The organism is Streptomyces sp. NPDC107559 (genome assembly GCF_055657365.1).
The window spans coordinates 167,815-222,004 of sequence record NZ_JBVKBD010000014.1 but is presented as its reverse complement, the minus strand read 5'-3'; the positions used below and the strand labels follow the sequence as shown (position 1 = coordinate 222,004).

Here is a 54,190-nt window from a genome sequence, read left to right as displayed (position 1 = left end):
CGGACAGGGCGAGCCGTCCCGTACCCAAGGAGCGCATCATGGGCGACCTGGCACTGTCCCGCCGCGGCTTCCTGGCAGTCTCCGCCGCGGCCGGTCTGGGCATGACGGCACTCAGCGGCTGTGGCGGAGACTCGGACGGAGGGTCGTCGGGGACGACCACGATCGAGTGGTGGAACATCTCCACGACCCAGCCCACCAAGGACGTCTGGGCAGGCCTCGCCAAGAAGTTCGAGGCGCAGAACCCCAAGGTGAAGATAAAGATCGTCCAGTTGGAGAACGACGCCTACAAATCGAAGATGACGGCGCTGACCGCCTCCGGGAAGCTGCCGGACATCTTCCACACCTGGGGCGGCGGCGTCCTCAAGCAACAGGTCGACGCAGGGCTCGTCGAGGACCTCACCGACGGCACCGAGGCCTGGGCCGAAGGGCTGCTGCCGGTCGCGAAGCAGCCGTACCTGATCGACGACAAGACGTACGGCATCCCGTTCGACATCGGCATGATCGGCTTCTGGTACAACAACGCGCTGTTCAAGCAGGCGGGCATCAGCGCGCCCCCGACCACCTGGAGCGGCTTCCTCGACGCCGTGCGCAGGCTGAAGTCCGCCGGCGTCACCCCGCTCGCCCTCGCGGGCAAGGAGAAGTGGCCCGGCATGTACTACTGGGCCTACCTGGCGATGCGTACCGCGGGCGTCGACGCCCTGCGCAAGGCCGCGGACGACAAGGACTTCACCGGGGCCGGGTTCGTGCAGGCGGGCGGGCACCTGAAGGAACTCGTCGACCTCCAGCCGTTCCAGAAGGGCTTCCTCGGCGCCGCCTACTCCACCCCCACCGGCCAGGCCGCCACGGTCGGCAACGGCAAGGCGGCGATGGAGCTCATGGGCCAGTGGGCCCCGGTCGTCGAGGCCGACGCGGGCAAGGGCCTCGGCGCCGACCTCGGGTTCTTCCCGTTCCCCGCGGTCGAGGGCGGCCGGGGCTCGATCACCGAGGTGTTCGGCGGAGGCGGCGGCCACGCGCTGCGCAAGGGCGCCCCGCAGGCCGCCGTCGACTTCCTGAAGTTCTTCGCCTCCCAGGCCACCGACCAGGAACTGGTCAAGAAGACCGGCGTCCTGCCGGTGGTCCCGGCCGCCGAGAGCTCCCTGACCGACCCCAACCTCACCGCCGTACAGGCACAGTTGAAGGCCGCCACCGGCTTCCAGCTCTACCTCGACCAGGCCTACGCGCCCGCCGTCGGCCAGGAGATCAACGACAGCGTGGCCGCGCTGATCGCCGGCTCCAAGTCGCCCGAGCAGGTCACGCAGTCGGTCACGAAGACCGCGAAGGAAGAGCAGTAGCCCGCGATGACCTCGACCTTCCTTCCGGACCGGCGGTCGGGCCCGGACCTCGCCCTCCCGCCCCCGGCCGCGTCCGCGGCCCGGGGGCGGGCCCGGCGCCGCCTGCTGAACTGGCTCACCGCCGTCGGCTTCCAGATCCCCGCGCTGGTGCTGTTCATCGGCATGGTCCTGCTGCCGATGCTGTTCGCGCTGTACGCCGCCTTCTTCCGCTGGGGCGGCTTCGGGATGCCCTCCGACTACGCGGGCGCGGACAACTTCACCCGCCTCTTCCAGGATCCGGTATTCCTGGGCGACCTGTGGCGCTGTCTGCTCCTGGTCGTCCTGTCGCTGCTGATCCAGCTGCCCTTCGCGCTCGCCATGGCCGTGCTGCTCGACCAGCGGCTGCGCGGCCGGGCCGTCTACCGGATGCTGTTCTTCGCGCCGTACGTCCTGTCCGAGGCCATCACCGGCGTGCTGTTCAGCATGGTCTTCGCGCCGGACGACGGACTCGCCGACCACGTCCTGGGCGCCGTCGGCCTCGACGGTCTGGGCGGCGAGTGGTTCGCCGACCCCTCCTGGGTCCTGGCCACCCTCTTCCTGGTCATGACCTGGAAGTACTTCGGCTTCCACATGATGCTCTACCTGGCCGGACTCCAGGCCGTCCCGGCCGAGTTGACGGAGGCGGCGCTGATCGACGGCGCCGGGCCCTGGCAGCGTTTCCGCAACGTCACCCTGCCGCTGCTGGCCCCCACCCTGCGCATCAGCGTCTTCCTGTCCGTCATCGGGGCGATCCAGCTGTTCGACCTGGTGTGGGTGGTCACCCAGGGCGGTCCCGACCACCACTCCGAGACGATGGCCGTGACCATGTTCCAGTACGGCTTCAAGCGCTACCAGGTCGGCTACGCCAGCGCGATCAGCGTGGTCATGTTCGGCATCTGCCTCGTCTTCGCCCTCGCCTACCAGCGGTTCGTGCTCCGCCGCGACCTGGAAGGCGCCACCACGACGATGAGGGGGAACGGCCAGTGACCCGCAAGACCCTGCGCACCCTGCCGCTGCACCTGGTCCTCCTGGTCGTCGGCGCGGTCATGGTCGTACCCCTGGTGTACGCCGCCCTGTCCGGCTTCAAGTCCACCGACGAGCTCTCCCGCAACCCGTTCGGGCTGCCCGAGCGGTGGCTGACCGGCAACTACACCGACATCCTGCGCTCCGGCGACTTCTGGCGGCTGCTCGGCAACAGCACACTGATCGCGGTGGCGACGACCGTGCTGGTGGTCGCGGTGTCCGCGCTCGCGGCCTTCTCCTTCGCCCGGTTCGCCTTCCGCGGGCGGGAGACGCTGTTCACCCTCTTCACCCTGGGGCTGATGTTCCCCTTCGCGGTGGCCGCCCTGCCGCTGTTCCTGCTGCTGCGCTCGATGGATCTGCTGGACAACCCGCTCGGGGTGATCCTGCCGCAGGCCGCCTACGGACTGCCGATGACGATCATCATCCTGCGCGGCTTCTTCCGGCAGATCCCCGGCGAGCTGGAGGAGGCGGCCACCCTCGACGGATGCAGCTCCTTCGGCTTCCTCTGGCGGATCCTGCTGCCCATGGCGCGGCCGGCGCTGGGCACGGTCTCGGTCCTGGCCGTGGTCACCAGCTGGAACAACTTCTTCCTGCCGCTGCTGGTGTTCACCGACGGCACCTGGTGGACCCTGCCCATCGGCGTACAGCAGTTCCAGGGCCAGTACTCGGCGGAGTACGCCCGCGTCTTCGCCTACCTCGTCCTGGCCATGGTGCCCGCCCTGGCCTTCTACTCCGTCGCCGAGCGCCAGCTCGTCGGCGGCCTCACCGCCGGCGCGACGAAGGGATGACCCGCGCCCGCGGACGTACGGCTCACTCTGCCCCCGGCTCCCGGACTCCGGCCGAGCCGGGGGGACCCCGTCCACGACCGTGAGGAGTCGCACCATGCGCACCACCGGATCAGTGACCAGCACCGGACCAGTGAGTACCACCGGATCAGTGAGCACCACGAGTGCCCTACCCGGCATCCGTCCGTCCCGCGCCCGCCTCAGACTCGCCGGTGTCCTCGCCGCGATGCTGGTGGCGGCGGGTGTAGTCGCCGGCCCGGCCGCCCAGGCCGGCGAACGGCACGGCGGGGACCGCGGCGGCCGGCCCGCGGGGCAGTCCACCCTCGCCGACCTCGCCCGGCGCCACGGCCGCTACTTCGGCAGCGCCACCGACAACCCCGAACTCACCGACACCGCCTACACCGCGCTCCTCGGCAGCGAGTTCGACATGATCACCCCGGGCAACGGCATGAAGTGGTACGCCACCGAGCCCCGGCAGGGCGTCTTCGACTGGACCGCAGGCGACCAGATCGTGAACCTCGCCCGCGCCCACCACCAGAAGGTCCGTGCCCACACCCTGGTCTGGCACAGCCAGTTGCCCGACTGGCTCACCGGGCGGACGTGGACCGCCGACGACCTGCGGGCCGTGCTGAAGAACCACATCCTCACCGAGGCCCGTCACTACCGGGGCAAGGTCTACTCCTGGGACGTCGTCAACGAGGCGTTCAACGAGGACGGCACCTACCGCGAGACGGTCTTCTACAAGACGCTCGGTCCCGGCTACATCGCCGACGCGCTGCGCTGGGCCCACCAGGCCGATCCGCACGCCAAGCTCTACCTCAACGACTACAACATCGAGGCGACCGGCCCGAAGAGCGACGCCTACTACCGGCTGGCCCGGGAACTGAAGGCACAGGGAGTACCGCTCGACGGCATCGGCCTCCAGGCGCATCTCGCCCTCCAGTACGGCTATCCGGCCACCCTGGAGGAGAATCTGCGCCGGTTCTCCCGGCTCGGTCTGGACACCGCGCTGACCGAGGTCGACGTACGGATGCTGCTGCCCGCCACCGAGGAGAAGCTGGCCGAACAGGCGGACTGGTACCGGGACATGACCCGGGCGTGCCTGGCGGTGCGCCGGTGCGTGGGCATCACGGTCTGGGACTGGACCGACAAGTACTCCTGGATCCCGGCGTTCTTCGAGGGGCAGGGCGCCGCGCTGCCGTGGGACGAGCAACTCCGGCCCAAGCCCGCGTACTTCGCACTGCGGGACGCCTTGGCATGACGCGGCCCGGACGCCCGGGAACAGCGCCGGGGCGGGCAGCCGTTGGCGGTTCCGCCTCCAGGTCACTACGGTGAGTGAACACCCCCGGACATGCGTCGGGGCCGGTTCGCAGTAAGTCCGCGGTCCGGCCCCTCATGTCCCTCCGGCGTCGCGCGGTGCCGCCGGGGTGTGTTTCCTGTCGGCCCTAGGCGGCCGTCACGACCCGGCCCGACTCCAGCGGGCGGTGCGGGGCGATGATCTGGCCGTCGGGCAGGAGCTCACCGGTGTCCTCGAAGAGGAGGACGCCGTTGCACAGCAGGCTCCACCCCTGCTCCGGGTGGTGCGCCATCAGGCGGGCGGATTCCCGGTCGGCGGAGTCGGCTGTCGGGCACGGTGGCTGGTGCTGGCACATGGGTGGGATCTCTGTCTCTGTCGTGGTCATGTCCGTCCCCCGTGACGATAAGTCGGTCGGAACCCAGTGTTGCCCTACGGGCGTCAATCCGCAGGGATTTCGGTGCACCGCTTCTCACAGGTTCATGACGCATCGCTCGGGCAGACGGTTCATTCCAACCGAGTGGTCCCTTCGGGGGGTTCACTGTGGTCAGGCAGGGCTAGTCACTGTGCGGACATGCGTACCCCGCTGCCGGAAAGGGGTGCCGGCAGCGGGGTACGAGAGGCGGATCCCGGGGGTCAGACCGGCTGACTCAGCAGCGGTGCCGGTGTCGCCCGGTGGGTCAGCACCGGGAGCAGCTCCGCGACCCGGTGCGGGCGATGGGCCGCGATGCCGGGCGGGGCGGGGGCCAGCGGAACCAGCAGGTCGGTGGCGGCGGGGTGGCCCTCGGCGCCGTCCGCGGCGCAGTCGCCGTGCAGCCACAGGGTGAGCATGTACAGGCCGGGCACGGACAACAGGCGTGCCTGGTAGGGCTGCTGCACCGATTCGGCCTGGCGCAGCGCCCGTTCGGTGGAGGCGATGTAGGGACCCTCGAAGAAGTGCGAGAAGGCCCAGCCGTCAGGGGTGAGCCTGGTCTCGGCTGCGGCCACCGCGCGGTCGCCGCAGCGGATCAGGAACCGCCAGCCGGCCAGCCTCGTCCCGGACATGCCTTCGGGAGTGATCCGGTCCAGTACATGCACGGGCAGCGGGAGTTCGGGGGTCGCGGGTCCCTGGGCCGCGCGCAGGGAGGGGGTCTGCGCTTCGTGGACGGCGGTGGGGGAACCGAGTGCCGTGAGGACGGAGCGGAGGGCAGGCGCGGGAGCCGGGGGCACATGCAGCGGCATGGTGGGTCGCCTCTCATTCGACAGGCATGGTGGCACGAGGGCGGGGCGGTGCGGGGCGGACGGCGCTGTCAGCTCTCGAGGGTCGGAGAGGCAGGGGCCGGGGTCTGTGAACCGGGGGTGTGGGTGTGCCTGCCGTTCGTCACCTCGACGACAGGTTCCTTCGACCGTGGGCGCCAACCTTCTCCGCCTTGTTCGCGAAGTTTATACGACGAGTGTTCATCCTGTGATTCGTCTAGCCGTTTCCGGCGGTTTCGGCAAGGGTTCATTCAGTCGGCGGTACGCGGTAATCATCCCGATTCCGAACCTGCCGCGAGGCGGTGACCTCGGCTTTTGTCGACTCGGCGGTCGGCCAATTGTCGTCGGCGTTTTTCACGAGGAGCGCGGGGTACCCGAAAGTGCACGCCGTTTTATGCCCCGTGAATGTGCCGCCGGTCACGTCCGACCAATGTAGCGGCTGTCCGGCCCAGTGGGGGCGTTATCGATCGCCTTCGTTGGGCATCATCCCACCTGACCCCGGACACCGGCGGCCCGGAACCAGCGAGTCGCCCGACAAGGAGGGACCCTTCCATGGGGGAGAAGGTCGTGGCAGGTCGGTTCGATCTGTCCGATCGCCAGCGCTACCGCGACAAGCTCCGGCGGTGTCTGGCGGGGCTGGAGCGGCTTCTGGCGGAGAAGCGGTTCGATCGCCCGAAGAACCTCATGGGGCTGGAGATCGAACTGAATCTTCTCGGTGCCGACGGCATGCCGAGAATGCTCAATGCGCAGGTGCTCGAACGCATCGCGAGCCGCGATTTCCAAACAGAACTCGCCATGTTCAATCTGGAAGTCAACATCGCCCCACACCGGCTGGGCGGGCGGGTATTCGACCGGCTCGCCGAGGAACTCCGTACGTCACTGGCATATGCCGACCGGAAAGCGGGCGAGCTCGACGCCGGAATCGTGATGATCGGTATTCTGCCGACCCTCGACCGGGACGACCTGGTGTCCTCCAACCTTTCCGCCGTCGACCGCTACACCTTGCTCAACGACCAGATCGTGGCCGCCCGGGGCGAGGACTTCGCGCTCGACATCGAGGGCGTCGAGCGACTGACCTGCACATCCAAGTCGATCGTCCCCGAGGCCGCCTGCACCTCCGTGCAACTGCACCTCCAGGTGACCCCGGGCCGGTTCGCCGACGTGTGGAACGCCGCGCAGGCGGTCGCCGCCGCGCAGATCGCCGTGGGCGCCAACTCGCCCTTCCTGTTCGGCCGTGAGCTGTGGCGGGAGTCGAGGCCCCCGCTGTTCCTGCAGTCCACCGACACCCGTCCGCCCGAGTTGCAGGCGCAGGGGGTGCGGCCGCGGACCTGGTTCGGCGAGCGGTGGATCTCCTCGGCGTTCGACCTGTTCGAGGAGAACCTGCGCTACTTCCCGGCGCTGCTGCCCATCTGCGCCGACGAGGACCCGCTCGACGTCATGGACGCGGGCGGCATCCCGAAGCTGGGCGAACTCGTCCTGCACAACGGCACGGTGTACCGCTGGAACCGTCCCGTCTACGGCATCGCCGACGGCTTCCCGCATCTGCGGGTGGAGAACCGGGTGCTGCCGGCCGGTCCCACCGTCACGGACGTCCTGGCCAACGCGGCCTTCTACTACGGTGTCGTGCGCGCGCTGGCCGAGGACTCGCGGCCGGTGTGGACCCGGCTGCCGTTCGAGGCGGCCGCCGCCAACTTCGACGCCGCGTGCCGGTACGGCATCGACGCCCGCCTCGAATGGCCGCGGCGCGGCCGGCTGGGCGGTACGACGCAGGTCGACGCCGTCGGCCTCGTACGCGACGAGCTGCTGCCGCTGGCCGAGGCCGGTCTCGACGCGTGGGGTGTCGATCCCGCCGACCGGGATCTGTACCTCGGGGTGATCGAGGAGCGCTGCCGGCGGCGGACCAACGGAGCCTCCTGGCAGGCCGCCACCTTCCACCGGGCCCTGGAGACGGGACTGTCCCGGGAGGCCGCGCTCGCCGCGACCACCCGGCGGTATCGCGAGCTGACCCTGCTGGGCGAACCGGTGCACAGCTGGCCGGTGGGGCTGCCGGAGCCGGTGCCGCTGGGCTGACGGGCCGGGCGGCTCCGCCGTCGGCCATCCGTCATCCGCCTTCGGGCCCGCGCCGCGTACGCGTGGTCCGGGCCCGTATCAGTGCGCCGAGCCCCGCGCACCTGGGCCGGACCCCGTGTCGACGGGCGCCCCGGGCGCCCGCGCGGGGGGTCGGCCGCGACCTCTCCATGCCGATCGGGCAAGCTGTGACGACCGTCGACAGGAGGCAGGGGTGCAGGTGGAGGCAGGCTCGGTGGCCGAGGCACATCCGTCGGAGCGGCCCTCGCGGCGGACACTCCGCGACGAGACGCTGCTCGTGCTGGCGGTGTCGCTCGGCGCGAGCGCGCTGGCCGCGCTGATCAGCTTCGTCGGCTCGGTCACCAAACCGGGGGGACTGAAGGACCAGGCCGCCACCCTCAACGCCTCGGCCGCGCCGGGCCGGCCCTGGCTGGACCTCGCCTGGCAGCTCTTCGGGATCGCCTCGGCCCTGGTGCCGGTCGCCCTTGTCGCCCACTTGCTGCTGCGTGAGGGCGAGCGGCTGCGCACCCTCGGCTTCGACCGCACCCGGCCCTGGCCCGACCTGGGCCGCGGCGCGGGCGTCGCGGCGGTGATCGGCAGCGCCGGGATCGCCTTCTATCTGGCGGCGCGCGGTCTCGGCTTCAACCTCACCGTGGTGCCGGAGGCGCTGCCCGACGTGTGGTGGAAGTTTCCGGTACTGATCCTCTCGGCGATGCAGAACGCGATCCTGGAAGAGGTCATCGTCGTCGGCTATCTGCTGCGCCGGCTGGGGCAGTTGGGCTGGACCCCGGGCAGCGCGCTGGTGGCCAGCGCCGTACTGCGCGGCTCGTACCACCTCTACCAGGGCATCGGCGGGTTCATCGGCAACATGGTGATGGGCGTGGTGTTCGTCTGGCTCTACCGTCGCTGGGGCCGGGTGGGTCCGCTGGTGGTGGCGCACTCCCTGCTCGACATCGGGGCGTTCGTCGGCTACGCCCTGCTGGCGGGCAAGGTGGGGTGGCTGCCGACGGCCTGAGCGGCCACCCGGGCCACCCCGGTCCCACCGGACTCACCAGGCGAGCAGCTCGCCCTCGATGACGGTGACCGCGCGGCCGCCGAGCAGGGTGCGCTCGCCGCGTACCTCGGTACGGACCCGGCCGGTGCGGGGCGAGGCCTGGAGGCCGGTGAGCGCCGCCCGGCCGAGGCGCTCGGACCAGTACGGCGCCAGCGCGGTGTGGGCGCTGCCGGTGACCGGGTCCTCGTCGATGCCGACGTTCGGGAAGAAGCAGCGGGAGACGTAGTCGTAGCCCAGGGCGGGGTTCTCGGCGCGGGCGGTGGCGATGATCCCGCGGCGGGAGTGGGCGCCGAGCGCCTTGTGGTCCGGCCGCAGGGCGTGCACGGTCTTCTCGTCGGGGAGTTCGACCAGCAGGTCCCCGATGTTCGGGCCGGTGTCGAAGGCGGTGAGCGGCTCGGCGCCGAGCGCCTGCGCGACGCCGTCCGGCAGGGCGACCGCGGTGAGCGGCGCGGTCGGGAAGTCCAGGGTGAACGAACCGTCCTCGGCGGGCGTGGCGACGAGGACGCCGCTACGGGTGGCGAACCGTACCGGGCCGGTGTGGGCGCCCGTGGTGTGCAGGACGTGGGCCGTGGCCAGTGTGGCGTGGCCGCACAGGTCGACCTCGGTGACCGGGGTGAACCAGCGCAGCGCCCAGTCCGCCTCGCCTCCCGGCGGCAGGGGGTGGGCGAAGGCGGTCTCCGCGTGGTTGACCTCCATCGCCACGTTCTGGAGGCGTCCGTCGTCCGGGAAGGAGTCGAGGATCAGCACGCCGGCCGGGTTGCCGGCGAAGGGGCGGTCGGCGAAGGCGTCGACGATACGAATACGCATGCCGCGACGGTAGTTGGCCGCATGGCCCCGCGGCCAAGGCCAATCCGGACCGAGTGGACCGACTGGACCGTCTGGACCGTCTGGACCGGTGCGGGGCGGCTGGTGCGCGACGGGGCGACGCCTTCCGCCGTGGTCGTTCAGGCCGGATGCAGCACGGCCGTGGCGATCTCGCGCACCCGGTCCCGGGTGATCCCGTTGCGCTGTTCGACGGCGAGCGGGTGGTCGGTGGGCTCCAGCTCGATGACGTGGTGCCGGCCGACCGGCCGGGTGTGGGCGTTCGTCTTGAGGTCGGTGGTGCTCTCGGGGTAGAGCGCGAGCTCGGTGCTGAGCCAGCCGAAGTAGGGCCGCTCGGCCTCGCGGCCCGGGGTGTTCCACACCTCCACGGCGCGGTTGAAGTTCTCCCTGCTCAGCGAGACCCAGACGCCCCAGGTGAAGACGTGGCCGCTGCCGATCACCGGTATCTCGATCAGACCCTTGACGAAGAAGTGCAGCCCCCGGATCACGCACCGGTCGGACGTCAGCAGGGAGTCGGGATCGGTCTCGAAGGCGGGGCCCCAGACGTCGGGGGCCGTGGCCGAGTAGCTCAGGGGGGATTCGGTCTGGTGCTCGCCGCAGCAGGAGCACGTGAATCCGGCGGTGATCGACATGGCGGGAGCCTAGCGCCGTGGCGCACCGACAGCCGCACAGTGCACAACAGTCCCAGGGCGCGGCAACTGTCCCAGGGTGAGCGGCAGTTCCACGGCACGACAGCAGTCCCATGGCGAAGGGGGGCTTGTCGGTAACAGTATTCCGATATATCGTTGAGGCATCGCGACAGATCAACGACTGGATGGAGTGATGGCGATGCGTTCCCATGGATTCGAGCGTGGACATCGACAGGACGACCCCTCCTGGCGTGGCCGGGGCGGTTTCGAGGGGCGGCGCGCGGCTTTCGGGCCGTTCGGCCCCGGTGGGCCGGGCTTCGGCCCCGGCTTCGGGCCGGGCGGCGGGCCCTGGGGTGGGCGAGGGCGCGGCGGGCCCAGGGGGAGGGCCCGGCGAGGTGACGTACGGGCGTCCATCCTGGCCCTGCTCAAGGACCGGCCCATGCACGGCTACGAGATGATCCAGGAGATCGCCGAGCGCAGCGGCGGGGCGTGGAAGCCCAGCCCCGGCTCGGTGTACCCGACCCTCCAGCTGCTGGAGGACGAAGGCCTGATCGTCAGTGAGACCGAGGGCGGCAAGAAGCTGTTCGCGCTCACCGAGCAGGGCCGCGCGGCCGCCGAGGAGGGCGCCGACGCGCCCTGGGAGGAGGCCTCGCGCGGAGTCGACTGGGAGGCTCTCAGCGAGATCCGCCAGGCCGGCTTCGGACTGATGGAAGCCTTCGGGCAGGTCTGGAAGACCGGCAGCAAGGAGCAGCGCGAGAAGGCGCTCACGGTGATCAACGAGGCCCGCAAGAAGCTCTATCTGATCCTCGCCGACGAGCACTGACGACAGGGCGGGTGGCGGGACTGGCGCAGGACCGGTGGCATGACCGGCGGCGGGACTGATGCCGGACCGGCGGCGGGGTGCCGACCCGGGCGCCCGGCGGAACGCTCCGCGGGGGCCCGGGTGCGGATGTCCTCAGGTGACCAGCCCGGACAGCTTGCGCAGCGACTCGTCGAGCGCCGCCGTCGCCGAGTCCTTGAGCTTGCCCGCCATCAGCGAGACGGCGGCGCCCGTGAACTCGCCGTCCATGCGGAGTGTGGTGGCGTCGCCGTCGGGGGTGAGCGTGTACCGGGTGGCGACGGTCACCGCCATCGGCCCCTTGCCGCGGATGGCGAGGACACGGGCCGGCTCCAGTTCCTCGACGGTCCACTCGACCTCCGCCGGGAAGCCCATCAGCTTCATGTTCTCCTGGAACGTGGCGCCCACTTCGAGCGTCTCGGGCCCGCCCTTGGGGAAGCCGGTGTGGGTCGCGTTCCACTCGCCGTAGGCGGACCAGTCCGTGAGCTGTGCCCACACCTTCTCCGCGGAGGCCTGGATACGTGCCTCCGCGCTGACTTCGGCCATGCGACCACCTCTTCGTGTCGGGCTACGGTGTCGCGGAACGTAGTCCCGGGGTCCCGAACATTCAATACTGATGAACCGTCAGGAAATGTGGAGGTGGGCTCCGCCGGGGGGCGCGAGGCAAGGCGGCGCGCGCCGTCGTGGGGCGAACGGCGTGATCTCATCCCTGGGGAGGAGATTCCGGCCCGCCTCGTCCACTTTGCGTGGGACGCGAAAATGCTTCGCACCGGGGATGCCCGGATCCGTCAGGGCTGATGAGCTGGGACCTGTGCAACCCCGAATTCCCCGTCAGTCCACCGGCGGCCAGGACCTCCGCGCCGGCGACCGGGACATCCGCGCCGACGGCGAGGCCGGACTCGGTGCCGAGCTCGCGGCGGTGGTCGCCGGTGCCCGGCGCAGGGCCCTGCGGGACGGGGACCGCCACATCGACACCGCCCATCTGCTGCACTCGGTGCTGGAGAGCGACTCCGAGGCACGCGCCGTCTTCGGCGAGGGGCCGCGGCTCGCCCGGCTGCTCGGCTATCTCGTCCAGCGCAGCATCGGCTACGGCCTGCGCTGGCAGGAGGGGGCCGAGGACTCCGGGCCGCCCCGGCCGGTGATGCCGCGGGCGGCGGTCGAAGGGCTCTCGCCGCTGGCCGCGGGCGCCGTGGCGCACGCCTGGACGCGCGCCCGTACGCGCGGCGACGAGCCGCCCCGCTGCGTCGACCTCCTGGCGGCGATCCTCGTCGACCCCCGGGCGCGGGCCGTGGAGGTGCTGGTCCGCGCCGGGCTCGACCCGAGCGAGATCACTGCCCGCATCGACGCCGGCGCGGAGCACCGCGAGATCACCGACCCCGTCGAGGGCGGCGCGGAGCACCGCGAGATCGCCGCTCGCATCGACGGCGGCGCGGAGCACCGCGAGGGTGCCACGAACCACGGAGGTGCCGAGGAGGGCCGGTGACGGCGGGTGTCCCGGCGGCGCCCGCGGGCACGTCCAGCCGGTGAGACAGGTGCCATGGGGGGTGACGCTCATGTCGTCGCCTGTAATCATGTGCCGGTGCATATGACAGACAGCAGTCCGACCGGTCACGGCAAGGGCGCCGGGCTGGGGCTCGCGATCGCCTCGGCGCTGGCCTTCGGCGGATCCGGGGTCGCGGCCAAGCCGCTGATCGAGGCAGGCCTCGACCCCCTTCACGTGGTGTGGCTCAGGGTCGCCGGAGCGGCTTTGGTGATGGTGCCGCTGGCGGTGCGCCACCGCGCGCTGGTGCGCCGCCGCCCCGCGCTGCTCGCCGGGTTCGGGCTGCTCGCCGTGGCCGGCGTCCAGGCCTGCTACTTCGCCGCGCTCTCCCGGATACCCGTGGGGGTCGCGCTGCTGGTCGAGTACCTCGCGCCCGCCCTGGTGCTCGGCTGGGTGCGGTTCGTGCAGCGGCGGCCGGTGACCCGCGCCGCGGCGGTCGGTGTGGTCCTCGCGGCCGGCGGGCTGGCCTGCGTCGTCGAGGTGTGGTCGGGGCTGAGCTTCGACGCCCTCGGACTGCTGCTCGCGCTCGGTGCAGCCTGCTGCCAGGTCGGCTACTTCGTCCTGGCCGACCAGGGCAGCGACTCCGCGGAGGACGCCCCCGACCCGCTCGGCGTGATCGCCTACGGCCTCCTCGGCGGCGCCGCCGTGCTGACCGTGGTGGCCCGGCCCTGGACCATGGACTGGTCCGTGCTCACGCACACCGCGCGGATGGACGGCACCCCGGTCGCGGCCTGGGTGCTGCTGGCCTGGATCGTGCTCGTCGCCACGGTGGTCGCGTACATCACCGGCGTCCTGTCCGTGCGCCGCCTCTCCCCGCAGGTCGCCGGTGTCGTGGCCTGTCTGGAGGCCGTCATCGCGACCGTCCTGGCCTGGGTGCTGCTCGGCGAGCACCTCTCCGCCCCACAGTTGGCGGGCGGCGCGCTGGTGCTGGTCGGCGCGTTCATCGCGCAGTCGTCGACGCCCGCCAAGGGCGCGGCGGAGCCGGTGGCGGGCAGCCTGCCGGAACGGGAACTTTCCGTCCGCGAACCGGTGGCATAAGGTGCGGATCATGCCTTTGGACGCACTCGTTCTTCCGCCCCCGGCCGCCTGAGGCGGGCCTTTCCGTCGATCCCGCCCGGCATGCCGCCGGGCGAGACGGTGCTGCCCGCAGACGAAGTCCGCGGACCCCGCAGAGCCGGGGTCCTTTCCCGAACTTCCGCGCAGTGTCGCTGCGCGTCTGCGGAGAGAACGCATGTCCACAGCTGTCTCCGGCCTGCCCGTCGGGCGAGGCCTGCTCTATCTGATCGTCGCCGGTTTCGCCTGGGGCACGGCCGGCGCGGCCGCCTCACTGGTCTACCGGTCCAGTGACCTGGGCGCCGTGTCGCTGTCCTTCTGGCGCTGCGCCGTCGGGCTCGTCCTGCTGCTCGCCGCCCGCCGGCTGCGCCCGCGGCCCGCCCGCACCGCCGTGGCCGCGGCACTGCCCCTGCGGTCCAAGGTGCTGCGCGCCGGGGTCACCGGGCTGGGGCTCGCGGTCTTCCAGACCACGTACTTCGCGGCCGTCTCCGCGACCGGTCTCGCCGTCGCCACGGTCGTCACCCTCGGCGCCGGTCCGGTCCTCATCGCGCTCGGCGCGCGGCTGACCATGGGGGAGCGGCTCGGCCGGGCCGGGCTCGCCGCCGTCGCGGGGGCGCTCGCCGGGCTCGCCGTGCTCGTGTCCTGGGGCGGCGAGACGACCGTGCGTCCGGCGGGTGTGCTCCTCGCGCTGGTCTCGGCCGCCGGCTACAGCACGATGACCCTGTTCACCCGCTGGTGGGGGCGCGACGGCGGAGCGGACGCGGCCGGTACGTCGGTGGGCGCGTTCGCGGTCACCAGCCTGTGCCTGCTTCCGTTCGCGCTGGCCCAGGGGCTGGTCCCGCACACCGCCGAACCGCTGCGGACCCTGTGGCTGGTGGCGTACATCGCGGCCGTCCCCACGGCCCTCGCGTACGCCCTATATTTCGCGGGCGCGGCCGTCGTGCGCTCCGCGACGGTCTCCGTGGTCATGCTCCTGGAGCCGGTCGGCGCGGCGGTTCTCGCGGTCGCCCTGCTCGGCGAACGTCTCACCCCCGCGACGGTCGTCGGCACCCTGCTGATGCTGGGCTCGGTCACCGGGCTGGCCCTGGCGGAGACCCGGGGCGCCACGGCACCGGCCACGGCCTGAGCGGCGCGGGGCCGGCCGGTGAGCGGCCGCTCACCGGCCGGCCCCGGGTGTTAGTCCGTCCCTCTGCGCAGCAGGTGTGCGAGGGCCGCCGGGTCTCCCGGGCCGCCGCGGGCCGCGAGCCGGGCCGCGATCCGCTCCCGGACCTCGCCGGTGTGCCGGCCCGCGTACTTGAACTTCGCGCGTACGCCCGTCACCTCCAGCCGGATCCCGCGGATACCGGACAGCCGTCGGCCGTACGGCTCCGCGCCGACCGCCACCGGTGCGGAGCCGCCCTCGGGCTGGAAGTGGCCCATCTGCCGGTTCAGCAGCTCGGCCTTGCCGGCCGGATCGTCCACGACATGGGCCGTGCAGCGCAGCTGGACGGCCGCGTAGAAGCTCGTCGGAGTGCCGTGCTCGGCGGGGCCGTCCGGTGCCGCCTGCCAGGGGCCGGGCACGAAGACGTAGTCGTCGACGACGCTCAGCACCACCTCGGGGTCCGTCTCCAGCGCCTCCCACAGCGGGTTGGGACGGGCCAGGTGGGTGACGGCCTCGCCGCGGCCGGGGTCGTAGGCGAAGTGCAGGGGCTGGACGTGCGGGGGCTCGCCGGGCAGGCCGTTCACCGCGAGCTGCCCGAAGTCGTGGGCCGCCAGCCAGCCCTGCCACTCTGCGTCGTCGCGCGGTGCGTCCCAGGGGTGGATCAGCATCACAGGTCCGTCAGGTAGTCGGGGACGGTGGTGCCGGGGGCCAGAGCGGGATCGGCGAGCGGAGTGTCGTAGCCCTTGCGCAGCGGGACCACACCCGCCCAGTGGGGCAGGCCGAGGTCTTCGGGTTCGTCGTTCACACCGCCGGTGCGCAGCTTGGCGGAGACCTCGTCGAGGTCCAGGCGGATCACGGCGGTGGCGGCCAGTTCCTTCTTGTTCGCGGGCCGGGAGTCGGCCGCGCGGCCCGGTACGACGTGGTCGACGAGGGCGTCCAGGGCCTGCCGCTTCTCCTCGGGGTCGGTCACGTCGTGGGCGATGCCGTGCACCACCACCGAGCGGTAGTTGATCGAGTGGTGGAACGCCGAGCGGGCCAGGATCAGGGCGTCGACGTGGGTGACCGTCAGGCACACCGGCAGCCCCGGGTCGGCCTGCCCGGTCATCCGCAGCGGACGCGAGCCCGTCGAGCCGTGCACGTACAGCCGCCCGCCGACCCGCGCGTAGAGCGTGGGCAGCACGACGGGCGCGCCGTCGCGGACGAAGCCGAGATGGCAGACGTAGCCCTCGTCGAGTATCGCGTGCACGACCTCCGGGTCGTACGAGGCCCGGTCCGGGGAGCGGGTGGGGACCGTGCGGTCGGTCGGCTGATAGGCGGCTGGCTCCGACGGTGTCTGCCTGGTCCCCTGCATGGCGTTCTCCATTGCACTAGTGCATAATTGTCTTTGTGCTAGGAGAATATCCGATCCAGGGTCGGCGTGCGGCGGAGATTTCGGCGAGCGTCGAGCGCGCGGTGGGTGACGGCGAGCTGCGCCCCGGTCAACTGCTGCCGCCCATGAGGGAGTTGGCGGAGACGCTCGGGGTGAACCCGAACACCGTCGCGGCCGCCTACCGCACCCTGCGCGAGCGCGGGGTCATCGAGACCGCCGGTCGGCGGGGCAGCCGGGTGCGGGCCAAGCCGGCCACCACCGGACGGGACCAGATTCGGGTGGAGGTCCCGGAGGGCGTGCGCGACCTGTCCGACGGCAACCCGGACCCGGCGCTGCTGCCGCCGCTCGCCCCGGCGTTCGGCGCGGCCGCCGCGCAGGGCGACCGGGATCCGGTGCTGTACGGCGACGATCCCGTGGAGCCCGGGCTGGCACGCGCCGCGCGGGCCGACCTGGATGCCGACGGGGTGCCGGACGGCCCGGTCGCCGTGACCTCCGGCTCGCTGGACGCGGTGGAGCGGGTGCTCGCCGCGCACCTCAAGCCCGGCGACACGGTCGCCGTCGAGGATCCCGGCTGGGGCAGCCTGCTCGACCTGGTGCCGGCCCTCGGCCTGCGCACGGCGGCCGTCGCCGTCGACGACGAGGGTCCGGTCCCGGACGCCGTTCGCCGGGCCCTGGACGTCGGGGCCCGCGCCCTGATCGTCACGGACCGGGCGCAGAACCCCACGGGCGCCGCGGTGAGCGCCGTTCGGGCGCGCGCGCTGCGGGGCGTGCTCCGCCAGTACCCCGACACCCTCCTGATCGAGGACGACCACGGCCACCGCATCGTCGACCTTCCCCTGCACCCCCTCGCCGGCACCACCCGGAACTGGGCCTTCGTCCGCTCGGTCGCCAAGGCCTACGGCCCCGACCTGCGGCTCGCGGTGCTCACCGGGGACGCCGTCACCCTCGACCGGGTCCTCGGCAGGCAGCGGCTCGGGCCCGGCTGGGTCAGCCGGATCGTCCAGCGGGCCGTGCTGCGGCTGTGGAACGACGGAGCGGTGGACGCGCCCGCGGTCGCGGCGGCCTACGGCCGGCGTCGGGACGCGCTGATCGGCGCGCTCGCCGACCGGGGGATCGCGGCCCATGGGCGCAGCGGGATGAACGTCTGGATCCCGGTTCCGGACGAGACCGGGGCGGTCGCCCGGCTGCTGCACGCCGGCTGGGCGGTCGCGCCCGGCGCCCGCTTCCGGCTGAGCGCGCCCCCCGGCATCCGGATCACCGTCTCGGCCCTGGCCGCGCACGAGACCGGACCGCTCGCGGACGCGGTCGCCTCGGCGGTGGGCCCGGCTCCGGCCCGCCACCATGTCTGAACACCCGCCACCGCCGCCGACGCGCAGGCCCCCGGCGTGACACCCGGGGCGCCGGAGGCCCTCGCCCCTCGGGTCCCGTCCTGCGTCCCCGTCCCCCCGTCCTAGGACTTGCCGCGGGCCTGGGTCAGTGCCGCGCCCGCCAGGACGACGACCGCGCCGACCGGGGTGGTCCAGGCCAGCGGCTCGCCGAGGATCGCGACGCCCGCGGCCGTGGCGATGACCGGGATGAAGTACGTGACCATCTGGGCGGTGGTCGGGCCGACCTCGGCGACCAGACCGTACTGGACGAGGACCGCGAATCCGGTGCCGAACGCGCCCAGGGCGGCGATCGCCAGCAGGGGCAGCAGCGCGAAGTGGGTCGGCAGCGTGGTGAACAGCGGTGTGACGACGGCCAGTTGCACGGTGGCCAGCAGCAGCTGGGCCCCGGTCAGGGACAGATGGGAGATGCCGGAGCCGGCCAGCGTGCGGCGTACGTAGATCCAGCCGACCGGGTAGCTCAGCGAGGCCAGCAGCGCGAGCACGGTGCCCCTGGCGTCCAGGCCGTGGAAGCCCTGCCAGGCGCCGAGCACGGTCAGCACGCCCAGGAAACCCAGGCCGAGCCCGGCGACCCGGAGCCGGGTCGGCCGGTCCTCGGAGAGCGCGACCAGGGACAGGGCCATGCCCCACAGGGGTGAGGTGGCGTTGCAGATGCCCGCCAGTGTGGACGGGATCGTCAGCTCCGCGTAGGCGAAGAGCGAGAAGGGCAGCGCGTTGAGCAGGAAGGCGGCGACCCCCAGATGCGCCCAGGTCCGCCGGCCGCGCGGGAGCCGTTCGCCCTTGACGGCCATGGCCGCCGCGAGCACCGCGGTGCCGAACACCAGCCGGCCGAGCGTGACCTGGAAGGGGGCGTACCCGTCGGTGCCCACCTTGATCAGCAGGAAGCTGAAGCCCCAGATCAGGGACAGGGCCGCGAAGCGCAGACGCCAGTCCCGGATCCGGCGCGGGCGGTGGGCGGCGGCAGTGGCTCGAAGGGGCTCGCGGGTGACGGTGCTCATGCAGGCAACGATGAGGGAGCAGACGTCGTAGCACAATCGAGAATTCGCAAGCGTTATCTCGTAGTATCGCTTACATGTTGAACCTGGAGCGGCTGCGCACGCTCGACGCCCTGGCCCGGCACGGCTCGGTCAGCGGGGCGGCCGAGGGGCTGCACATCACCACGTCCGCCGTTTCGCAGCAGCTGGCCAAACTGGAGCGGGAGGTCGGCCAGCGGCTGCTGGCCCGGCACGGCCGGGGGGTACGGCTGACGGACGCGGGCCGGCTGCTCGCCGACCACGCGGCCCGGATCCTGTCCCAGGTGCAGCTCGCCCAGTCCGACCTGGAGGCGCAGCGCGGACAGGTGGTCGGCGAACTCAGGCTGTCGGCGTTCCCGACCGCCGCGCGCGGACTGTTCCCCACCGCGCTCGCCGCCCTGCGCACCGAGCACCCGGTGCTGCGGGTGCGCTCGTGCGAGCTGGAACCGGAGGCCGCGATCGCCGCCGTGATGCGCGGGGACCTCGACCTCGCGGTGGTGCTCGACTGGTACAACAAGTCGATCCCGCTGCCCGACGGGCTGACGAAGGCGCCCATCCTCGACGATCCGGCGGACCTCGCCCTGCCGGCCGGCCATCCGCTCGCCGGACGTGACGCGGTGGACCTCGCGGAGCTCGCCGAGGACGAGTGGATCACCTGGGGCGAGGGCGAGTTCTGCCACGAGTGGCTGATGTACACCCTGCGCTCGCAGGGAATCGAACCGGTCGTCGGCCACCGGGCGGGCGAGACGCACACCCAGCTCGTCCTGGTCGCGGCCGGACTGGGCGTGTGCGTCGCGCCCCTGCTCGGCCGCAGCCCGATGCCGCCCGGGGTCGTCACCGTCCCGCTCACCCAGCGGGTGAGCCGTCACGTCTACGCCGTCTGGCGCACGGACGCCGACCGCCGCCCGTCGATCCGCGCGGCGGTCCGGGCCCTGCGGGCGGCCGCGGAACAGGTCGGCTGAGCGCGCGGGGCGGGCGCACCGGCCGAGCGCATGGCCGGGTGCGTCGGCCGAACGTGCCTACGCGCCACCGAGTTTGCGGAAGTCCCAGGACACGGTCTTCTCGGGGGTCAGCCGTATCCAGGCGTGCCGGCCGTCGTGCGGCATCTCCTCCAGGCCGAAGTTCTTGCGGGCGAACAGGATCTCTGGAACGTCGAGTTCCGCGCGCAGCTCCCCGGTGCGCGGGCTCTCGCCCACGAAGTCCACGGTCCCCGACAGCTCGACGCCGCGCAGCTCGTCGTACGCCTCACCGGTGTCGACCACGATCGCCACCCGGGGGTCGTGGCGCAGATGGATCCAGCGCTTGCTGCGCACCACCGAGTACAGCCACATCGAGGTGCCGTCCCAGGCGAACCACAGCGTGCTGACGTGCGGCGCGCCGTCGGCCGACACGGTGGCGACCCGGCAGGTGCGCTGAGTCGTGAGGAACTCGTCCAGCTCCCCCGGTGTCATCATGATCTTCCGGCCCCGGCGCTGAGTGGCGGTCATGCGGCCCCCTCTTCTTGTCCCACGTCGTGCCAGAGGGCCGTTCTCCCGGAGCGGGGAGATCCTCTGACATCACGTCAGAAAAGAATGGAACGTCTTCCGTCGTCGCGCAATGGTGGCTAGTGTCACGCCCCGCCGGTCCGTGCCGAGGAGAGCGAGGACGTGCCATGCCGTCGCCGGAACAGCTCGTCCACCTCCTCGATCCGGCGAGCACGGTGCTGCTCACCGTGGAGTGCCAGCAGGGCGTCGTGGGCCCCGGCAGCGCGCTGCCCGAACTCGCCCGCGAGGCCCGCTCCTCCGGCGCCCTCGCCAATGTCGCCCGGCTGGTCGCCGCCGCGCACGGCAGCGGGATGCAGGTGATCCACGCCGTCGCCGAACGCCGGCCGGACGGCCGCGGCGCCAACCGCAACGCCCGCCTCTTCCGCGCCGCCGAACGCCTGCCCGTCCAGCAGCTGACCGGCACCACCGCGGTGCGCGTCGCGCCGCCGATCGAGCTCGCCGAGGACGACCTCGTCGTACGGCGGCTGCACGGCCTGTCGCCCCTCCAGGGCACCGATGTCGACCCGCTGCTGCGCAACCTCGGCTGCCGCACCCTGGTCGTCACCGGGGTCTCCGCCAACGTGGCGATCCCCAACGCCGTCTTCGACGCGGTCAACCGCGGCTACACCGCGGTGGTGCCGACGGACGCCGTCGCGGGAGTGCCCGCCGACTACACGCCCATGATGATCCGTCACACGCTCGCCCTGGTGGCGACCCTGGTGACCACCGACGAGGTGCTCGGCGCCCTGCTGCGGCCCCGGCGGGCCGCAAGCGGGTGACCGTGCTCAGGCCAGCTTGATCTCGTCACCGGACACGGTGATCTCCACCGCGGGCAGCGGCTGCGTGGCCGGGACCTGCTTCACGCTGCCGTCCTCGATGGAGAACTCGCTGTGGTGGCACGGGCAGACGATCACCCCGTTGGCGACGCTGGTCACCGGACACCCCTTGTGCGTGCACTTCGTGGAGAACGCCTTGAACGTGCCCGCCGTCGGCTGGGTCACCACCACGCCCGGCTCCGTGAAGATCTTGCCGCCGCCCTGCGGGATGTCCGAGGTCTTCGCGATGACGGTGCCCGAGGCTCCCGCGGCTCCCGCGGAGCCGGAGCTGCCCTTGTCGCCCGAGTCCTGCGACCCGCACGCGGTCAGCGCGACGGCGACCCCGGCCGCCCCGACGGTCGCCACGACGGTGCGGCGGCTGGGGCCGGTGACGGGCTGAAGCGATTCGCTGGTCATGCTGACGTTCCCTTCCCTGGATCTCACCTGATCTGCACTTCAGTACGGCCGGGGCGGACGCGCCGTTCATCCGGGCGGAGCCGCTTTTCTCCGGATGTGCCGGACGTGGAGCCGGGAGGACGCCGCCGTGGCGGCAGCCGGGGACCGTCGGCGCGGGTCCACCGCCAACATCCCAGTAACCTGGGGCGATGCTCAAGGAAGTCATCGCGACCCGCTACATCACGCCGCTGCGTGAGGGCGGCTCGCTGCCGGGGCTCGTCGAGGCCGACGACCTCGGGACGTACGTCATGAAGTTCACCGGCGCGGGACAGGGCCGCAAGACGCTCGTCGCCGAGGTCGTGTGCGCGGAACTCGCCCGCCGGCTCGGCTTTCGTGTCCCCGGCCTGGTGACGCTCGAACTGGACCCGGTGCTCGGACTCGGCGAACCGGACCAGGAGGTGCAGGAGCTGCTCAAGTCCAGCGGCGGGACCAACCTCGGCATGGACTTCCTCTCCGGCGCCGTCGGCTTCGACCCGCTCGCCTTCCCGGTGAGTCCGCGGGAGGCCGGGCGGATCGTCTGGTTCGACGCGCTCGTCAACAACGTCGACCGCTCCTGGCGCAATCCCAACCTGCTGATGTGGCGGGGCGAGCTGTGGCTCATCGACCACGGCGCCACCATGATCTGGCACCACAACTGGCGCGGTGCCGAAGCCTCCGCGGCCCGACCGTACGACATCGGCGACCACGCGCTGCGCCCGTTCGGGCCGGATGTCGCCGCTGCCGCCGCCGAGCTGGCGCCCCTGGTCACCGAGGAACTGCTCGCGGAGGTCACCGCCGCGATCCCGGACGTGTGGCTGGCCGACGAGCCGGGCTTCGACTCGCCGGACGAGCTCCGGCGGGCCTACGCACGGCCCCTGCTCGCGCGCGCGGGCCGCATCCACGAACGCATCCAGGGGGGACAGTGAGCGAGCGGAACGTCTTCGAGTACGCCGTGCTGCGGGTGGTGCCCCGCGTCGAGCGCGGCGAGTGCATCAACGCCGGAGTCCTCGTCTACTGCCGGGCCGCGTCCTTCGTGGGCGTGCGTACGCACCTCGACGAGCGCAGGCTGCTGGCGCTGGACCCGGCCGTGGACGTCGACGCCGTACGGGCGGCGCTGCGCGCGGTCGAGGGCGTGTGCGCCGGGGGCACGGCGGCCGGGCAGGCCGCGGGCGACGACGCGGGCCGGCGCTTCCGCTGGCTGATCGCGCCGCGTTCCACGGTCGTCCAGCCGGGCCCCGTGCACACCGGTCTGACCCTCGATCCGGCGGCCGAGACCGAGCGGCTGCTCGATCTGCTCGTCAGGTAATGGATCACACCCCCGCGGTGCGCCGTTGACACCGCGTGCCAGGGCTTCTAGCGTCACGTCTGCTGAAGGTACTAAGCGGTCGCTCACCTCAGGGGCGTACCGTGGGAGCCGCATCTCAAGCGCGAGGAGAACCAGCAATGTCCACCACTGAGCAGCGGGTCGCCGTAGTCACCGGCGGGGCGCGCGGCATCGGCGCCGCCACCGCCGTACGGCTGGCCGCCGAAGGCCGTGCCGTCGCCGTGATCGACCTCGACGAGGCCGCCTGCAAGGACACCGTCGAGAAGATCACCGCGGCGGGCGGCAGGGCCGTGGCGATCGGCGCGGACGTCTCCGACGAGGCGCAGGTCGAGGCCGCGATCGCGCGTGTCGTGGAGGAGCTCGGCGCCCCGACCATCCTGGTCAACAACGCCGGTGTGCTCCGTGACAACCTGCTGTTCAAGATGACCGCGTCCGACTGGGACACCGTCCTGAACGTGCACCTGCGCGGCTCGTTCCTGATGACCAAGGCGGTCCAGAAGCACATGGTGGACGCGGGCTTCGGCCGGGTCGTCAACCTCTCCTCGTCCTCCGCCCTCGGCAACCGCGGCCAGGCCAACTACTCCGCCGCCAAGGCCGGTCTCCAGGGCTTCACCAAGACCCTGGCCATCGAGCTCGGCAAGTTCGGCATCACCGCCAACGCCGTCGCCCCCGGCTTCATCGCCACCGAGATGACCAAGGCCACCGCGGACCGCGTCGGCATGGGCTTCGACGACTTCAAGGCCGCCGCCGCCACCCAGATCCCGGTGCAGCGCGTCGGCGAGCCCGAGGACATCGCCAACGCCATCGCCTTCTTCACCAACGAGGCGGCCGGCTTCGTCTCCGGCCAGGTGCTGTACGTGGCCGGCGGGCCGCTCGACTAAGGACGAGGGAACATGACTGAACTTTCCGGCAAGGTCGCCCTGGTCACGGGTGCCAGCCGCGGCATCGGCTACGGCGTCGCCGAGGCCCTGGTCGCTCGCGGCGACCGGGTCTGCATCACCGGTCGCAACGAGGAGGCCCTGAAGGAGGCCGTCGACGCGCTCGGCGCCGACCGGGTCATCGGCGTCGCCGGCAAGGCCCACGACATCGAGCACCAGGCCGCCGCCGTCGAGCGCACCATGGAGGCCTTCGGCCGAGTCGACTTCCTGGTCAACAACGCCGGTACGAACCCGGTGTTCGGGCCGATCGCCGACCTCGACCTCGATGTCGCGCGCAAGGTGTTCGAGACCAACGTGATCTCGGCACTCGGCTTCGCGCAGCGCACCTGGCACGCCTGGCAGAAGGACAACGGCGGCGCGATCGTCAACATCGCCTCCGTCGCGGGACTTTCGGCCTCGCCCTTCATCGGCGCCTACGGCGTCAGCAAGGCCGCGATGATCAACCTGACCCAGCAGTTGGCGCACGAGTACGCGCCGAAGGTCCGGGTCAACGCCATCGCCCCGGCCGTCGTGAAGACCAAGTTCGCCCAGGCCCTGTACGAGGGCCGGGAGGCGGAGGCGGCCGCGTCCTACCCGCTCGGCCGGCTCGGCGTGCCCTCGGACATCGGTGGCACCGCCGCGTTCCTGACCTCGACGCAGTCCGACTGGATCACGGGCCAGACCCTCGTCGTCGACGGCGGCATCTTCCTCAACGCGGGCGTCGGCTGACCTGCGCGCATCCGATACGGGCGCTGTTTCCTCCTCGCGGATCCTGCCGGATCCATACGGGACTTGACGGAAACGGCGCCCGTTTCGTCGTACAGGAGACCTGCCGGCTTTTGCCGACTCCCTTGAACACAGGTTGATCTCGGGCCTCCCGGGAAGCAGGTTCAACTCCCGTCACTCTGCGGTATGGTCTGCCGACCCTTGGTATGGCAGATCGAGGAGCGTGCGCGTGTTCAACCGGAAGCGAAGCCTGCGCCAGGTTGCGGCGATCGCATCCATATCCCTGGTGACTGGATGCAGCTACTTCTCGGCAAGCGACTCCGCGGGGAAGGGACCGATCGTGGTGGGGACGACCAGCGCCCCCAGCACCCTGGACCCCGCCGCCTCCTGGGACGGCTCGTGGGAGCTGTTCCGCAACATCTACCAGACGCTGCTGGCGTACCCGAACGGCGCGACGACGCCTCAGCCGGACGCCGCCCAGAGCTGCGACTTCACCGACGACACCAACACCAAGTACCGGTGCAAGCTGCGCGCGGGCATGAAGTTCTCCGACGGTGACGCGCTCGACGCCGCCGCGGTCAAGTACTCCATCGACCGGATCAGGAAGATCAACGCGGCCAGTGGTCCGGCCGGGCTGCTGGGCAGCCTGGACCGGGTGCAGGTGCTGGGCGACCGCGAGATCGTCTTCCACCTCAACCAGGCCGACGCGACCTTTCCGTTCGTCCTCGCCACCCCGGCCATGTCCATCGTCGACCCCGACGACTACCCGGCCGACTCCCTCCGCAAGGACGGCAAGGTCTACGGGTCCGGGCCCTACCGGCTCCAGTCCTACGACGAGGGCAAGAAGGCCGCCCTCGTCAGGAACGAGAACTACAAGGGCTTCGCCGACATCAAGAACGACGGGGTGACGATCCGCTACTTCCAGGACTCGGCCACCATGGTCAAGGCCCTGCGCGACCACGACATCGACGTGACCTACCGGGGTCTCGCCGCGGGCGACATCATCGGCCTGGAGAGCAAGGACGAAGGGAGCACGCTCCAGCTCGTCGAGGGCGCCGGCACCGACATCAGCTACCTGGTGTTCAACCCGAAGGACAAGTGGGCCGGCAAGCTGGCCGTGCGCAGGGCCATCGCACAGGTCGTCGACCGGTCGGCGATCGCCCACAAGATCTACAAGGACACCGTGGACCCGCTGTACTCCATGGTCCCCAAGGGTCTGACCGGGCACAGCACGGGCTTTTTCGACGACTTCGGCGACCCGAGCACCTCCAAGGCCCGCGCGCTGCTGACCCGCGCGGGCATCACCACGCCCGTCCCTCTCACCTTCTGGTACACCACAGACCGCTACGGCTCCGAGACGGCCCGTCAGTTCGCCGAGCTCAAGCGCCAGTTGGAGAGCACGGGCCTGTTCACCGTGACGCTCAAGAGCCGGCCCTGGAAGACCTACGTCGAGGGCTACCAGAAGGGCGAGTACCCGGTGTTCGGGCGCGGCTGGTTCCCCGACTTCCCCGACGCGGACAACTTCATCGCGCCCTTCGTGGGCAAGCAGAACGCCCTCGGCACGCCCTATCCGGAGCCGAAGATCGCCCAGGCGCTGGCCCACTCCCGCCAGCAGAGCGACCGCGGCGCCGTGATCAAGGACTTCGAGGACGCCCAGCAGGTCCTCGTCGACGACGCGCGACTGCTGCCGCTGTGGCAGGGCAAGCAGTACGTGGCCGCGAGCGTGGACATCTCGGGCGGGGAGCGCGCGCTGGACCCCTCGACGATCATGATGATGTGGGAACTGTCCCGCAAGACCAGCTGGTAGAGCCGTTCGCCGGGCCGGTTGTCAGTGGTCGCCTGTAGGTTCTGAAGCCTGCAAGCGACCGTACGACATAAGGACATCGACGTGACCGACACCGCCATGCTGCCCGAGTCCTGGCGCGGCGTCCTGGGCGACGAACTCCAGCAGCCCTACTTCAAGGAGCTGACGGAGTTCGTCGAGGACGAGCGGGCGAAGGGGCCCGTCTACCCTCCGCGCGAGGAGGTGTTCGCCGCGCTCGACGCCACGCCGTACGAGCGGGTCAAGGTCCTGATCCTCGGCCAGGACCCGTACCACGGCGAGGGCCAGGGCCACGGCCTGTGCTTCTCGGTCCGGCCCGGGGTGAAGGTCCCGCCGTCCCTGCGCAACATCTACAAGGAGATGCACGAGGAACTGGGCACGCCCGTCCCGGACAACGGCTATCTGATGCCGTGGGCCCAGCAGGGCGTGCTGCTGCTCAACGCGGTGCTCACCGTCCGTTCCGGCGAGGCGAACTCCCACAAGGGCAAGGGCTGGGAGAAGTTCACGGACGCGGTGATCCGCGCGGTGGCCGACCGGCCCGACCCGGCGGTCTTCGTCCTGTGGGGCAACTACGCCCAGAAGAAGCTCCCGCTGATCGACGAGACCCGGCACGTGGTGGTCAAGGGCGCGCACCCCTCGCCCCTGTCGGCCAAGAAGTTCTTCGGTTCCCGTCCGTTCACGCAGATCAACGAGGCCGTGGCGGCGCAGGGCCACGAGCCGATCGACTGGACCGTGCCGAACCTGGGCTGATCCGCCGCCGGGCCGGTTCCTTCACCGGCCGGCCCGGTGCCGCCTGCCCCGGATCCCGGGTCCCTGCGGTTAGCGTCGGTCGGCAAGGGCCGGCACGGACCGGTGGGGACGCCGACGAGCACGCGGAGGACGCGGTGACGGAGCGACAGGGGCAGACGGCATCCGATGCCGTGCTGACGCGGATCGGGCAGGTCGTGATGCTGCATCACGCGGGTGACCGCGAGGAGGCCCGCCACCGGTTGCTGGAGCTGTGGACGGAGATCGGCGAACACGGCGACCCGCTGCACCGCTGCACCCTGGCCCACTACCTCGCCGACACCCAGGACGATTCGGACGCGGAACTCGCCTGGGACCTGCGGGCGTTGACCGCCGCGGAGGAACTCACGGACGGGCGGCGCGCGGAGCACGACCAACTGGCCGCCGTGCGGGCGCTGTACCCCTCACTGCACCTGAACCTCGCGGCGGACTATGTGAAACTCGGCCGCCGCGAGGCCGCCCGCAGCCATGTCCGCCGGGCCCGCGGGGCCGCGGGGGCCCTGGGCGACGACGCCTACGGGGACGGGATCCGGGCGGCGATCAGCCGGATGGAACTGAGGCTGGGGGAAGGGGCGGGGGAGGGGGACGGCTCCGGCGGGGGGACCTGGGGTCCGCCACGGCAGCGCCCCTGAGGGGCCCGAAGGCTGTCGCCTCAACGCCCGTAGGTCTGCTCGCAGATCGCCGACTCCGCGACCCGACGAGCTCCAGCGCCTCCGCGCCGGCGCCTGCACCACCTGGGACGGCGAGTCACCGTCCGCCCGGGGCGTGGGTCCGGACGCGGGCACCGCCGCCGGAGGGCCGGCCGTGGGCGGACGCTGGACCGTCACACAGCCGGTGAGGGCCGACACGGCCACGGTGACCAGGAGCGTGGCGAGGGTCGTCGTTCGATGCACCCGCGCAACTCTGCTGGCTCGGGCTCCGTGAGGCACGGCGGACGAGCGGAGCTTGCCCCGCACGGGTGATCCCGCACCCCCTGCGAGCGGTTCGCCCGCCCGGGCTGACGTCAGTCGCCCGTGACGCCGTCGATGCGCTCACGGATCAGATCGGCGTGACCGTTGTGACGCGCGTACTCCTCGATCATGTGCGTGTAGATCCAGCGCAGGCTGAACGGCTTGCCGTCGGTCCTGCTGCGCCCCGCGGAGAACTCGTCGAGGCCGAAGCCGGCCGCGTTGCGCCGGGCGATCCCGATCTCGGCCTGCCAGCCGGCGTAGGCGTCCTGCCAGGTGTCCGCCTCGGTGAGATGGAACTCGCCGTCCGGGTCCTCGTCGCTGTAGTGGATCGGTCCGGGGTCGTCGCCCGTCAGCACCCTGCGGAACCAGTTGCGTTCGACCTCGGCCATGTGCCGTACCAGCCCCATCAGGGACAGTTCGGACGGGGGCACGGAGGCGGTCCTGAGCTGCTCGTCGGTCAGATCCCGGCACTTCACGGCGAGCGTCTGCCGGTGGTAGTCCAGCCAGCCCTCCAGCATCGTGCGTTCGTCGGCGTCCTGGGCCGGTTCCGTGCGCTCGGTCGTCATGTCCTCATGCTCGCCCGACCCGTCCCGATCCACCAGGGGTTTTCGGCCGGGCCCTGCGTATGCTGCCGTGCAGGCAGGCACGGACAGGCAGGCGCGGACAAGCAGAGAAGGAGCCCCCGTGAAGGTCGGCTGCATCGGACTCGGTGACATCGCGCAGAAGGCCTATCTGCCGGTGCTCGGGGTCCAGCCCGGGATCGAACTGCATCTGCAGACCCGCACCCCCGCCACCCTCGACCGGGTCGCCGACAGCCTCCGGGTGCCCGGCCCACAGCGCCACCCGGACCTGGAGTCCCTGCTCGCCCAGGGTCTCGACGCCGCGTTCGTGCACGCGCCCACCACCGCGCACCCCGAGATCGTCACCCGGCTGCTCGAAGCGGGCGTACCCACGTACGTCGACAAGCCGCTGGCCTACGAACTCGCCGACTCCGAGCGGCTCGTGGCGCTCGCCGAACAGCACGGGGTATCACTCGCCGTCGGCTTCAACCGGCGCCACGCCCCGGGCTACACCCAGTGCGCGGAGCACCCGCGCGAGCTCATCCTGATGCAGAAGAACCGCATCGGGCTGCCGGAGAAGCCCCGCACGATGATCCTCGACGACTTCATCCACGTCGTGGACACCCTGCGCTTCCTGGTGCCGGGCACGGTCGACGACGTGAGCGTCCGGGCCCGCGTCCGCGACGGCCTGCTGCACCACGTCGTGCTCCAGCTCGCCGGGGACGGCTTCACCGCGCTGGGCGTGATGAACCGGCTCAGCGGCTCCGCCGAGGAGATCCTCGAGGTCTCCGGCCAGGACTCCAAGCGGCAGGTGATCAACCTCGCCGAGACCGTCGACCACCGGGGCCAGCCCACCCTGCGCCGCCGCGGCGACTGGGTTCCGGTGGCCCGCCAGCGTGGCATCGAGCAGGCCGTACTGGCCTTTCTCGACGCGGTACGGGCGGGCAAGGTGCTCAGTGCCCGGGATGCGCTGGCGACTCATGAACTGTGTGAACGCGTGGTGCGTGCGGTACAGGAGAGCCCCGGCGCAGTCTGACCGCCCGCGCGCCCTCGGTCAGGCACAGCGCCGCCAGCACCAGCAGCGACACCTGGGCCGGCCAGTCGCCGAACCGGACGTACGGCGTGACGCCGGTGGCCAGCGGCACCTCGTACACCCGCGTCGCGCTCGCGTCCGTCCCCAGCCACGGACCGATCCGCTCCCCGCTCGGTCCGTACACGGCGGAGACCCCGGTCAGCGTGGCGTGCACCATCGGCCGGCCGGTCTCCGCCGCGCGCAGTGCCGCCAGCGAGGCGTGCTGCTCGGGAGCCCAGCTCCGCTGGAACGTGGACGTCGAGGACTGGCCGACCAGGACATCGGCACCGTCCTCCGCGAGATGCCGGGTCATGTCGGGGAACGCGGTCTCGAAGCAGACCAGCGGGCCGATGTGCAGCCCGTGCCCGGCGTTCATCACCACCTGCTCGGTGCCGCGCCTGCGGTCCTCGCCGGCCGCCCGGCCGACCGAAGTCGCCCAGCCGAGCAGGGAGCGGGCCGGGATGTACTCGCCGAAGGGGACGAGCCGCATCTTGTCGTAGCGGTCGCCGGTCGGGCCGTCCGGGCCCACCAGGATCGAACTCTTGTAGATGCCGGGCCGGTCGGAGCGGCGCGCGTCCACGTTGACCAGGATGTCCGCGCCGCTCTCCCGGGAGAGCGCGGTGATCCGCCGGGCCAGATCGGGGCGCCGGCCCAGGTCGAAGCCGACGCTGCTCTCGCCCCAGACGACCAGATCGACGTGCCGGCCGGCCAGTTCGCGCGTCAGCTGTTCCTCCCGGGCGAAGCGGCGGTCGCCGCTGTCGGTGCCGCCGACCACCCCGGGCTGGACGACGGCGATCCGCACCTGTGAGTCCGTCTCGGGGCGCGGTGACCACACCCAGGCCGCCGAGGCGGTCGCGGCCGTCGCGACCAGACCGGCCACGGCCGGTATTCGGGCCCGCGGGAGCGCGGTGAGGACGGCGAACGCGACGTTCAGGGCCACCACCAGGAAGCTGAGCAGCCACACCCCGCCGACCGAGGCCAGCCGCAGAGCCGCCGTCACCTGCCACTGGCTGGCGCCGAGCATGCCCCACGGGCCGCCCAGGCCCTGCCAGGAGCGCACCAGCTCGATCGCCAGCCAGCCCGAGGGCAGCACGACCAGGGCGGCCAGGACCCGGCCGCCCGACGGTGTTCCGGCCAGGAACCGGCGCACCAGCCAGGCCCACGGCGCCCACAGCGCACCCAGCAGAGCCGCGAGGACCAGCAGGAACACATGCAGGTTCGGCAGCAGCCAGTGGTGCATGGCCAGCATGAACCCGAAACCGCCGCACCAGCCGTCGTACGCCGCGCGCCGCCCGCTCGGCGCCGACCGCGCCAGCAGGATCCACGGGACCAGGGCGGCGTAGGCGAACCACCACAGGGAGGGGGCGGGGAACGCGAGCACGGGCAGGGCCCCGGCGAGTGCCGCGAGCGTTCCACGGCGCCAGGGGGAGACGAGCCGGCGGTCGGGCACCCTCATCGTCGGTCCCCCCGTCCGGTTGCGCAGGCCGGCACCGCTTCGAGCAGCCCGGGGCCGGTGTCGACCCCGGCCGGCCGGGGCGTCGGACTGGGCTCGGGCTGTGGCAACAGGACTCACTCCCGCTCCGTCTCCGGGGACGGTTCCAGTGTGCGCGCCGGGCAGGGCAGTGCGACAGGGTGCCTCGGGTCAGCCGGCCGGGGCCTGGTCGTCGGGGCCGGCCGGCGGGCCGGAGATACGGCGCCATTTCTCCTCGACGACCACCTCGCGCAGCCGCCAGCCGTCGTACGTGCGCAGCAGCCCGAAGGTGTAGCGGCCGCCGCACACGAAGTCCGGTGCCGCGGCGCCGTCGCCGCCGGGTCCGGCGAAGCGCATGGGGTTGATGTAGTCGGCCTGGATGCGGGCGGTGTCCCCGGTGTCCTGCTCCAGGATCCCGAAGCGCACCCGGCGGTTGACGATCAGATGCTGCCGCATGGCGAAGAGCCGCATGCTGTCGGCGAGCCAGCCGGCCACCGTCCGGGCGTCGCCCTCGATCCCGCCGGCCGAGCGGTAGTCGGCGCGCCCGTCCGGGGTGAACAGTTCTCGGTAGGCCGCCCAGTCGCCGTCGTCCACCGCCACCGCGTAGTCGGTGACCAGTCCGTCCACCGCCAGCCGGTCCATCACGGTCGCGAGCTCCACACGCTGCGTCATCGGCTCAGTGTTGGGCATGGCACGGGCCGCGCCAAGGGGCGTGCGGTGATATTCGGTGCCGCGCGGGCGGGAGCCGAGCCTGATCGCCCGGCAGCGGTGCCGCGCGGGGCAGTCGTGCGCCGGACGCGTCCGCTGTCCGGGGTCAGCTGTTCTCCGGGCCCTTCCCCGGGTCTTTCGCCGCACCCTGCCCCGGTCCCTTATCCGGGCCCTTCGCCGGGCCTTTCTCCGGGCCCTTGGACCGCCGACGTGAGACCTGTTCGCGCGCGGTGTGCCAGCGGGAGCGGGCCTGCTCGACCACCAGGTCCCACTGGCGGCGGACCTCGTTGTCCGAGGGGCGGTGGCCGTGCTTGATCCGGTCGAGTTCGTCGCTCACCTCGCGGCCCACCGCCGCCGATCCGACGATGACGAGCATGGCCGTGAAGAGGGCGGAGATCATGGCGAAGACGGCGCCGATCGACCCGTAGCGCGAGGCGTAGGAGTTGAACAGGCGCGGCAGATACACGGCGGCGCCCACCGAGTAGACGGCCGTGAGGACGGCCGCGGTGATCCCGAAGGGCAGCAGGTCCGCCCAGCCGATCCGTTTCGAGGACAGCAGCCGGCCGCTCCAGAGAAGGAAGGCGGCGGTCAGCGGTACCTCGGACACCGCCGCCGTCAGCTCCAGACGGCCGCCGTCGAGGACCGCATGGAGCCATCCGGTGACGGCCATGTAGGCGCCGAGCGAGATGATCCACCACAGGCCGTTGCGCGTGTTGCGGACACTGAGCGGCTTCAGCTGCCAGGTCTGTTCGAACAGCCGCTGCGAGGCCCGTGCGAAGCTCAGCGCGGAGATCGTCAGGAACACCACCCCGAAGACGCCCACGCTGGTGACGCCTTCGTCGGCCGGGGTGAAGAGCGACCGGACGGAGGTGGCACCCGCTCCGGTGAGGCCGTAGCGGCTGATGATCCGTTCCGCGGCGTCGTAGTCCGTGGCACTGTTCAGCACGGCGCTGGTCAGGATCGCGAGTGGGATGACCGCGGTGAGCGCGCTGGAGGCCAGGGCCATCGCGCGGTCGAAGCCCACGATCTTCTGGAACCTGTTGACGACGCGCAGAGCGAAGGAGGGACGCAGCCAGAACGTCAGGGTCCTGGTGATGCGCTCGCGATTGATCTCCGCGGTTCTGTCCTCCGTAGCGATCGTCACCTTTGTGGTGATGTGACCTTAGTGGACGACCCGGTGGGCGGGGCAGGGCGACACGGCCGGCCCGGCCCCGCGGTGGGGAGGGCGGCCGTGGATCGGCCTGCCCCGCGGTGGGACGGGCGGTCGCGGCCCGGCCGGTCAGCCGGGGTGGCCGTCGAGGTGGGCGGTGGGCTGCGTCCGGGCGAAGTGCCGGGAGCGGATGCGCTCGATCACCAGTAGGGCGACGTCGTCGCCGGGGTTGCCGCCGACGTGGCGGAGCAGGTCGTGGTGGATCTGCCGCAACAGGGAGTCGGGGCCGCTCGCGGGCAGGAACGAGGTGATCCGTTCGACGAGCGGATAGAAGGCCCCGCCCGGCGACCGGGCCTCGACGACCCCGTCCGTGTAGAGCACGAGCAGATCGCCGCCCTCGACGGTGAACGTGTCGGCGGAGCGGGGCGGACCGGCCGTTTCGTACACGCCGAGCGGCGGTACGGGCTGCCGTACGGAGAGGGCGGTGACCTGTCGGCCGCGTACCCGCAGGGGGGCAGGATGCCCGAAGTTGATCATCTCGGCCCGTGCGGTGTCGTCGGGGATGTCGACCATGAGGGCGGTGATGAAGTGCTCGCCGAGTTCCTGGTCGGTGTCCACCACCTCCGCCAGGTTCCGGTGGACGCTGTCCTCGACCGCGCCGACCAGTTCGGGCAGGGTGTCGTACCGGTGCGCGCCCTCGCGGAAGGCTCCCAGGACCAGGGAGGCCTCGGCGATGGCGGCCAGGCCTTTGCCCCGGACGTCACCGATGATGACACGGGTGGCGGGCCGGTCGGCACGGGCGACGGCGAAGAGATCGCCCCCGATCTGGGTCTCGTCCTCGGCGGACAGATACAGCCAGGCCACTCGCAGCGGGCCGACCCGCCGCGGCGGTGGCCGCAGCAGCACGCGCTGTGCCATCTCGGCCACCGACCGCGCCAGGTTCAGCGCCCGCTCCCTGCGCGCCTGGATGTGGCGCAAGAAGACCGTGAGCCCGGAGAGCAGGGTCAGCGCGACGATCTGCGCGAGATGGTTGGGCGTGGTCAGTCCGCCGTGGAACACCGCGATCAGCGTCTGTGCCGTGATGGCCAGGAACCCGGCCAGGGCGGTCATGGCGGTGCCGCCCAGCGAGGCGGTGAGCGCGGGGGCGATGACCAGCAGGGGGCCCAGGTGCACGTCTTCGGGGACCTGGAGGTCCACCGCGGTGATCGCCACGATCAGTCCGAGTGGAATCGCCACCAGTCCACGGCTCAGCGACTGCTCGAGGAGGTGGTCCACCGAGGCATGCCGGAGACCCATATATCCATTTTGCTCTCTGGCTGAAATATCGCCCCGTATTGGGGGAGGCCGGGAGTGGCGCGTGCACGTAAACCCGGAGGGAGATGTCCGTCCGGCGGCGACCTCCCCAGGTGCCGCCGGACGGAGAGCGGGGGTGGTGCGACTCAGGCCGCCTTCACTACCTCGCCGCGGATCGCCGCGGCCCACTCGACCACCAGCAGCTCGTACTCCGTCCGCTCCTGGGTCGACAGCGAGCCGCCCGCGCGCATCCAGAGCGCCCGGATCTGCTCGTTCACCTCGGCAGCGCAACGCACGGAACCAGGGGTCACGGATTCGGGGGACATGGGGTCAGCCTAGGGGCAAGCACTGACAGTGCGCTACCGGGTCGCTACACAGATCGTATGCCGTAGGTCACGGGCGCGGGATCGCCGGCGCGCGCCGACGGCGGACCGGCCGGGAGTCGAACGGCCTTGAGTGGACCGGGTGTTCGCGTGGTGCGACGACGGACGGGCTTGTCACGGCGGACGATCGCGGGCTCCCCCTCCACGTCTTCCGGAGGGAGAGCCCGGTTGGCGTTCCGCGGGCTGCGTCGTGCGCGGGACTCAGCCCGCGGACTCCGCCGCGTGCGGGCTCAGCACGCCCGTGGCCACCAGGCCGATGACGAGGATGCCGAGGGCGACGCGGTAGTAGACGAACGGCATGAAGGACTTGGTGGAGATGAACTTCATGAACCAGGCGATGACCGCGTAGCCGGACGCGAACGCGATCACCGTCGCGAACAGCGTCGGACCCCACAGCACATGGTCGCTCTCCAGCGCGTCCTTGGTCTCGAAGAGGCCGGACGCGAGCACCGCAGGCATGGCGAGCAGGAAGGAGTAACGGGCCGCCGCCTCACGCCTGTAGCCCATGAAAAGGCCGCCGCTGATGGTGGCGCCGGACCGGGAGACGCCGGGGACGAGGGCGCAGGCCTGGCAGAAGCCGTAGATCAGGCCGTCCTTCACGCCGAGGTCCTCGAGCGCCTTGCGCTGCTTGGGCGCCCGGTGCCGGCCGCCCTTCTCGTCGCGGTCCGCGAGGCGGTCGGCGATGCCTATGACGATGCCGACGACGATCAGCATGGTCGCCGTGACCCGCAGATCACGGAACGGACCCTCGATCTGGTCCTTGAGCGTCAGGCCGAGCACACCGATCGGGATCGAGCCGACGATCACCAGCCATCCCATCTGCGCGTCGTGGTCGCTGCGCATCGCCTTGTCGAAGAGCGAGCGGCACCATGCGGAGATGATCCTGCCGATGTCCTTGCGGAAGTAGATCAGCACGGCGGCCTCGGTGCCGATCTGGGTGATCGCGGTGAACGCCGCTCCCGGGTCCTTCCAGCCCGAGAAGGCGGCGGTGAGCCGCAGATGCGCGCTGGAGGACACGGGGAGGAACTCGGTCAGCCCCTGGACGAGGCCGAGGACGAGGGATTCGAACCAAGACATGAAGTGAGGAAGTCCAAGTGCCGATGCGGAAAGGGGCGAGGGTCCGCCGGGTCCGCCCGGTCCGCCGTGCGGGGGCACGGACACGCGTTCCGTCGCGCGCGTTGATCACGTGCGCCGTGATGCAGCGTAGCGTCCCCGGGTGACAGGCCCGTCAGAGGGGTTTCGAACACGGCCGGTGAGCAGCCGCTTCGAGGTGTTGACCGGCCCTGGCGCGTCCGCATACGTTGCCAGGAGGGAAAGCGCTTACCGTCGTGCGCGCCGGCGTGCTCGACGCCAGGGCCACCGCCGTGCCCGCCGTCCTGTCCGCCGCTTCGGAGGAGTGCTGATCACGCCGATGCCCACGTCCGCCGCCCGTCCTGGTACGCCCATGTCTGCACCTGGCGCCCGTCCCGGTACGTCGACGCCGACATCCGCGGCCCGTCCCGGGGCGTCCCGGGCCCGTTTCGCTCCGCTCGACGGGCGACCTGTCCGTGCCGCCGTCGTCGGCACCGGCGCGATCGCGCGCGGGAGCCATCTGCCCGCGCTCGCCCGGCTCGCCGAGGAGGGCCGGACGGAGGTCGTCGCCGCCGTCGACATCGACCCCGGTGCCGTCCGTGAGTTCTGCGCCTCGGGCGGGATCCCGCACGCCTACACCGACCTGGACCGGATGCTGCGGGAGCAGCGGCCCGACCTGGTCACCATCTGCACCCCGCCCACCCTGCACCGTGAGCAGACGGTGGCCGCGCTGCGCGCCGGGGCATGGGTGTGGTGCGAGAAGCCGCCCGTGCCGACGCTCGCCGACTTCGACGCGGTCGAGGCCGCGGCGGGCGACGGGAGCGGTCCGTATGCCTCCATCGTCTTCCAGCACCGCTTCGGCTCCGGCTCCCGCCATGTCCGACGGCTGCTCGCCGAGCGGGCCATGGGGCGGCCGCTCGTGGCGCACTGCCAGACCACCTGGTACCGCGACGCCGCCTACTACGCCGTGCCGTGGCGGGGCCGCTGGGACACCGAGGGCGGAGGCCCGGCGATGGGGCACGGGATCCATCAGATGGACCTGCTGCTCGATCTGCTCGGACCCTGGAGCGAGGTGCGGGCCATGGCCGGGCGGCTGGTGCACGACGTGGAGACGGAGGACGTCTCGACGGCCCTGGTCCGCTTCGAGAACGGGGCTCTGGCGACCGTCGTCAACAGCGTCCTCAGCCCCGACGAGGTCAGCCGCATCCGCATCGACTGCGAGCACGCCACCGTCGAACTCACCCACCTCTACGGGCACGGCAACGCGAACTGGCGCGTGACCCCGGCCGCGCACGTGCCGGACGACGAGGCCGCCGCCTGGCGGGACTTCGGCCCGGACGTGCCCAGTTCGCACCTGGAGCAGCTGCGTGAACTGGTGGCGAGCATGCACGCCGGGCGACGCCCGCGCAGCAGCGGCGAGGAGGCGCGTACCGGCCTGGAACTGATCAGCGCGCTGTACAAGTCGGCGTTCACCGACGTCACGGTGCGGCGGGGCGAGATCGGGCCGGGCGACCCGTTCTACACGGCCCTGCACGGGGGTGTGCCCGGCTGGGCACCCGCGACCGCCGTCTCCGGAGCCCGGCCGGGCGACGAGGTCTCCGGGGCCCACGCGGGCGAGGAGGTGACCGCATGACGAACGGACTGCGGGTCGTGCACACGCACGGCGAGCGCATCACGGTGACCGAGCCCGCCACCGGCGTCGAACTGCTCGCCTACGTCTACCGTCCGGAAGCGGCCTGGGAGGCGCCCAAGCCGTACATCCACCCGCTGCGTACCCTGGCCGGCGACATCGTCACCGGCTACCGGCCCAACGACCACCGCTGGCACAAGGGCCTGTCGCTGACGGCCTCCCATCTGTCCGGGGCGAACCTGTGGGGCGGCAACACCTACGTCCACGGACAGGGGTATCTCGAACTCCCGGAACGGGTCGGCTCGATGGCGCACGTGGCCTTCGACGAGGTAGCCGCCGACGGTGACCGCGCCGTCATCGCCGAACGGCTCACCTGGCACCCGTACGGCGGGGAGCTGTGGGCCGAGGAGCGGCGCCGCGTGGAGATCCACGACGTGGACCCGGCCGCCGGCTCCTGGGCGCTGACCTGGACGACCGCCGTCACCAACCGGCGCGAGTCGGCGCTGCTGTTCGGCAGCCCGACCACCGCAGGGCGCGAGATGGCCGGCTACACGGGGCTGTTCTGGCGCGGTCCGCGTGCCTTCCGGGACGGACTCGTCCTCGGACCCGAGGGCGAGGGACCGAAGTTGATGGGCAGTCAGTCGCCCTGGCTGGCGCTCCGCGGCGAGCACGACGGCACGGACGGCCACGCGACCCTGGTCTTCGCGCACGCTCCCGAGAACGACCACGCCGGAGCCCGGGGCACCCACCCCGCCCACTGGTTCGTGCGCAACGACCCCTTCGCCGCCGTCGCCCCGTCCTGGGCCTTCCACGACGAGCTCGCCCTCGCCCCCGGCGCCACCCTCACCCGCCGCTACCGGGTCGTGGTCGCCGACGGGGCCTGGGCGCGGGAGGAGATCGCCGGGTACCTGGAGGCGCACCCGTGGTGAGCCCGGCGCAGTACGCCGGACCGCCGGGCGGGGTCGGCCTGTCGCGGCTGTCGGTGTACGACTGGCCGGCGGCCGACGGCCTGTGCGGCGGAACACCCCATATGCATCTGGCCTGTTCGGAGGCGTACGTGGTCACCGGCGGCCGGGGCGCGGTGCAGACGCTCACCGCGTCCGGGTACGAGGTCACACCGCTCACGCCGGGCACCGTCGCCTGGTTCACGCCCGGCACGATCCACCGGCTGGTCGACGAGGGCGGCCTGCGCATCACCGTCCTGATGCAGAACGGCGGGCTGCCGGAGGCGGGCGACGCGGTGCTCACCCTGCCGCCGCCGTATCTGGCCGACCCGGGGACGTACGCCGCCGCAACGGCGATCCCCGCCGACGCGCCCGAGGCCGAGCGGGAGCGGATCGCCCGTGCCCGCCGGGACCTTGCCCTGGAGGGCTACCGGGCCCTGCGGGACGCCGAGGGGCCTGAGGCGCTGGCCGCCTTCCACCGGGCCGCCTGCGCGCTGGTGCGCCCGCGGATCGCCGAGTGGCGCGAGCGCTGGCGGCGCGGCGCCGAGGCCGCCGCGAGGGCCACGGGGGAGCAGCTCGACCGTCTGCAACGGGGCGATCCCGCCCATCTCGGCGGGGCCGTCGTACGGTCCGAACAGCCCTTGGAGACCGGGAGGTTCGGGATGTGCGGACGGCTCGACGTGTACGAGTTCCGGGAGGGAGCCCACGGGTGAACCGGCCGGCTGCGGCCCCGTCGCGGCCGCAGCGGAAGCCTGGTGACGTTCCGTCAACTCGACCGCAGGTGGTGGCGCTTGCGCCAGGCCACCACCGCGCCGGCCAGCGCCGGTACGGTGATGGCGGCCATCGCGACAAGGAACGCGGGGGACGTCGGCGCCGAGGCGCGGGCCCCCGCGACGACGTACGCGGCGGTGTTCGGAACCGAGCCGATCGCCGTCGCGAGCAGGAACGGCAGCCAGCCCATGCGGGACACCGCCGCGCAGTAGTTCGCCGCCCAGAACGGCACCCCCGGGAACAGCCGGGCCGCCATCATCGAGCGGAAGCCGTGCCGGCTGAGCTGGCCGTCCGCCGCCTTCAGCCAGCGGCCCCGCAGCAGCGGGCGCAGCGCGTCCTGCCCGAGCATCCGGCCCAGACCGAAGGCGATCCCGGCGCCGAGCACGGTGCCCGCCAGGGTCGAAGCGGTGCCCAGCTGGGAGCCGAACAGTGCACCTGCCGCCAGGTTCAGCAGCGGCCGGGGGACGAACGCCACCGTGCACAGCCCGTACGCCACGGCGAACACCAGGGCCGCGGTGGCGCCCCCGGCGTGCGGCGGCCAGCCGTGGGCCAGCAGCTTCTGCGGCTCGAAGAGCAGCACGCTCGACGCGGCCGCCGCGAGCAGCAGGACGAGCAGGGCGAACCGGGACCAGGGGGAGAGCAGCACTCTCGTGCAGCGTGTGGTGAGACCGACGGGCGTGGACAGGGGGACGGCGAGGGCGAGCTCCGTGGCGGCGGCCCGGGGAGTGGCCGTGGCGGTGCCCCCAGAGCGGGTGGTGGCATCGAGCATTCGGTGACAGTAACCGACGCACGCGTGTGATCGCCGTACGGCCCTGGACAAGGCGGCTGCCACCCGCGCGTGCGGACGGACCACCGGGCCCGACGCGTGTGGCGGCAGGTGAACCACGGGATTCGAGTGGGAGGAGGGCCGGTGAACCACGGGCTTCCGGCGAGGTGCGAGGCGGTGACCACGGGCTTCCGGCGAGCTGCGAGGCGGTGGGACAAGGGTTTCGGGTCGGCTCGGGCCGGGAGCGGGTGGACGCGGGCCGGAAAACCATTCGACGTGCGGTGACGCGTCGGCGAGGATCGGCGTCATGTTCCGGTACGCCTTCCACTTCGCAGCATCCGCAGTCGCGGATGCACCGAAGGCTGCCGTTCCCGTCTTCGTCGCAGCAGTCGACGGCGCCCGAAGCTGACCCTCTCCGGACATTCCGGCGGACCCCGCAGGGGGAGGGTCGGCCAGTCCCTCGGGGTCCCCGTCCCGCCGCGCCCACCGCATCGGGACCTTCGCTCGGTTCACTGAGAGGCTTCCAGGTACCGCCATGCCCAAGACGGCATACGTGCGCACCAAACCGCATCTGAACATCGGCACGATGGGCCACGTCGACCACGGCAAGACCACCCTGACCGCCGCCATCACCAAGGTCCTCGCCGACCGCGGGACCGGCACCTTCGTCCCGTTCGACCGCATCGACCGGGCGCCGGAGGAGGCCGCCCGCGGCATCACCATCAACATCGCGCACGTCGAGTACGAGACCGACACCCGGCACTACGCGCACGTGGACATGCCGGGCCACGCCGACTACGTCAAGAACATGGTCACCGGGGCCGCGCAGCTCGACGGGGCGATCCTCGTCGTCTCCGCGCTCGACGGGATCATGCCGCAGACCGCCGAGCACGTGCTGCTCGCCCGTCAGGTGGGCGTCGACCATGTGGTCGTCGCGCTGACCATGGCCGACCGGGCCGACGAGGAGCTCGCCGACCTGGTCGAGCTGGAGGTCCGCGAACTGCTCACCGCGCAGGGCTACGGCGGCGACGCCGTCCCCGTCGTACGGGTCTCGGGACTCGGGGCGCTGGAGGGCGACCCGCGCTGGACCGCGTCGATCGAGGCGCTGCTCGACGCGGTGGACACCTATGTGCCCATGCCGGAGCGGTACGTGGACGCGCCGTTCCTGCTGCCGGTGGAGAACGTGCTCACCATCACCGGCCGCGGGACGGTGGTCACCGGTGCCGTCGAACGCGGCACGATCCACGTCGGTGACCGGGTCGAGGTGCTCGGCGCCGGTGTCGAGAGCGTCGTCACCGGCGTGGAGACCTTCGGCAAGCCCATGGCCGAGGCGCAGGCCGGCGACAACGTCGCGCTGCTGCTGCGCGGTGTGCCACGGGACGCCGTCCGGCGCGGGCACGTCGTCGCCGCGCCCGGCAGCGTCGTGCCCCGGCGTCGCTTCACGGCGCGGGTGTACGTGCTGTCGGGGCGCGAGGGCGGCCGCACCACCCCGGTGTCGAGCGGCTACCGGCCGCAGTTCTACATCCGTACCGCGGACGTGGTCGGCGACGTCGACCTCGGCGAGGTCGCGGTCGCCCGCCCCGGCGACACGGTCACGATGACCGTCGAGCTGGGACGCGAGGTCCCGCTGGAGCCGGGGCTCGGCTTCGCCATCCGCGAGGGCGGCCGGACGGTCGGCGCGGGGAGCGTGACCGCGGTCGAGTGACGGCACGCCGTCCCGGCACGGGGACGGAGCCTGTCCGGGCACGGGGACGGAGCCTGTCCGGGTACGGGGACCGAGGGTGTCCCCGTGCCCGGGTCCGGGGCGGTCCCCGTGCCAGACGCGCCATCCGGGGCGGGGACGGGCCGGTCGGGGTCGGTGGCGCGGGCACAATGGGACGGTGAACGAGCCCATACCCGTAAGCCGAGCCGTCGACCACGGGTTCGCCAAGCTGATGCCCGACGTCGACCGGGAGCGGGCCTGGCTGCTGACCGTCGACGGGGCACCGCAGTCGTACGTCGACCTGGACGAGCCGACGCACCTGGAGTTCGAGTACGCGCGCCGGCTCGGGCACGTCCTGGACACCGTCACCCGGGCCGGGCGTCCGCTGGACGCGCTGCACCTCGGCGGAGGCGCGTTCACCCTGCCCCGCTACCTGGCCGCGACCAGGCCCGGATCCCGGCAGGACGTCGTCGAGGCCGACCGGGGTCTGCTGGACCTGGTCGCCGAGCATCTGCCGCTCCCGGACGGCGCGGGCATCACCCTGCACGCCGCCGACGCCCGGCGCTGGCTGGAGGCCGCCCCCGACGACTCGGCCGACGTCCTGGTCGCCGACGTCTTCGGCGGCTCCCGCGTCCCCGCGCATCTCACGTCCCTCGGCTACGCCCGCGAGGCCGGGCGGGTCCTGCGCGACGGCGGTGTCTACCTGGCCAACCTCGCCGACGCCGCTCCGTTCGCCTTCCTGCGCTCCCAACTCGCCACCTTCGCGGCGGTGTTCCCGGAACTCGTGCTGATCGCCGAACCGGGCGTGCTGCGCGGTCGCCGATTCGGGAACGCGGTGCTCGTCGCCGCGCGGCACCCGCTCGACACGCTCGCCCTGGGCCGCCGGACCGCAGCCGACGCCTTCCCGGCGCGCGTCGAACACGGGGCGGCACTGCGCGACTTCATGGGCGACGCGCGCCCGGTACGGGACGAGGACGCCGTACCGTCGCCCGTACCCCCCGACGGCGCTTTCGGTATCGGCTGAAGAACCGGCGGAAAATCGAGATGCACAGAATGGCGCGATGCGCAAAGGGAAGTGCGCGGAACAGGGTTGACACCCCCCTGATTTCCCCTCGAATTCGGCTGTCGGACCGGGGTGCGGAAATGCCGCCGTCGCGCCCGGAAGTCCTGGCGACGGTAGTATGACCCCCATCGGAGGGAGGGGATCCAGCGCTCTTCGGCGCCTCGGATGACGGTCTTGACGACGGTCTTGGAGGAACCATGGCTGCGGAGATCTCGCCGCTGATCAAGCCCTCCCGGCTCAGACGTCGGGGTGGTCTGTGGGGCGAATGCCTGGCCGAGTTCCTGGGGACGCTCGTCCTCATCTCCTTCGGATGCGGTGTGGTGGCCATGACGGTCGCGGCGCTGCCGGGGTCGGGCCGCACGTCGGGGCCGACGACGTTCTTCTGGGGGGCCGGGGACTGGCTGCTGATCACCTGGGGCTGGGCCATGGCCGTGGTCTTCGGCGTGTACGTGGCTGGCGGGGTGAGCGGCGCACACCTCAATCCGGCGGTCACGCTGGCGTTCGCGGTGCGACGCAAGTTCGCCTGGGTCAAGGTCGCCCCGTACATGCTGTCGCAGCTGATCGGGGCGTTCACCGGGGCCGCGCTCGTCTACGCGGTCTACCACGACGCGATCAACACCTTCGACGGTGCCATGAAGGGCCCGAAGACCAACGGGCATACGCTCGCGTCGTTCTCCATCTTCGGGACGTTTCCCGCGCCGTATTTCCATGGCGGAATCTGGGGACCGCTGATCGACCAGATCGTGGGCACCGCGTTCCTGGTGATCATGATCGTCGCCGTCGTCGATATGCGCAATACCGCCGTGCAGGCGAATCTGGGTCCGCTGATCGTCGGATTCGCCGTCGCGGCGATCGGCATGTCCTACGGGGCGAACGCCGGATACGCCATCAATCCGGCCCGTGACCTCGGTCCCCGCCTGTTCACCTGGGCCGCGGGTTGGCAGGATCTCGCGATGCCGGGGACATTGGCGGGGTCGTTCAGCAATTACTTCTGGATCCCGATCGTCGGCCCCCTGGTCGGCGGGGTGATCGGAGTTCTGGTGTACGACCTGTTCATCGGAGACATCCTGCACATACGCACCCAGGCGGCCACCGAGCTGGAAGTCGGCCTCACCCGCGCCCAGCGGGGCACGGACGAGGACTAGCGCCGGCGCCGCGACAGGCGGCGTTCTCCCCGTCGTGACGCCCGGCGCGCCCTCTCGCCGCACGGGCGGACCCGGACCGGCGGGTGAACGCCGGGCGCGGGCAGGCGCCGTGACGTCACCCGTCGGCCGTGGGCGTGGAACACCGGGGCCGCGGCCGGGCCTTGCCGGTCAGCTGCGGGTCGGGTCCCCGTGCAGCCGGACCGTGCTGAGGATCTTCATGATGGTCGCCTTCGGGACCTCCTTGCCGACGCCCGTGGCCCCGTACAGGTTCCAGGAGACGAAGTCGTCGGCGGAGTTCTTGAACCCGAAGGTGATCGCCTTGCCGTCGCTGGCGCACTTGCCCTTCTGGGGCGTCTTGGCGGACTGTGCCCAGGCGTAACTGCCCTGGACGCCGGAAGTGGTCGTGTACGGCGTGGCCTTCTTGTCGAACGTGATCGACTTCTTGTCCGGCTGGGTGTAGCCGCCGTACACCCACCACGCCGGGGTGTTGACCGCCACCTCGTCGGTGCTCTTGGCTCCGCCGCCGCCCTTGGTGCCCACCACGGCCAGCGGGGTGTCCTCGGTCCGGCCGTCCTTGTCGTCGTCGGACGTGCACCACTTCGACTGGTACTCGGCCGTCCCGGACATGATGATGATCGGCTTGCCGTCGTCCGAGTTGTCCTCCTCGAAACCGATGCTCAGACCGGGGGACTGGACCTCCCAGTCGGCCGGCACGTCGAAGGCGATGCCCCACTTGGGGTTCACCACGACCTTCCAGCCCGCCACCGTCGGCTTCTCGGTCTCGTTGCCGCGCGGGTTGTCGTCTGCGCCGGACGCCGTGGCACTCGGGTCGCTCGGCGTCGTGGACGCGGAAGCGCTGGGCTTCTTGTCCTTGCCGTAGACCTCGACCTCGTCCTTGTCCTTGCCCAGGACCAGGTACCCGGTGACGCCGGCCGCCACGACGACGGCCGTCGCGGCCAGGATCGCGACCAGCTTGGTCCGGTTGCCGCCGCCACCGCCGCCGCCCGGCTGCGGCTGGGGCGCGCCGGCGGGTATGGGCTGACCCCACTGGGGCTGCTGCTCATACGGGTTGGGCTGCTGATAGCCGGGCTGCTGATACGGATTCGGCTGCTGGTACCCCGGCTGCTGGTACGGGTTGTTCTGCCCCTGCGGGTTCTGTCCCTGCGGGTTCTGCTCGCCCCCGGGCGGCTGCTGTCCTGGCCACATGGCGAGCAACCCTAGTGCCGCCCGGGACACGAATCGGTCACCGCCCTTTGTCAGGCACGTACCGATGACGGAGCCCCGGATCTGGCCAGCGAAGCCTACCCGTGGGTAACATCTGACTCATGAGCGCAGACCAGATGCCGATCGGCGAGATGCTCGCCGCCACGGTTCCCATGGTTCGGACCCTGAACCTGGAGTACCTGGAGACCACCCCTGAGCGGGCCGTCCTCGCCCTCCCGGACCAGAGCGAGTACCGCAACCACGTCGGCGGGCCGCACGCCGGAGCCATGTTCACCCTCGGCGAGTCGGCCAGCGGCGCGATCGTCCTGGCCGCCTTCGGGGACCAGCTCGACCGCGCCGTGCCGCTGCCGGTCAACGCCCAGATCGCCTTCAAGAAGATCGCGCTCGGCCCGGTGCGGGCCACGGCCACGCTCGGCCGCCCGATCGCGGAGGTCGTCGCCGAACTCGACGAGGGCAAGCGTCCGGAATTCCCCGTCACCGTCGCCATCCAGCGCGAGGACGGCGCCGTGACCACGGAGATGACGGTCCTGTGGACCCTGCGCCCCAACAGCTGAACACCGACCCGTTCGGCTGACCCGGTAGGCTTCCCGGCGTGCGCCCTTCCCGGCGCGCGCCGGAAGACACGGGACACAACGGGAGGAAGCCGCGGTGCACGTGCAGGAATGGCTCGACACGGTGCCCGCCGGTGCCGTCTACGCCGTGGTGGCCCTGGTCATCGGAGTGGAGAGCCTGGGCATCCCGCTGCCGGGGGAGATCGTCCTGGTGTCGGCGGCCCTGCTGTCCTCGCAGCACGGGGGAGTCAACCCCTTCGTGCTCGGCGCCTGCGCGGTCGCCGGTGCGGTGATCGGCGACTCCATCGGCTACGCCATCGGCCGCAAGGGCGGACGTCCCCTGCTGGCCTGGCTCGGCAACAAGTTCCCCCGGCACTTCGGCGAGGCGCACATCGCCACCGCCGAGCGGTCCTTCGAGAAGTGGGGCATGTGGGCCGTCTTCTTCGGCCGCTTCGTCGCCCTGCTGCGTATCTTCGCCGGCCCGCTCGCGGGCGTGCTGCGGATGCCGTACTGGAAGTTCCTCGTCGCCAACGTGCTCGGCGGGATCGCCTGGGCGGGTGGCACGACGGCCGTCGTCTACTACGTCGGGCTCGTCGCCGAGGACTGGCTCAAGCGGTTCTCGTACCTGGGGCTGGCCGCGGCCGTGCTCGTCGGACTGACGTCGATGCTGGTGATCAAGCGCCGCGCGAAGAAGACGGCGGCGCGGCAGACGGCGGACGAGCGTGAGGCCGTTCCGGCCGCCGAATAGACGGAGGCCGAGAGCCACGGACAGAAGCGGGGCCCGCCGGGCCCCGCTTTCGCTCGGAGCGCCCTCAGCTCTCGTGCACCTCGCGGTGGGCCTTGGCCAGTTCCGCGTACATCGTGCCGTTCAGGGTGATGCCCTGCCGCTCCTCCTCGGTCAGCACCCGCCGGACCTTCGCGGGGACGCCCGCGACCAGGGAGCCAGGGGGCACCTGCATCCCCTGCGGCACCAGGGCCTGCGCCGCGACCAGCGAGCCGGCGCCGATCACCGCGCCGTTCAGCACCGTCGCGCCCATGCCGATCAGACAGTCGTCGCCGACCGTCGCCCCGTGCACGACGGCGTTGTGCCCGACGGACACCCGCTCGCCCACCGTCACGGGGAAACCGGGGTCGGCGTGCAGGGTGCAGTTGTCCTGGATGTTGCTGCTCGCGCCGACCGAGATCCGCTCCACGTCGCCGCGCAGCACCGCCCCGTACCAGACGCTCGCCCCGGCCTCCAGTGTCACGTCGCCGATCACCGTGGAGGTGGGGGCCGTGAAGGCCGCCGCGTCCACCCTCGGTTCCCTGCCGCCGATGCCTGTGATCAGCGCCCTGTGCGTCATCGCCGTCTCCTCGTGTCCGTGGTACACCGGCACCGTACGCCACCGGTGGGGTGAAGATCACAGGGCGCGGACGCCATGGGCACGGCAGGCGCCGACTACGGTGAGCGGGTGCCGAAGCGCAAGAACACGTTCTCATCCTGGTGGCGCCGCGTCGCGCAGCGGACCGTCCACGCGGGCTGGGCCTGGGCGCAGCGCGCGGGCTCCGTCAGCGCCGAACACCCGGGGCGCTTCCGCTTCGGCTCGATCGGCCCGGCCACCCGGCTCGCCTTCCCGCTCGGCACCGTGTTCGGCGAGCCGTGGATCCATCTCGGCTCCCACTGCATAGTCGCCGAACAGGTCACCCTCACCGCGGGCCTGATGCCCGACCTCGATCTGGGCCCGGATCCGATCCTGCGCATCGGCGACGGCGTCGTGCTCGGCCGCGGCAGCCATGTCATCGCCGACACGACGGTCACCATCGGCAGCGACTGCTACTTCGGGCCGTACGTCTACGTCACCTCCACCAACCACTCCTACGACGACCCGCACGAGCCCATCGGCAAGCAGTGGCCCCGGATGGAGCCGGTGGAGATCGGGCCGGGCTGCTGGATAGGCACCGGGGCGGTGATCCTGCCGGGTGCCCGGATCGGACGCAACGTCGTGGTGGCCGCGGGCGCGGTCGTCCGGGGGGTCGTGCCCGACCACGCCGTGGTGGCCGGGGCGCCCGCCCGGGTCGTACGGCGCTGGACGCCGGTCGAGGGCTGGCAGCCGCCGCTGCGCACCCCCGCGCCGGTGCCGGTCCCGGACGGGGTCACCTCCGACCAGTTGGTGGCGCTGTCGGGCCTCGACGAGGAGACGGTGGCGAAACTGGCCCGGCTGGAGCCCTGAGCCCTTCGGGGAGCGGGGAGCGCGATGCCGCGCGACTGCCGCGCCGGACCGGGTGCGTACCCGGACCGGCCCGTCGGCTCAGCCGGTCGCCAGCAGCAGCGTGCCCACCAGGGCCAGACCCGCGCCCGCCGCCTGGACGGCACGCAGCCGTTCCCTGAGGAAGCCGCGCGCGGCCAGCGCGGTCACCACCGGATAGAGCGAGGCGAGCACGGCGGCGATCGTGATCGGCCCGTGCTGGGCGGCCACGGAGTACGTGCCGTTGGCCGCGACGTCGGAGAGGCCGACGAAGGCGAGCGCCGGGAGCGAGGCCCAGGGGAAGCCGCTCGCCGGAAGGGCCGGGCTGCCGCGGCGCACGGAGGCGTACAGCGCGGCGCCGCCCACGGCCACGTTCGTCAGCCGCTGTACGAACAGGGCCAGGAACAGGCCGGTGACCGTGGTCGACGCCTCGGCGATCAGCGCGAAGACCGTGCCGAAACCGAGTGCGGCGACCAGCGTCAGCAGGATCGCCCGGCGCTGCACACCGGCGCCCCTGAGCTGCGGACCGCCCGCGAGCACGACACCGGTGACGGCGACGGCGATCCCCGCGGCCTGCGTCAGCCCGGGGCGCTCGCCGAGGAAGAGCCCCACGCCGACGGGGACGGCGACGCTCAGGGTGGCCAGCGGGGAGACGACCCCCATCGGCCCAAGGGCGAGTGCCTTGTAGAAGGACAGCAGCGCGACCGGGCCGACCAGACCGGCTGCGAACGCGAACCACAGCTGTGGTCCGGCCTCGCTCCAGCCTCCGGTGGCCGCCACGATCGTGCCGAGCACGACCGCGGCGATCCCCTGGGAGACCGCGACGACGGTCAGCGCCGGGATCCGCCGGGTCAGCACCCCGCCGCCGAAGTCGGCCAAGCCCCACAGCAGGCTGGTGGCCAGGGCGAAGAGTGCTGTCACGGGGTGCCTCGCAGTACAGTTCGGTGAACGATCGGGTGCACCACACAGTAGTTCAATGAAGTGAACCCTGTCATTCAACATACTGAACCCCGGGTGCTCTCCGGATATCCGGTCACACCAGATATTGGACGGAACGTGTCGGACCTCGACCTGCTGACCCAGTCCCTGGCGCGCAACGTCAAGCGCTGGCGCACCGAGCGCGGCTTCACCCTGGACACGCTCGCCGCGCGGGCCGGCGTCAGCCGCGGCATGCTCATCCAGATCGAGCAGGCCCGCACCAACCCCAGCATCGGCACGGTCGTCAAGATCGGCGACGCCCTCGGCATCAGCATCACCACCCTGCTCGACTACGAACAGGGCCCGAAGGTGCGCGTCGTCCCCGCCGAGCAGGCGGTGCGGCTGTGGCACACGGACGCGGGCAGCTACAACCGGCTGCTCGCGGGCACCGAGGCCCCGGGCCCGCTGGAGATGTGGGACTGGCGGCTGATGCCCGGGGAGGACAGCCTCTCCGACCCGCATCCCGTCGGCACGGTCGAGCTCGTCCATGTCACGGCGGGGGAGCTGACCCTCACCGTCGACGGCGTGGACCACGTCGTCCCGACCGGCGCGAGCGCGTCCTTCGAGGCCGACACCCCGCACACGTACGGCAACCGGGGCGACGTCCCGATGGAGATGCTGATGGCGGTCTCCGTCCCGCCCGTGCGCTGAGACGCCCCCGGGGCCGCTGCCGGACGGCTGTTACCGTGCGGCCATGCGCGCACCCATCGGAGACTTCGACCACGCCACCCCCGCCCCCGACTGCCTGGACGAGCTCACCGGTCCGGTCGCCGACGCCGTACGCCGCTGGAGCGGCACCGTCCCCGCCGACGAGATCCTCTACGTCGAGACCGACCCGCGGTGGGCCGACACCGCCGTCTTCGTGGAGCACTACGGTCGGGACCTGCTGGAGCGGTCCGCGAACTGTGTGGTCGTCGCCGGCAAGCGCGGCAGCGAGACCACCCTGGCCGCCTGTGTGGTCCTGTCCACCTCCCGCGTCGACGTCAACGGCGTGGTGCGCCGGCAACTCGGTGCGCGCAAGGCCTCGTTCGCGCCCATGGACACGGCGACGGGGGAGACCGGCATGGAGTACGGCGGGATCACCCCGATCGGACTGCCCGCCGACTGGCCGGTGCTCGTGGACTCCGCGGTCGTCGACCTGCCGTACGTGCTGGTCGGCAGCGGCCGCAGGCGCGGCAAACTGCTGGTGCCCGGCAAGGCGTTCGCCCAACTGCCCAGCGCCGTCGTGCTGGAGGGACTGGGCGCGGCCTGAGGTCACGCCTGTGCATGGTGGGCCAGCGCCAGATGCGGGTCGGCCTGGCCCGCGACCGGCGCCGGGTCGGCGTGCACCAGGGCCGCGGTGAGCCGGGGAACGGCGTGCAGCAGGGCGTGCTCGGCGTCCACGGCGATCGCGTGCGCCTGCCGCACGGTCGCCTCGCCGTCCACCACCACGGCCACCTCGGCGCGCAGCCGGTGCCCGATCCAGCGCAGCCGCAGCTCGCCGACCTCGCGCACCCCCTCGACCGCCGACAGCGCTCGCTCGGCCCGGTCCACCAGGGCCGGGTCCACGGCGTCCATCACCCGCCGGAACACCTCGCGCGCGGCGTCCCGCAGCATCAGCGCGATCGCGGCCGTGATCACCAGCCCGACCACCGGGTCGGCCGCCTGCCAGCCGAGCGCCGAGCCGCCGGCGCCGGCCAGCACCGCCAGTGAGGTGAAACCGTCGGTACGGGCGTGCAGTCCGTCGGCGACCAGCGCGGCCGAACCGATCGAGCGGCCGACCCGGATCCGGTGCCGGGCCACCCACTCGTTGCCCGCGAAGCCGGCCAGAGCGGCCAGGGCGACCGCCGGGACGTGCTCGACGGGCCGCGGGGACAGCAGCCGCTCGAACGCCGTCCACCCCGCGAAGGCCGCCGACGCGCCGATCGTCAGCACGATCGCCAGGCCCGCCAGGTCCTCGGCGCGGCCGTAGCCGTAGGTGAAGCGGCGGGTCGCGGCCCGTCGGCCCAGCACGAAGGCGATGCCGAGCGGTACGGCGGTCAGCGCGTCCGCGGCGTTGTGCACCGTGTCGCCGAGCAGCGCCACCGACCCGGAGAGCACCACGACCGCCGCCTGCACCACCGCCGTCGCCGCGAGCACGGCCAGCGACACCCACAGCGCGCGCAGTCCCCGGGCCGAGGACTCCAGGGCGGGGTCGAGCCGGTCGGCGGTCTCGTGGGAGTGGGGCGTCAGGAGATGGGAGAGGCGGTGCCCCAGCCGGCCGGCGGGACGGGCCCGCTCGGGGCCGGGGAGGTGCTCCCGGCGGTGGGGGTGTCCGTGGTCGTGACGGGCCGCCCCCCGGTCCTGACGGCGGGCGGGGCCGGGCCCGTGCCCGCCGTGATGCACATGACCACGACCGTGCCCGTGCCCGTGGTCCTGCTCAAGTCCCTTGTCGTGACGGTCGCTCACGGCGGTCCCCTTCCGGTGCGCCGGGCGCAGGTGCGCGGGAGTGGACGCGACCCCGCCCTCGACGCCATTATGTGCGCATGAGCGCACACATGCACCTGTCGTCTGCGCATCACGGTCATCCGCGTACCCCGGGCGAGGAACATTTCGCCCTCGCGGCCGAGATCCTCGCCCTGCTCGGCGACCGCACCCGCCTCACCCTGCTGCACGCGCTGGCGGCCGGGGAGGCGGACGTCACCACGCTCACGGAGGCGTGCGGCGCCGCGCGGCCGGCCGTGAGCCAGCATCTGGCGCGGCTGCGGCTCGCCGGACTGGTGAGCACCCGCAAGGAGGGCCGCCGGGTCGTCTACGCGCTGCGCGACGGCCATCTGCGCCGTCTGCTGGACGAGGCGCTCGACGTGGCGGACCACCGCCTCCGCGACCAGCCCGTGCACGAATGACCCGCGGCCGGCGCACCGGTCGTACTGGCGGGAGGGGCGCTCAGCCCAGCCTGGGGATCTCGATCGCCGGGCAGCGGTCCATCACCATCTCCAGGCCCGCGGCCCGGGTACGGTCGTACGCCTCCTCGTCCACGACGCCGAGCTGGAACCAGACCGCTCGCGCCCCCTTGGCGACCGCCTCGTCGGCGACCGCCCCGGCGAGGTGGCCGTTGACGAACACGTCGACCACGTCCACGTCGAAGGGGATGTCCGCGAGCGACGCGTAGCCGCGCTCGCCGTGCACGGTCTCCGCCTTGGGATGCACGGGGACGACACGCTTGCCGAAGCGCTGGAGCACCTCGGCGACGCCGTACGCGGCGCGGCCGCGGTTGGACGACAGGCCCACCACGGCCCAGGTGTCACCGAGCTCGGTGAGTATCTTGCGGATCGTTGCCTCGTCGCCGTACACCGGCGGCCTCCTCGACGCAGACGGGGAAAGAGCTCTCCCGGGGACAACAGCACGGTACGCGGTGGGATTCCGGCGGCCCCGACCCGCCCGCCGTACCGGTTCGATGTCCTGATTCCGCGCAGCCTGTCTGCGCGAGGGCCTCCACCCGCCTACGCTCACCTCGTGCTCCGCATCATCGACGCCCGTATTGGCGAACTCGTCGACGCCGCCCCGGTCCGCCGGGGCCTGACCCGGGTCGAGGCGCACGTGCCCGGGTTCGACATCACCGCACTGCGCCTGCTGCTCGTCACCGACCTTCTCGTACGCGCCCTCGAACTCGGCGGCACGCCGGTCTGGGCGCTGCTGACCGCACCGCGCGAGGCGGCCGAGCTGCGCGCGGGCGCCGCGGCTCTCGGGATCCGGCCCTTCGAGGACGCGCGGGACATCGGGACCGGACTGGGCGAGGCCCAGGTCCTGCACGTGGTGGGCACGGGCGGCACCGTCCCCGACGGCGTCCGGGTCGAGGTCGCGCCGGTCCTCCCTGACGGGGCGGGGGTCCCGCAGGGCACCGACCCGACCGTGTTGCGGCTGGCGCTGCTCGGCCACCCGCGTGGCGCGCCCCTCCACCTCGAACCGGCTGTGCTGACGGACGCCGAGCACACCCTCGGGCGCTGGCGCCGCGCGGTCGCCGGCTGGGCGACCCGCCCCTCCCGGCCGGTCCCCGACGAGGTGCGGGTACGGCTGCGCACCGCCTGGGAGGACGACCTGGACGTGCCCGAGGTCCTGAACGTGCTGCGCTGGGTGGAGCAGGCCGGGCCGGACCTGCCGGACGGCGCCCGCTTCGAGACGTACGCCTATGCCGACCGGCTGCTGGGCCTGGAGCTCACCCGCGACCTGGGAACGCTGCTATGACCGCGCGCGCCGGGGCGGGACCGCTGCGCCGCCTGGTCGTGCTGCGGCACGCCAAGTCCGCCTGGCCGGAGGGCGTGCCCGACCACCGGCGGCCGCTCGGGCCGCGCGGCCGCCGGGACGCCCCGGCCGCGGGCCGGGCCCTCGCCGAGGCCGACTTCCTGCCCGACCTCGCCCTGTGCTCCCCCGCCCTGCGGGCCCGGCAGACCTGGGACCTGGCCGCCGCCGAGTGGGGTACCCCGCCGCCGGTGCGCTACGAACCGCGGCTGTACGGGGCCGATGCGACGGAACTGCTGGACGTGGTGCGCGAGACGCCCCCCGAGATCGAGACACTGCTGCTGGTCGGCCACAATCCCGGCCTGGAGGAACTCGTCCTCGACCTGGCCGACGACGGCCTCGACGGCGCGCTCGACGAGGTCCGGGCGAAGTTCCCGACCTCGGCGATCGCGGTCCTCGCCTGGTACGGGAGCACCTGGCGGGCGCTCGCCCCGGGCTCGGCCCTGCTGACGTCGATGACGGTGCCGAGGGGGCGGCGGCTGAGCTAGGGCCTGTCGTTCGGATCAGTCCGGCGTCGCGCAGTCAGGCCGGTCATGGCCCGCCTGATCCGAACGAAAGGCCCTGGCCCCGCGGCACCGGCTCTGCTCCGGTGATCCGGCCTCAGCCCACATGGACGTAGGGCCTGCGCTGCGGGGACTGTTCCGCGCGGCGCAGCACCTCCCGGGTGACCGGCGCGACCTCGCCGTCGCCGAAGACCAGGAACCGGATCAGATGGCTGACGGGGTTGCCCTCCGTCCAGCTGAAGTAGGCGTGCGGCACCTCGCCGGTGCGGTCGCGCAGGGCCAGCAGCACCGCGGCGATGGTGTTGGGCACGGTCGGGCCCTGCGCCCGCAGCCGCCGTACGCCGTGCATCTCGTCGCCGCGCACGGTGACGTCGGCGCTGAAGTCCGAGGAGTCCCGTACGAACACCTCCAGGAACAGCACCGGGCCGCCCTTCGGGATGGGGGTGTGTCCGCGCTGCTCGTGCTCCTTGGCCCGGTACTCCCGCCGGGTGTGCTCCACCGGTTCGTTCGCGATCAGCCGCAGGGGGCCGGCCCGGGCCGCCCCGTCGACGATCCGCCGCGCGCGCTCGTCGAGGACGACCTCGGCGACACGCAGTTCGAAGGCACGGTGCACCCGCGAGACGAACGAGGTCACCAGGATCGCCACGATGAAGATCGCCGCGATCTTGATGCCGTCCGGCCGCTCGATCACGTTCGCCACCAGCGTGTACGCGAACACGGCGGTGATCGCGCCGAACCCGAGCGCGGCACGGCGACGGCCACGCCGGTGCACGGCGACCGTGGAGGCGAACGCCGCCGACAGCATCAGCACCAGCACACCGGTCGCG

The 54,190-nt window shown here is 72.1% G+C and carries 59 protein-coding genes (1 of these 59 cut by a window edge); 35 read left to right on the top strand and 24 right to left on the bottom strand.

All coding sequences use genetic code 11. The features are described 5' to 3' along the window. Window positions 1-38: 38 nt before the first annotated feature. The 4 genes from ACZ7OY_RS33130 to ACZ7OY_RS33115 all read left to right on the top strand — a co-directional run bounded on the left by ACZ7OY_RS33130 (window position 39) and on the right by ACZ7OY_RS33115 (window position 4,418). Window positions 39-1,331, top strand: a complete 1,293-nt coding sequence (locus ACZ7OY_RS33130; RefSeq protein ID WP_471914863.1) for an extracellular solute-binding protein — start codon at window positions 39-41, stop codon at window positions 1,329-1,331. A gap of 6 nt (window positions 1,332-1,337) precedes the next feature. Further along, window positions 1,338-2,336 (top strand): carbohydrate ABC transporter permease, encoded by a 999-nt coding sequence (locus tag ACZ7OY_RS33125; RefSeq protein WP_471914862.1) that lies wholly within the window; start codon window positions 1,338-1,340, stop codon window positions 2,334-2,336. Between the two features lie 59 nt (window positions 2,337-2,395). Continuing rightward, window positions 2,396-3,160 carry a carbohydrate ABC transporter permease gene (locus ACZ7OY_RS33120; protein WP_385523898.1) on the top strand — a complete coding sequence of 255 codons (765 nt, stop codon included), beginning with the start codon at window positions 2,396-2,398 and terminating at the stop codon, window positions 3,158-3,160. A gap of 223 nt (window positions 3,161-3,383) precedes the next feature. Next, window positions 3,384-4,418, top strand: a complete 1,035-nt coding sequence (locus ACZ7OY_RS33115; protein ID WP_471914884.1) for an endo-1,4-beta-xylanase — start codon at window positions 3,384-3,386, stop codon at window positions 4,416-4,418. Window positions 4,419-4,602: 184 nt separating this feature from the next. On the opposite strand, the gene ACZ7OY_RS33110 is transcribed toward ACZ7OY_RS33115, so the two are convergent. Next, window positions 4,603-4,809: a DUF5999 family protein gene (locus ACZ7OY_RS33110; protein WP_351608496.1), complete on the bottom strand. Its 207-nt coding sequence runs from the start codon at window positions 4,807-4,809 to the stop codon at window positions 4,603-4,605. Window positions 4,810-5,087: 278 nt separating this feature from the next. Continuing rightward, window positions 5,088-5,672 carry a hypothetical protein gene (locus tag ACZ7OY_RS33105; protein WP_351608461.1) on the bottom strand — a complete coding sequence of 195 codons (585 nt, stop codon included), beginning with the start codon at window positions 5,670-5,672 and terminating at the stop codon, window positions 5,088-5,090. A gap of 567 nt (window positions 5,673-6,239) precedes the next feature. On the opposite strand from ACZ7OY_RS33105, the gene ACZ7OY_RS33100 reads away from it, so the two are divergent. Both ACZ7OY_RS33100 and ACZ7OY_RS33095 read left to right on the top strand, forming a co-directional pair. After that, window positions 6,240-7,757 carry a glutamate-cysteine ligase family protein gene (locus tag ACZ7OY_RS33100; protein WP_384729085.1) on the top strand — a complete coding sequence of 506 codons (1,518 nt, stop codon included), beginning with the start codon at window positions 6,240-6,242 and terminating at the stop codon, window positions 7,755-7,757. Between the two features lie 211 nt (window positions 7,758-7,968). Further along, window positions 7,969-8,769 carry a CPBP family intramembrane glutamic endopeptidase gene (locus ACZ7OY_RS33095; RefSeq protein ID WP_471914861.1) on the top strand — a complete coding sequence of 267 codons (801 nt, stop codon included), beginning with the start codon at window positions 7,969-7,971 and terminating at the stop codon, window positions 8,767-8,769. 33 nt (window positions 8,770-8,802) lie between these two features. On the opposite strand, the gene ACZ7OY_RS33090 is transcribed toward ACZ7OY_RS33095, so the two are convergent. Continuing rightward, the gene (locus ACZ7OY_RS33090; RefSeq protein WP_471914860.1) at window positions 8,803-9,615 is read right to left on the bottom strand and encodes a PhzF family phenazine biosynthesis protein; all 813 of its coding nucleotides are present in this window, start codon (window positions 9,613-9,615) and stop codon (window positions 8,803-8,805) included. 137 nt (window positions 9,616-9,752) lie between these two features. Beyond that, complete coding sequence (locus ACZ7OY_RS33085; RefSeq protein WP_471914859.1) at window positions 9,753-10,262, bottom strand: DUF2199 domain-containing protein; 510 nt, start codon at window positions 10,260-10,262, stop codon at window positions 9,753-9,755. 196 nt (window positions 10,263-10,458) lie between these two features. Here ACZ7OY_RS33085 and ACZ7OY_RS33080 point away from each other — a divergent pair, with 196 nt between their 5' ends. Further along, on the top strand, window positions 10,459-11,082 hold the full coding sequence (locus ACZ7OY_RS33080; protein WP_471914858.1) for a PadR family transcriptional regulator: 624 nt from the start codon (window positions 10,459-10,461) through the stop codon (window positions 11,080-11,082). A 132-nt stretch (window positions 11,083-11,214) separates the two neighbouring features. Here the strand turns inward: ACZ7OY_RS33080 and ACZ7OY_RS33075 are convergent, their stop codons facing one another. Continuing rightward, a complete protein-coding gene (locus tag ACZ7OY_RS33075; protein ID WP_471914857.1) occupies window positions 11,215-11,643 on the bottom strand; it encodes a type II toxin-antitoxin system Rv0910 family toxin in 429 nt (142 codons plus the stop codon). 265 nt (window positions 11,644-11,908) lie between these two features. On the opposite strand from ACZ7OY_RS33075, the gene ACZ7OY_RS33070 reads away from it, so the two are divergent. From ACZ7OY_RS33070 to ACZ7OY_RS33060, 3 genes are all read left to right on the top strand, one after another. Next, entirely contained in the window at window positions 11,909-12,580 is a 672-nt protein-coding gene (locus ACZ7OY_RS33070) for a hypothetical protein (protein WP_471914856.1), read from the top strand. Between the two features lie 90 nt (window positions 12,581-12,670). Next, complete coding sequence (locus tag ACZ7OY_RS33065) at window positions 12,671-13,675, top strand: EamA family transporter (RefSeq protein ID WP_471914883.1); 1,005 nt, start codon at window positions 12,671-12,673, stop codon at window positions 13,673-13,675. 193 nt (window positions 13,676-13,868) lie between these two features. Further along, window positions 13,869-14,816, top strand: coding sequence for a DMT family transporter (locus ACZ7OY_RS33060; RefSeq protein WP_471914855.1), 948 nt, complete (start codon window positions 13,869-13,871; stop codon window positions 14,814-14,816). 50 nt (window positions 14,817-14,866) lie between these two features. Here ACZ7OY_RS33060 and ACZ7OY_RS33055 read toward each other — a convergent pair whose 3' ends face one another. Further along, complete coding sequence (locus tag ACZ7OY_RS33055) at window positions 14,867-15,499, bottom strand: FMN-binding negative transcriptional regulator (protein ID WP_471914854.1); 633 nt, start codon at window positions 15,497-15,499, stop codon at window positions 14,867-14,869. Next, window positions 15,499-16,182: a pyridoxamine 5'-phosphate oxidase family protein gene (locus ACZ7OY_RS33050; protein ID WP_471914853.1), complete on the bottom strand. Its 684-nt coding sequence runs from the start codon at window positions 16,180-16,182 to the stop codon at window positions 15,499-15,501. The genes ACZ7OY_RS33055 and ACZ7OY_RS33050 overlap by 1 nt, the downstream gene beginning before the upstream one ends. Before the next feature lie 35 nt (window positions 16,183-16,217). Between ACZ7OY_RS33050 and ACZ7OY_RS33045 the strand changes: the two genes are divergently transcribed. Then, window positions 16,218-17,549, top strand: a complete 1,332-nt coding sequence (locus ACZ7OY_RS33045; protein ID WP_471914852.1) for an aminotransferase class I/II-fold pyridoxal phosphate-dependent enzyme — start codon at window positions 16,218-16,220, stop codon at window positions 17,547-17,549. Between the two features lie 101 nt (window positions 17,550-17,650). Here the strand turns inward: ACZ7OY_RS33045 and ACZ7OY_RS33040 are convergent, their stop codons facing one another. Then, window positions 17,651-18,583 (bottom strand): DMT family transporter, encoded by a 933-nt coding sequence (locus ACZ7OY_RS33040; protein ID WP_471914851.1) that lies wholly within the window; start codon window positions 18,581-18,583, stop codon window positions 17,651-17,653. A 74-nt stretch (window positions 18,584-18,657) separates the two neighbouring features. Here ACZ7OY_RS33040 and ACZ7OY_RS33035 point away from each other — a divergent pair, with 74 nt between their 5' ends. Continuing rightward, window positions 18,658-19,560: a LysR family transcriptional regulator gene (locus tag ACZ7OY_RS33035; protein ID WP_471914850.1), complete on the top strand. Its 903-nt coding sequence runs from the start codon at window positions 18,658-18,660 to the stop codon at window positions 19,558-19,560. 57 nt (window positions 19,561-19,617) lie between these two features. Here ACZ7OY_RS33035 and ACZ7OY_RS33030 read toward each other — a convergent pair whose 3' ends face one another. Next, window positions 19,618-20,085, bottom strand: a complete 468-nt coding sequence (locus ACZ7OY_RS33030; RefSeq protein WP_471914849.1) for a pyridoxamine 5'-phosphate oxidase family protein — start codon at window positions 20,083-20,085, stop codon at window positions 19,618-19,620. Between the two features lie 164 nt (window positions 20,086-20,249). Between ACZ7OY_RS33030 and ACZ7OY_RS33025 the strand changes: the two genes are divergently transcribed. Then, on the top strand, window positions 20,250-20,900 hold the full coding sequence (locus ACZ7OY_RS33025) for a cysteine hydrolase family protein (RefSeq protein ID WP_471914848.1): 651 nt from the start codon (window positions 20,250-20,252) through the stop codon (window positions 20,898-20,900). A gap of 6 nt (window positions 20,901-20,906) precedes the next feature. On the opposite strand, the gene ACZ7OY_RS33020 is transcribed toward ACZ7OY_RS33025, so the two are convergent. After that, complete coding sequence (locus ACZ7OY_RS33020) at window positions 20,907-21,353, bottom strand: Rieske (2Fe-2S) protein (protein ID WP_471914847.1); 447 nt, start codon at window positions 21,351-21,353, stop codon at window positions 20,907-20,909. Between the two features lie 188 nt (window positions 21,354-21,541). On the opposite strand from ACZ7OY_RS33020, the gene ACZ7OY_RS33015 reads away from it, so the two are divergent. From ACZ7OY_RS33015 to ACZ7OY_RS32985, 7 genes are all read left to right on the top strand, one after another. Further along, a complete protein-coding gene (locus ACZ7OY_RS33015; RefSeq protein WP_471914846.1) occupies window positions 21,542-22,297 on the top strand; it encodes a HipA family kinase in 756 nt (251 codons plus the stop codon). Then, window positions 22,294-22,677, top strand: coding sequence for a DUF3037 domain-containing protein (locus tag ACZ7OY_RS33010; protein WP_471914845.1), 384 nt, complete (start codon window positions 22,294-22,296; stop codon window positions 22,675-22,677). Before ACZ7OY_RS33015 ends, ACZ7OY_RS33010 begins: the two co-directional genes overlap by 4 nt. Before the next feature lie 137 nt (window positions 22,678-22,814). Continuing rightward, window positions 22,815-23,576, top strand: coding sequence for a 3-oxoacyl-ACP reductase FabG (gene fabG / locus ACZ7OY_RS33005; RefSeq protein ID WP_471914844.1), 762 nt, complete (start codon window positions 22,815-22,817; stop codon window positions 23,574-23,576). A 12-nt stretch (window positions 23,577-23,588) separates the two neighbouring features. Next, window positions 23,589-24,341 (top strand): SDR family oxidoreductase, encoded by a 753-nt coding sequence (locus tag ACZ7OY_RS33000; RefSeq protein WP_351610000.1) that lies wholly within the window; start codon window positions 23,589-23,591, stop codon window positions 24,339-24,341. Between the two features lie 226 nt (window positions 24,342-24,567). Further along, on the top strand, window positions 24,568-26,145 hold the full coding sequence (locus ACZ7OY_RS32995; protein ID WP_471914843.1) for an ABC transporter substrate-binding protein: 1,578 nt from the start codon (window positions 24,568-24,570) through the stop codon (window positions 26,143-26,145). Window positions 26,146-26,226: 81 nt separating this feature from the next. After that, a complete protein-coding gene (gene ung, locus ACZ7OY_RS32990) occupies window positions 26,227-26,910 on the top strand; it encodes a uracil-DNA glycosylase (RefSeq protein ID WP_471914842.1) in 684 nt (227 codons plus the stop codon). A gap of 134 nt (window positions 26,911-27,044) precedes the next feature. Next, window positions 27,045-27,578: a hypothetical protein gene (locus ACZ7OY_RS32985; protein ID WP_471914841.1), complete on the top strand. Its 534-nt coding sequence runs from the start codon at window positions 27,045-27,047 to the stop codon at window positions 27,576-27,578. Window positions 27,579-27,949: 371 nt separating this feature from the next. On the opposite strand, the gene ACZ7OY_RS32980 is transcribed toward ACZ7OY_RS32985, so the two are convergent. Beyond that, complete coding sequence (locus ACZ7OY_RS32980; protein WP_471914840.1) at window positions 27,950-28,462, bottom strand: DinB family protein; 513 nt, start codon at window positions 28,460-28,462, stop codon at window positions 27,950-27,952. A gap of 118 nt (window positions 28,463-28,580) precedes the next feature. Between ACZ7OY_RS32980 and ACZ7OY_RS32975 the strand changes: the two genes are divergently transcribed. Next, window positions 28,581-29,492 (top strand): Gfo/Idh/MocA family protein, encoded by a 912-nt coding sequence (locus ACZ7OY_RS32975; protein ID WP_471914839.1) that lies wholly within the window; start codon window positions 28,581-28,583, stop codon window positions 29,490-29,492. On the opposite strand, the gene lnt is transcribed toward ACZ7OY_RS32975, so the two are convergent. The 6 genes from lnt to ACZ7OY_RS32945 all read right to left on the bottom strand — a co-directional run bounded on the left by lnt (window position 29,410) and on the right by ACZ7OY_RS32945 (window position 35,610). Continuing rightward, entirely contained in the window at window positions 29,410-30,984 is a 1,575-nt protein-coding gene (lnt, locus tag ACZ7OY_RS32970; protein WP_471914838.1) for an apolipoprotein N-acyltransferase, read from the bottom strand. The two genes, ACZ7OY_RS32975 and lnt, sit on opposite strands and share 83 nt — an antisense overlap. Before the next feature lie 186 nt (window positions 30,985-31,170). Next, window positions 31,171-31,671, bottom strand: a complete 501-nt coding sequence (locus ACZ7OY_RS32965; RefSeq protein WP_471914837.1) for a nuclear transport factor 2 family protein — start codon at window positions 31,669-31,671, stop codon at window positions 31,171-31,173. A gap of 142 nt (window positions 31,672-31,813) precedes the next feature. Beyond that, complete coding sequence (locus tag ACZ7OY_RS32960; RefSeq protein ID WP_471914836.1) at window positions 31,814-32,851, bottom strand: hypothetical protein; 1,038 nt, start codon at window positions 32,849-32,851, stop codon at window positions 31,814-31,816. A gap of 135 nt (window positions 32,852-32,986) precedes the next feature. After that, entirely contained in the window at window positions 32,987-34,153 is a 1,167-nt protein-coding gene (locus ACZ7OY_RS32955) for a PP2C family protein-serine/threonine phosphatase (RefSeq protein ID WP_471914835.1), read from the bottom strand. 143 nt (window positions 34,154-34,296) lie between these two features. Next, window positions 34,297-34,476: a hypothetical protein gene (locus ACZ7OY_RS32950; protein ID WP_351609966.1), complete on the bottom strand. Its 180-nt coding sequence runs from the start codon at window positions 34,474-34,476 to the stop codon at window positions 34,297-34,299. 258 nt (window positions 34,477-34,734) lie between these two features. After that, the gene (locus tag ACZ7OY_RS32945; RefSeq protein WP_471914834.1) at window positions 34,735-35,610 is read right to left on the bottom strand and encodes an undecaprenyl-diphosphate phosphatase; all 876 of its coding nucleotides are present in this window, start codon (window positions 35,608-35,610) and stop codon (window positions 34,735-34,737) included. A gap of 367 nt (window positions 35,611-35,977) precedes the next feature. Between ACZ7OY_RS32945 and ACZ7OY_RS32940 the strand changes: the two genes are divergently transcribed. Genes ACZ7OY_RS32940 through ACZ7OY_RS32930 form a run of 3 tightly spaced genes read left to right on the top strand, consistent with a single transcriptional unit; the run spans window position 35,978 to window position 38,891 of the window. Then, window positions 35,978-37,237, top strand: a complete 1,260-nt coding sequence (locus tag ACZ7OY_RS32940) for a Gfo/Idh/MocA family protein (protein ID WP_471914833.1) — start codon at window positions 35,978-35,980, stop codon at window positions 37,235-37,237. Next, window positions 37,234-38,163, top strand: a complete 930-nt coding sequence (locus ACZ7OY_RS32935; RefSeq protein WP_471914832.1) for a DUF6807 domain-containing protein — start codon at window positions 37,234-37,236, stop codon at window positions 38,161-38,163. The genes ACZ7OY_RS32940 and ACZ7OY_RS32935 overlap by 4 nt, the downstream gene beginning before the upstream one ends. Further along, window positions 38,157-38,891 carry a cupin domain-containing protein gene (locus tag ACZ7OY_RS32930; RefSeq protein WP_471914831.1) on the top strand — a complete coding sequence of 245 codons (735 nt, stop codon included), beginning with the start codon at window positions 38,157-38,159 and terminating at the stop codon, window positions 38,889-38,891. Before ACZ7OY_RS32935 ends, ACZ7OY_RS32930 begins: the two co-directional genes overlap by 7 nt. A gap of 53 nt (window positions 38,892-38,944) precedes the next feature. Here ACZ7OY_RS32930 and ACZ7OY_RS32925 read toward each other — a convergent pair whose 3' ends face one another. Then, complete coding sequence (locus ACZ7OY_RS32925) at window positions 38,945-39,718, bottom strand: TVP38/TMEM64 family protein (RefSeq protein ID WP_471914830.1); 774 nt, start codon at window positions 39,716-39,718, stop codon at window positions 38,945-38,947. Between the two features lie 532 nt (window positions 39,719-40,250). Between ACZ7OY_RS32925 and tuf the strand changes: the two genes are divergently transcribed. The 3 genes from tuf to ACZ7OY_RS32910 all read left to right on the top strand — a co-directional run bounded on the left by tuf (window position 40,251) and on the right by ACZ7OY_RS32910 (window position 43,625). Then, window positions 40,251-41,420, top strand: coding sequence for an elongation factor Tu (gene tuf, locus ACZ7OY_RS32920; RefSeq protein ID WP_384724659.1), 1,170 nt, complete (start codon window positions 40,251-40,253; stop codon window positions 41,418-41,420). Window positions 41,421-41,595: 175 nt separating this feature from the next. Next, window positions 41,596-42,441 (top strand): spermidine synthase, encoded by an 846-nt coding sequence (locus ACZ7OY_RS32915; protein ID WP_471914829.1) that lies wholly within the window; start codon window positions 41,596-41,598, stop codon window positions 42,439-42,441. A 236-nt stretch (window positions 42,442-42,677) separates the two neighbouring features. Continuing rightward, complete coding sequence (locus ACZ7OY_RS32910) at window positions 42,678-43,625, top strand: MIP/aquaporin family protein (protein WP_471914828.1); 948 nt, start codon at window positions 42,678-42,680, stop codon at window positions 43,623-43,625. Window positions 43,626-43,793: 168 nt separating this feature from the next. Here the strand turns inward: ACZ7OY_RS32910 and ACZ7OY_RS32905 are convergent, their stop codons facing one another. Further along, window positions 43,794-44,831 carry a DUF8017 domain-containing protein gene (locus tag ACZ7OY_RS32905; protein WP_471914827.1) on the bottom strand — a complete coding sequence of 346 codons (1,038 nt, stop codon included), beginning with the start codon at window positions 44,829-44,831 and terminating at the stop codon, window positions 43,794-43,796. A 134-nt stretch (window positions 44,832-44,965) separates the two neighbouring features. On the opposite strand from ACZ7OY_RS32905, the gene ACZ7OY_RS32900 reads away from it, so the two are divergent. Then, window positions 44,966-45,403, top strand: coding sequence for a DUF4442 domain-containing protein (locus tag ACZ7OY_RS32900; RefSeq protein ID WP_471914882.1), 438 nt, complete (start codon window positions 44,966-44,968; stop codon window positions 45,401-45,403). Between the two features lie 94 nt (window positions 45,404-45,497). Next, window positions 45,498-46,148 carry a DedA family protein gene (locus tag ACZ7OY_RS32895; RefSeq protein ID WP_471914826.1) on the top strand — a complete coding sequence of 217 codons (651 nt, stop codon included), beginning with the start codon at window positions 45,498-45,500 and terminating at the stop codon, window positions 46,146-46,148. A 64-nt stretch (window positions 46,149-46,212) separates the two neighbouring features. Here ACZ7OY_RS32895 and ACZ7OY_RS32890 read toward each other — a convergent pair whose 3' ends face one another. Continuing rightward, window positions 46,213-46,743 (bottom strand): gamma carbonic anhydrase family protein, encoded by a 531-nt coding sequence (locus tag ACZ7OY_RS32890; protein WP_471914825.1) that lies wholly within the window; start codon window positions 46,741-46,743, stop codon window positions 46,213-46,215. A 75-nt stretch (window positions 46,744-46,818) separates the two neighbouring features. On the opposite strand from ACZ7OY_RS32890, the gene ACZ7OY_RS32885 reads away from it, so the two are divergent. Continuing rightward, window positions 46,819-47,610 (top strand): acyltransferase, encoded by a 792-nt coding sequence (locus ACZ7OY_RS32885; protein WP_471914824.1) that lies wholly within the window; start codon window positions 46,819-46,821, stop codon window positions 47,608-47,610. A gap of 78 nt (window positions 47,611-47,688) precedes the next feature. On the opposite strand, the gene ACZ7OY_RS32880 is transcribed toward ACZ7OY_RS32885, so the two are convergent. Continuing rightward, window positions 47,689-48,546 (bottom strand): EamA family transporter, encoded by an 858-nt coding sequence (locus ACZ7OY_RS32880; protein ID WP_471914823.1) that lies wholly within the window; start codon window positions 48,544-48,546, stop codon window positions 47,689-47,691. 135 nt (window positions 48,547-48,681) lie between these two features. Between ACZ7OY_RS32880 and ACZ7OY_RS32875 the strand changes: the two genes are divergently transcribed. Continuing rightward, the gene (locus ACZ7OY_RS32875) at window positions 48,682-49,254 is read left to right on the top strand and encodes a helix-turn-helix domain-containing protein (RefSeq protein WP_471914822.1); all 573 of its coding nucleotides are present in this window, start codon (window positions 48,682-48,684) and stop codon (window positions 49,252-49,254) included. Between the two features lie 43 nt (window positions 49,255-49,297). After that, window positions 49,298-49,855 (top strand): YbaK/EbsC family protein, encoded by a 558-nt coding sequence (locus ACZ7OY_RS32870; RefSeq protein ID WP_471914821.1) that lies wholly within the window; start codon window positions 49,298-49,300, stop codon window positions 49,853-49,855. Window positions 49,856-49,857: 2 nt separating this feature from the next. Here the strand turns inward: ACZ7OY_RS32870 and ACZ7OY_RS32865 are convergent, their stop codons facing one another. Beyond that, the gene (locus ACZ7OY_RS32865; protein WP_471914820.1) at window positions 49,858-51,030 is read right to left on the bottom strand and encodes a cation diffusion facilitator family transporter; all 1,173 of its coding nucleotides are present in this window, start codon (window positions 51,028-51,030) and stop codon (window positions 49,858-49,860) included. Window positions 51,031-51,107: 77 nt separating this feature from the next. On the opposite strand from ACZ7OY_RS32865, the gene ACZ7OY_RS32860 reads away from it, so the two are divergent. Further along, entirely contained in the window at window positions 51,108-51,467 is a 360-nt protein-coding gene (locus tag ACZ7OY_RS32860; protein WP_471914819.1) for an ArsR/SmtB family transcription factor, read from the top strand. Between the two features lie 40 nt (window positions 51,468-51,507). On the opposite strand, the gene ACZ7OY_RS32855 is transcribed toward ACZ7OY_RS32860, so the two are convergent. Next, window positions 51,508-51,915, bottom strand: a complete 408-nt coding sequence (locus ACZ7OY_RS32855) for a CoA-binding protein (RefSeq protein ID WP_384724671.1) — start codon at window positions 51,913-51,915, stop codon at window positions 51,508-51,510. 162 nt (window positions 51,916-52,077) lie between these two features. On the opposite strand from ACZ7OY_RS32855, the gene ACZ7OY_RS32850 reads away from it, so the two are divergent. After that, window positions 52,078-52,806 (top strand): hypothetical protein, encoded by a 729-nt coding sequence (locus ACZ7OY_RS32850; protein ID WP_471914818.1) that lies wholly within the window; start codon window positions 52,078-52,080, stop codon window positions 52,804-52,806. Then, window positions 52,803-53,348, top strand: a complete 546-nt coding sequence (locus ACZ7OY_RS32845) for a SixA phosphatase family protein (protein WP_471914817.1) — start codon at window positions 52,803-52,805, stop codon at window positions 53,346-53,348. Before ACZ7OY_RS32850 ends, ACZ7OY_RS32845 begins: the two co-directional genes overlap by 4 nt. 112 nt (window positions 53,349-53,460) lie before the next feature. On the opposite strand, the gene ACZ7OY_RS32840 is transcribed toward ACZ7OY_RS32845, so the two are convergent. Next, window positions 53,461-54,190 carry the final stretch of an APC family permease gene (locus ACZ7OY_RS32840; protein WP_471914816.1) on the bottom strand. The gene runs 1,277 nt beyond the window's last position, so 730 of the gene's 2,007 nt are visible here — the last part of the coding sequence; the start codon falls outside the window, past its right edge — the gene reads right to left on this strand; its stop codon occupies window positions 53,461-53,463.

Coding starts and splice junctions, on each gene's coding strand:
- ACZ7OY_RS33080 (WP_471914858.1), top strand. CDS start 10,459: ATGCGTTCCCATGGATTCGAGCGTGGACATCGACAGGACGACCCCTCC.
- ACZ7OY_RS33115 (WP_471914884.1), top strand. CDS start 3,384: ATGCTGGTGGCGGCGGGTGTAGTCGCCGGCCCGGCCGCCCAGGCCGGC.
- ACZ7OY_RS32925 (WP_471914830.1), bottom strand. CDS start 39,718: ATGCTCGATGCCACCACCCGCTCTGGGGGCACCGCCACGGCCACTCCC.
- ACZ7OY_RS33110 (WP_351608496.1), bottom strand. CDS start 4,809: ATGTGCCAGCACCAGCCACCGTGCCCGACAGCCGACTCCGCCGACCGG.
- ACZ7OY_RS33125 (WP_471914862.1), top strand. CDS start 1,338: ATGACCTCGACCTTCCTTCCGGACCGGCGGTCGGGCCCGGACCTCGCC.
- ACZ7OY_RS33085 (WP_471914859.1), bottom strand. CDS start 10,262: ATGTCGATCACCGCCGGATTCACGTGCTCCTGCTGCGGCGAGCACCAG.
- ACZ7OY_RS32955 (WP_471914835.1), bottom strand. CDS start 34,153: ATGGGTCTCCGGCATGCCTCGGTGGACCACCTCCTCGAGCAGTCGCTG.
- ACZ7OY_RS32870 (WP_471914821.1), top strand. CDS start 49,298: ATGCGCGCACCCATCGGAGACTTCGACCACGCCACCCCCGCCCCCGAC.
- ACZ7OY_RS33020 (WP_471914847.1), bottom strand. CDS start 21,353: ATGACCAGCGAATCGCTTCAGCCCGTCACCGGCCCCAGCCGCCGCACC.
- ACZ7OY_RS32845 (WP_471914817.1), top strand. CDS start 52,803: ATGACCGCGCGCGCCGGGGCGGGACCGCTGCGCCGCCTGGTCGTGCTG.
- ACZ7OY_RS33060 (WP_471914855.1), top strand. CDS start 13,869: ATGTCCACAGCTGTCTCCGGCCTGCCCGTCGGGCGAGGCCTGCTCTAT.
- ACZ7OY_RS33030 (WP_471914849.1), bottom strand. CDS start 20,085: ATGACCGCCACTCAGCGCCGGGGCCGGAAGATCATGATGACACCGGGG.
- fabG (WP_471914844.1), top strand. CDS start 22,815: ATGTCCACCACTGAGCAGCGGGTCGCCGTAGTCACCGGCGGGGCGCGC.
- ACZ7OY_RS32945 (WP_471914834.1), bottom strand. CDS start 35,610: ATGTCTTGGTTCGAATCCCTCGTCCTCGGCCTCGTCCAGGGGCTGACC.
- ACZ7OY_RS32935 (WP_471914832.1), top strand. CDS start 37,234: ATGACGAACGGACTGCGGGTCGTGCACACGCACGGCGAGCGCATCACG.
- ACZ7OY_RS33105 (WP_351608461.1), bottom strand. CDS start 5,672: ATGCCGCTGCATGTGCCCCCGGCTCCCGCGCCTGCCCTCCGCTCCGTC.
- ACZ7OY_RS33120 (WP_385523898.1), top strand. CDS start 2,396: ATGGTCGTACCCCTGGTGTACGCCGCCCTGTCCGGCTTCAAGTCCACC.
- ACZ7OY_RS32950 (WP_351609966.1), bottom strand. CDS start 34,476: ATGTCCCCCGAATCCGTGACCCCTGGTTCCGTGCGTTGCGCTGCCGAG.
- ACZ7OY_RS33015 (WP_471914846.1), top strand. CDS start 21,542: ATGCTCAAGGAAGTCATCGCGACCCGCTACATCACGCCGCTGCGTGAG.
- ACZ7OY_RS33090 (WP_471914860.1), bottom strand. CDS start 9,615: ATGCGTATTCGTATCGTCGACGCCTTCGCCGACCGCCCCTTCGCCGGC.
- ACZ7OY_RS33130 (WP_471914863.1), top strand. CDS start 39: ATGGGCGACCTGGCACTGTCCCGCCGCGGCTTCCTGGCAGTCTCCGCC.
- ACZ7OY_RS33040 (WP_471914851.1), bottom strand. CDS start 18,583: ATGAGCACCGTCACCCGCGAGCCCCTTCGAGCCACTGCCGCCGCCCAC.
- ACZ7OY_RS33025 (WP_471914848.1), top strand. CDS start 20,250: ATGCCGTCGCCGGAACAGCTCGTCCACCTCCTCGATCCGGCGAGCACG.
- ACZ7OY_RS32885 (WP_471914824.1), top strand. CDS start 46,819: ATGGGCACGGCAGGCGCCGACTACGGTGAGCGGGTGCCGAAGCGCAAG.
- ACZ7OY_RS32905 (WP_471914827.1), bottom strand. CDS start 44,831: ATGTGGCCAGGACAGCAGCCGCCCGGGGGCGAGCAGAACCCGCAGGGA.
- ACZ7OY_RS33000 (WP_351610000.1), top strand. CDS start 23,589: ATGACTGAACTTTCCGGCAAGGTCGCCCTGGTCACGGGTGCCAGCCGC.
- ACZ7OY_RS32860 (WP_471914819.1), top strand. CDS start 51,108: ATGAGCGCACACATGCACCTGTCGTCTGCGCATCACGGTCATCCGCGT.
- ACZ7OY_RS32965 (WP_471914837.1), bottom strand. CDS start 31,671: ATGACGCAGCGTGTGGAGCTCGCGACCGTGATGGACCGGCTGGCGGTG.
- ACZ7OY_RS33100 (WP_384729085.1), top strand. CDS start 6,240: ATGGGGGAGAAGGTCGTGGCAGGTCGGTTCGATCTGTCCGATCGCCAG.
- ACZ7OY_RS33075 (WP_471914857.1), bottom strand. CDS start 11,643: ATGGCCGAAGTCAGCGCGGAGGCACGTATCCAGGCCTCCGCGGAGAAG.
- lnt (WP_471914838.1), bottom strand. CDS start 30,984: ATGAGGGTGCCCGACCGCCGGCTCGTCTCCCCCTGGCGCCGTGGAACG.
- ACZ7OY_RS32910 (WP_471914828.1), top strand. CDS start 42,678: ATGGCTGCGGAGATCTCGCCGCTGATCAAGCCCTCCCGGCTCAGACGT.
- ACZ7OY_RS32900 (WP_471914882.1), top strand. CDS start 44,966: ATGCCGATCGGCGAGATGCTCGCCGCCACGGTTCCCATGGTTCGGACC.
- ACZ7OY_RS33050 (WP_471914853.1), bottom strand. CDS start 16,182: ATGCAGGGGACCAGGCAGACACCGTCGGAGCCAGCCGCCTATCAGCCG.
- ACZ7OY_RS32940 (WP_471914833.1), top strand. CDS start 35,978: ATGTCTGCACCTGGCGCCCGTCCCGGTACGTCGACGCCGACATCCGCG.
- tuf (WP_384724659.1), top strand. CDS start 40,251: ATGCCCAAGACGGCATACGTGCGCACCAAACCGCATCTGAACATCGGC.
- ACZ7OY_RS33035 (WP_471914850.1), top strand. CDS start 18,658: ATGTTGAACCTGGAGCGGCTGCGCACGCTCGACGCCCTGGCCCGGCAC.
- ACZ7OY_RS32890 (WP_471914825.1), bottom strand. CDS start 46,743: ATGACGCACAGGGCGCTGATCACAGGCATCGGCGGCAGGGAACCGAGG.
- ACZ7OY_RS32980 (WP_471914840.1), bottom strand. CDS start 28,462: ATGACGACCGAGCGCACGGAACCGGCCCAGGACGCCGACGAACGCACG.
- ACZ7OY_RS33055 (WP_471914854.1), bottom strand. CDS start 15,499: ATGCTGATCCACCCCTGGGACGCACCGCGCGACGACGCAGAGTGGCAG.